General features: G+C 65.3%; 28 protein-coding genes and 1 pseudogene. 17 read left to right on the top strand and 12 right to left on the bottom strand.

Going from position 1 to position 42,298, the window contains the following annotated elements:
• The first annotated feature begins 116 nt into the window (after positions 1-116).
• From dinG to IHV84_RS16600, 13 genes and pseudogenes are all read left to right on the top strand, one after another.
• Positions 117-2,291: an ATP-dependent DNA helicase DinG gene (dinG, locus tag IHV84_RS16655; RefSeq protein ID WP_198847694.1), complete on the top strand. Its 2,175-nt coding sequence runs from the start codon at positions 117-119 to the stop codon at positions 2,289-2,291.
• Between the two features lie 50 nt (positions 2,292-2,341).
• Positions 2,342-2,710 carry a zinc ribbon domain-containing protein YjdM gene (locus IHV84_RS16650; RefSeq protein WP_198847693.1) on the top strand — a complete coding sequence of 123 codons (369 nt, stop codon included), beginning with the start codon at positions 2,342-2,344 and terminating at the stop codon, positions 2,708-2,710.
• Between the two features lie 164 nt (positions 2,711-2,874).
• Entirely contained in the window at positions 2,875-3,378 is a 504-nt protein-coding gene (locus IHV84_RS16645) for a pyridoxamine 5'-phosphate oxidase family protein (protein WP_142082616.1), read from the top strand.
• 110 nt (positions 3,379-3,488) lie between these two features.
• Entirely contained in the window at positions 3,489-4,175 is a 687-nt protein-coding gene (locus IHV84_RS16640; protein ID WP_198847692.1) for a PolC-type DNA polymerase III, read from the top strand.
• Positions 4,176-4,355: 180 nt separating this feature from the next.
• Positions 4,356-8,015 (top strand): WG repeat-containing protein, encoded by a 3,660-nt coding sequence (locus tag IHV84_RS16635; protein WP_198847691.1) that lies wholly within the window; start codon positions 4,356-4,358, stop codon positions 8,013-8,015.
• 315 nt (positions 8,016-8,330) lie between these two features.
• Positions 8,331-10,343 (top strand): TonB-dependent siderophore receptor, encoded by a 2,013-nt coding sequence (locus IHV84_RS16630; protein WP_233100080.1) that lies wholly within the window; start codon positions 8,331-8,333, stop codon positions 10,341-10,343.
• Positions 10,344-10,346: 3 nt separating this feature from the next.
• Positions 10,347-10,889: a YfiR family protein gene (locus tag IHV84_RS16625; RefSeq protein ID WP_198847690.1), complete on the top strand. Its 543-nt coding sequence runs from the start codon at positions 10,347-10,349 to the stop codon at positions 10,887-10,889.
• Positions 10,886-12,793 carry a bifunctional diguanylate cyclase/phosphodiesterase gene (locus IHV84_RS16620; RefSeq protein ID WP_198847689.1) on the top strand — a complete coding sequence of 636 codons (1,908 nt, stop codon included), beginning with the start codon at positions 10,886-10,888 and terminating at the stop codon, positions 12,791-12,793. Before IHV84_RS16625 ends, IHV84_RS16620 begins: the two co-directional genes overlap by 4 nt.
• A 362-nt stretch (positions 12,794-13,155) precedes the next feature.
• Positions 13,156-14,844, top strand: a complete 1,689-nt coding sequence (gene leuA / locus IHV84_RS16615) for a 2-isopropylmalate synthase (RefSeq protein ID WP_198847695.1) — start codon at positions 13,156-13,158, stop codon at positions 14,842-14,844.
• A gap of 138 nt (positions 14,845-14,982) precedes the next feature.
• Positions 14,983-15,486, top strand: a complete 504-nt coding sequence (locus IHV84_RS16610) for a C40 family peptidase (protein WP_198847688.1) — start codon at positions 14,983-14,985, stop codon at positions 15,484-15,486.
• Positions 15,487-15,534: 48 nt separating this feature from the next.
• A complete protein-coding gene (locus tag IHV84_RS16605; protein WP_198847687.1) occupies positions 15,535-16,644 on the top strand; it encodes a 3-deoxy-7-phosphoheptulonate synthase in 1,110 nt (369 codons plus the stop codon).
• 226 nt (positions 16,645-16,870) lie between these two features.
• A pseudogene (locus IHV84_RS20835) lies at positions 16,871-17,302 on the top strand (GAF domain-containing protein); the annotation flags it as partial.
• Between the two features lie 413 nt (positions 17,303-17,715).
• Complete coding sequence (locus IHV84_RS16600; RefSeq protein WP_370541312.1) at positions 17,716-21,420, top strand: EAL domain-containing protein; 3,705 nt, start codon at positions 17,716-17,718, stop codon at positions 21,418-21,420.
• A gap of 764 nt (positions 21,421-22,184) precedes the next feature.
• Here IHV84_RS16600 and IHV84_RS16595 read toward each other — a convergent pair.
• The gene (locus IHV84_RS16595) at positions 22,185-22,445 is read right to left on the bottom strand and encodes a hypothetical protein (RefSeq protein WP_198847686.1); all 261 of its coding nucleotides are present in this window, start codon (positions 22,443-22,445) and stop codon (positions 22,185-22,187) included.
• Between the two features lie 96 nt (positions 22,446-22,541).
• The gene (locus tag IHV84_RS16590) at positions 22,542-23,096 is read right to left on the bottom strand and encodes a Spy/CpxP family protein refolding chaperone (protein WP_198847685.1); all 555 of its coding nucleotides are present in this window, start codon (positions 23,094-23,096) and stop codon (positions 22,542-22,544) included.
• 351 nt (positions 23,097-23,447) lie between these two features.
• Here IHV84_RS16590 and IHV84_RS16585 point away from each other — a divergent pair, with 351 nt between their 5' ends.
• Positions 23,448-24,521 (top strand): recombination-associated protein RdgC, encoded by a 1,074-nt coding sequence (locus tag IHV84_RS16585; protein WP_198847684.1) that lies wholly within the window; start codon positions 23,448-23,450, stop codon positions 24,519-24,521.
• 91 nt (positions 24,522-24,612) lie between these two features.
• Here the strand turns inward: IHV84_RS16585 and IHV84_RS16580 are convergent, their stop codons facing one another.
• The 3 genes from IHV84_RS16580 to IHV84_RS16570 form a co-directional block, all read right to left on the bottom strand.
• Complete coding sequence (locus tag IHV84_RS16580; protein WP_198847683.1) at positions 24,613-25,731, bottom strand: glycerophosphodiester phosphodiesterase; 1,119 nt, start codon at positions 25,729-25,731, stop codon at positions 24,613-24,615.
• 163 nt (positions 25,732-25,894) lie between these two features.
• Positions 25,895-27,061 carry an acyl-CoA dehydrogenase family protein gene (locus tag IHV84_RS16575; RefSeq protein WP_198847682.1) on the bottom strand — a complete coding sequence of 389 codons (1,167 nt, stop codon included), beginning with the start codon at positions 27,059-27,061 and terminating at the stop codon, positions 25,895-25,897.
• Positions 27,062-27,122: 61 nt separating this feature from the next.
• A complete protein-coding gene (locus tag IHV84_RS16570; protein WP_198847681.1) occupies positions 27,123-28,310 on the bottom strand; it encodes an acetyl-CoA C-acyltransferase family protein in 1,188 nt (395 codons plus the stop codon).
• Between the two features lie 289 nt (positions 28,311-28,599).
• Between IHV84_RS16570 and IHV84_RS16565 the strand changes: the two genes are divergently transcribed.
• The gene (locus IHV84_RS16565; RefSeq protein ID WP_198847680.1) at positions 28,600-29,307 is read left to right on the top strand and encodes a TetR/AcrR family transcriptional regulator; all 708 of its coding nucleotides are present in this window, start codon (positions 28,600-28,602) and stop codon (positions 29,305-29,307) included.
• Here the strand turns inward: IHV84_RS16565 and IHV84_RS16560 are convergent.
• The 7 genes from IHV84_RS16560 to IHV84_RS16530 form a co-directional block, all read right to left on the bottom strand.
• Complete coding sequence (locus tag IHV84_RS16560; protein WP_198847679.1) at positions 29,304-32,789, bottom strand: DEAD/DEAH box helicase family protein; 3,486 nt, start codon at positions 32,787-32,789, stop codon at positions 29,304-29,306. The genes IHV84_RS16565 and IHV84_RS16560 overlap by 4 nt on opposite strands.
• Positions 32,790-32,940: 151 nt before the next feature.
• Entirely contained in the window at positions 32,941-33,405 is a 465-nt protein-coding gene (locus IHV84_RS16555; protein ID WP_198847678.1) for a Fic family protein, read from the bottom strand.
• A gap of 1 nt (position 33,406) precedes the next feature.
• Positions 33,407-34,417, bottom strand: coding sequence for a DNA-binding protein (locus IHV84_RS16550; protein WP_198847677.1), 1,011 nt, complete (start codon positions 34,415-34,417; stop codon positions 33,407-33,409).
• The gene (locus IHV84_RS16545) at positions 34,418-35,602 is read right to left on the bottom strand and encodes a restriction endonuclease subunit S (RefSeq protein ID WP_198847676.1); all 1,185 of its coding nucleotides are present in this window, start codon (positions 35,600-35,602) and stop codon (positions 34,418-34,420) included. It abuts the gene before it with no gap.
• Complete coding sequence (locus IHV84_RS16540; protein ID WP_198847675.1) at positions 35,599-37,161, bottom strand: class I SAM-dependent DNA methyltransferase; 1,563 nt, start codon at positions 37,159-37,161, stop codon at positions 35,599-35,601. The genes IHV84_RS16545 and IHV84_RS16540 overlap by 4 nt, the downstream gene beginning before the upstream one ends.
• A 129-nt stretch (positions 37,162-37,290) precedes the next feature.
• Positions 37,291-37,779 carry a Cu(I)-responsive transcriptional regulator gene (gene cueR / locus IHV84_RS16535; RefSeq protein WP_198847674.1) on the bottom strand — a complete coding sequence of 163 codons (489 nt, stop codon included), beginning with the start codon at positions 37,777-37,779 and terminating at the stop codon, positions 37,291-37,293.
• Positions 37,776-37,976 (bottom strand): heavy-metal-associated domain-containing protein, encoded by a 201-nt coding sequence (locus IHV84_RS16530; protein WP_198847673.1) that lies wholly within the window; start codon positions 37,974-37,976, stop codon positions 37,776-37,778. The genes cueR and IHV84_RS16530 overlap by 4 nt, the downstream gene beginning before the upstream one ends.
• 134 nt (positions 37,977-38,110) lie before the next feature.
• Here IHV84_RS16530 and IHV84_RS16525 point away from each other — a divergent pair, with 134 nt between their 5' ends.
• Both IHV84_RS16525 and IHV84_RS16520 read left to right on the top strand, forming a co-directional pair.
• Entirely contained in the window at positions 38,111-40,432 is a 2,322-nt protein-coding gene (locus IHV84_RS16525; RefSeq protein WP_370541311.1) for a heavy metal translocating P-type ATPase, read from the top strand.
• Between the two features lie 120 nt (positions 40,433-40,552).
• Positions 40,553-42,208, top strand: coding sequence for a methyl-accepting chemotaxis protein (locus IHV84_RS16520; RefSeq protein ID WP_198847671.1), 1,656 nt, complete (start codon positions 40,553-40,555; stop codon positions 42,206-42,208).
• Positions 42,209-42,298: the final 90 nt, after the last annotated feature.

The following is a 42,298-nucleotide window of genomic DNA, read 5'->3' as shown; positions in this document are numbered from 1 at the left end:
ATCTGGGTTTCCATCCAGCTATTCTCACGTCACTGGAGCTAAATAGATACCCCTTGCATGCATACAGTAAAAATTCCCCGGCCGTGCCACACTCTCACCCCTCAAAGCAGGTGGTTATGTCTTCTACAGAATGGGCCCAGGCGGCCCTGCAGTCGTTTGATGCGGTGGTCAGCGCCACCGAAGGTTTCCGCAGCCGCGCCGGGCAGAGGCTGATGGCCGAGCAGGTGGCGCGCACCTTCAGCAGCGCCACGCTGGGCAAGGTGGACGAAGAAAGTGGCGAGCCCGCGCCCACGCGCTCCATCGCCGTCATCCAGGCGGGCACGGGCGTGGGCAAGTCGCTGGCGTATTGCGCACCCGCCATTGCGCTGGCGCTGGCGCGGGGCACGCGGGTGTTGATCTCTACCGCCACGGTGGCGCTGCAGGAGCAACTGGTCAACAAGGACCTGCCTGCATTGGCCGCGCTGATGCCGCAGCCCTTCAAGTTTGCGCTGGCCAAAGGGCGCGGGCGCTATGTGTGCAAGCTCAAGCTCGACCGCCTCGCAGGCCATGGCGAGGCAGAAGAAGAGGGCGAAGACGACCTGTTTGCCGAGGAAGAAGCCGCCGCCCGCGCCAAGCGCCCCCGGCATGAGACCGAGGCGCGCATCCAGTTCTATTCCACGATGGCGCAGACGCTGGCCAAAGGCGCGTGGGATGGCGACCGCGACAGCCTCGATACGCCCCCCGAACCGGAAGTGTGGAGCCCCGTGGCGGCCGAGGGTGCGTCGTGCACGGGCAAGCACTGCCCGGCCTTCAGCCAGTGCACTTACTACGACAAGCGCAAGGAGCTGGTGGGTGCGCAAGTGATCGTGGCCAACCACGATTTGCTGCTGTCGTCCCTGGGCGCGCGCGTGCTGCCCGAGCTGGACAACTGCCTGCTGGTGCTGGACGAAGCCCACCATCTGCCATCGACCGCTCTGGATCAATTCGCGTGCAGCATGGACCTGTCGCGCATCACCTGGATCGAGCGCCTTGCCAGCCGGGGCCTGCGCATTGGGGCACTGCTGGAGGTGGAAGAGATTGCCGACATCCCCAAGCATTCGGCCCAGCTGCGGCAAACGTTGCAAGACCTGGCGCGCATCGTGATGGACGTGTATGGCGCCCAGCTCAAGAGCCAGAAGGACACCTGGGGCCCGGCGCGCGTGCGGGTGCCGCGCGGCGAACTGCCTGAACCACTCATTGCACCGTTGGGGCTTCTCGCGGCCAGCGCCGAGGGCTTTCTGGAAGCCCTGCGCGCCATCAGCAAGGCCCTGCGCGCCGAGATGCGAGACAAGCCGGACGAGGCCAAGCGCCTGTCCACGCTGTACGCGCAGATCGGCATGCTGGCCCCGCGCCTGGAAGAGCTGCACGCCACCGCGCAACTGCTGCTGCAGGACGCGCCCGAGGGCGCTGATCACACGTTTGTTCCCGCTGCCAAATGGTTCACGCTGGAGATGGATGGCGACTTCATCGTGGTCAAAGCCCACGCCAGCCCCATCCTGCCTGGCACCACGCTGCGCAACCACCTGTGGAGCGCGGTGCGCGGCGCGGTGCTCACCTCAGCCACGCTCACCAGCTGCGGGCACTTTGATTTCTTTCTGCGCGAGGCGGGTCTGCATGGCGACGAGGCAACCACAACACTGGAAGTGCCCAGCCCCTTCAACTACGCCGCGCAGGGCACGCTGATTGCGGCAGAGACCCGCGCCGACCCCAAGAACGCCGCGCAGTTCACTGCCGAAATGGTCGATGCGCTGCTGCACGACATTGCCCGCGTGGAATACGGCGCGCTGGTGCTGTTCACCTCGCGCGAGCAGATGCGCCAGGCGGTGGACGCGCTGCCCACCGCCATGCGCAGCGTGGTACTGGTGCAGAACGCGCTGCCGCGCACGCAGCTGCTGCGCCGCCACCGCGAGCGGGTGGAGAACGGCGAGCCCTCGGTCATCTTCGGCATGCAGTCGTTTGGCGAAGGGCTGGACTTGCCGGGGCGCCTGTGCGAATCGGTCTTCATCACCAAGCTGCCTTTTGCCCCGCCCGACGACCCCGTGGGCGAGGCCCGCGCCGAATGGCTGCGCGCCGTGGGGCGCGACCCGTTCAGCGAACTGGTGGTGCCCGCCACGGCGATTCGGCTGGCGCAATGGGTGGGCCGCGCCATCCGCACCGAAGAAGACATGGCGCATGTGTACTGCTACGACAAGCGCCTCACGCGCACCAGCTACGGGCAGCGCCTGCTCAAAGGGCTGCCGCCGTTTGCGCTGGAGCAACGCGCGCCGCTGTGAGCGCTGTAAAGTCGCCACCCCGTTTCACCACGACAACCAGAAAGAACCCCATGCCCCACACCGTGCCTGCCTGCCCCCAATGCGGCCTGGAAAACACCTATCCCGATGGCAGCAACTACGTGTGCCCCGACTGCGCGTTTGAATGGCCCCAGGTGGCCGACACGGCAGACACCGACGCCGATGCAGGCGAAGGCATCGTGCGTGATGCCGTACGTGATGCAAATGGCAACCCGCTGGCCGATGGCGACGCGGTGATTTTGGTGAAAGACCTCAAGGTCAAGGGCTCGTCGTCCACCCTCAAGAAGGGCACCAAGATCAAGAGCATCCGCTTGGTCGATGGGGCCGACGGCCACAACGTGGACTGCAAAACGGACCTGGGCAGCATGCTGCTGAAGTCAGAGTTTTTGAAGAAGGCCTGACAGCGCAGGCCACTGCCACGGGGTGTGCGCAGGTGTCAGACAACGCCCCACAGGCAGGCGCGCGGGCTGCCGACGCCGCTGCGCCGCGCTGCCTCCTACAGTGCATTGAAGTGCCTGGCCATCGCCACGCACCATCCCTTTGACACCGCTGGAGGCACCTGCCCATGACACACGATTCCCCCGCCCACGAAACGCTCTGGAAGCTCATCAAAGACATTCGTTTCGCCATGCTCACCCACCGCACGTCATCGGGCATGCTGCACGCCCACCCGCTGACCACGCAGAACCGCAAGGTGGATGAGAAGGGCGAACTGTATTTCTTCATTCCCCAATCGGGCGAGCTGTACGAGCGCCTGCTCACCGACGGGGAGGTCAATGTCTCGTATGCCGACCCCAGCGCAGACAGCTATGTTTCGCTGTCAGGCCAGGCACGTTTTTCAGACGACATGGCGCTGAAAGAAGCGCTGTGGTCGCCCGCTGCGCAGGCCTGGTTCCCAGGCGGCGTGTCGGACCCGGACCTGGCCCTGCTGGTGGTGCGCGTGCGCCACGCTGAGTACTGGGATGTGGACGAAGCCAAGATCACCCAGCTGTTCAAGATGGCCAAGGCCGTGGTTAGCGGCGAACCACCGCGCAGCCTGGGTGAGCACAAGGAACTGGCGATGCCCTGAGGCGACGAGCCCACCGGGGCGGACAGCGCCCCTGCACACCCCGCCCGCCGGGCCGAAGGCCGGCCGTTGTACCCTTGGGGCCAGCCCCTTGCGTTTGCCTGCCTTCCCCCATGCCCCCCATTGCTGTCATCGACTTTGAAACCACCGGCATGTCGCCCAGCCAGGGTGCGCGGGCGACCGAGGTGGCCATCGTGCTGCTGGAGGGCGGCCAGGTGGTGGACCGTTTTCAAAGCCTGATGAAAACCGGGGCGTGGATTCCGCCCTTCATCACCGAGCTGACGGGCATCAGCAACGCCATGCTTCAGGATGCGCCCAGTGCTGACGCCGTGATGCGCGATGCGGCGCGCTTTGTGGGCAAGGCGCCCATGGTGGCGCACAACGCGTCGTTTGACAGCAAGTTCTGGCAGGCCGAGCTGCAACTCGCCGATGTGCCCGCGCCGCAGCCTTTTGCCTGCACGGTGCTGCTGTCGCGCCGCCTGTACCCCGATGCCCCCACGCACAAGCTGGGGCCGCTGGTGCAGCACCTGGGCCTGCCGCGTGCCGAGCGCGCCCACCGGGCGCTGGCCGATGCCGAGATGGCCGCCGCGCTGCTGGCCCGCATGCAGCACGACCTGACCACCCAGTGGCAGCTGCCCACCGCCGACTTTGCGCAGCTGCAAGCCGTGCAGCGCTGCACGCGCAAAACCCTGGCGCAATGGCTGGCCCGGCAGGCCCACAACGCCCAGGCCGCCAGCGCGGTGAAAGCAACCCCCCGTGCAATGGCGGCCACGCCACAAATACCTCTGCTATTTAATTGATAGCTGCTGGCGCTTACCCCATAAGCGCTGGAGGCCTTTTTCATTGAAATCACTGAGCCTGAGGCGTGAGGTGCACTGGGGGTGAGGTGCCCAGGTGTCGGGTTCTTGCCTACGGGTGCAAATGGTTACCACGGCGGCGGCGGGCGCTGGCTACGATGCCGCCCGGAGGACCCCAACCCGATGACCCAGACCGCCCCGGCAACGCCCTGCCTGGCCAAGGTCCCGCTGGACGCGGACCGCCAGGCGTACGCGCTGCTCATCGTGCATGCCGACCGCGCCATCGCGCCCCAGCCCGCGCTGCGCCAGGTGGTGGAGTTTGAGAGCACGCCGCACGGCGGCTTCATCAGCGCGGCGCAGGCGCACGACGGGGGCTGGGGCTACATCAACGAACAGGGCCAGTGGCTGGTGCCGCCCACGCTGGACAACGCGCGCGGCTTTACTGAAGACGGCGTGGCCCGCTTTTGCCGGGCTGGCCGCTGGGGCTACCTCAACCTGCTGGGCCAGGAAGTGATTGCGCCGCAGTTTGACGACGCACGCCCTCTGCGCAATGGCCTGGCTGCCGTCAAGACAGGGCCGCATGCCTGGCGCATCATCGACCTGCAAGGCCAGTTCACCTGCGCCGCCACGTTTGCCGACCTGGGCAACTTTGGCGCGGTGGGGCTGGCCCCCGCCCAGCCCTGGGACCCCGACCGCGACCTGCCGCTGTGGGGCTATGTGGACCACCGGGGCCAGTGGGTGGTGGCGCCGCGCTTTGCGCAGGCGCACAGCTTCGACGAACAGGCCGTGGCAGCGGTGTCGGCCAACGGCAAGACCTGGGGCCTCATCAACGCGCAGGGGCAATGGGTGCTGCAGCCCTGCCACGCACGCATGGATGCCTTCAACAGCGAAGCGCTGGCCTACTACGCCGACGCCGCCACGGGTGAAGGCCCCTGCGGCTACCTGAACACGCGGGGCAAGGTGGCGGTGCGGGGCGGGCAGGGCCTGTCGCACCAGATGGCGTGCGGGCTGGTGGCAGACCGTACCCACGAAACACGTTTTTTTGACCTGCACGGCGCCCCGCTGCCAGGCCCGGCGCTGAGCTACGCCACCGACTTTCAGCCCGAGCTGGAATGCGCTGTGGCAAGGCTTGCCAGTGCGACATCACCCGATGCCAACCCCTGGGGCTTGCTGCACACCGACGGCCGGTTGGTGCCTGCACCGCAAGGCCTGCGGGAGCCGCTGACGCAGAGCGATGGCTCCATTCCCCCCACCCAGCCCGACACCGCGCTGGTGCCCTTTCTGGCCAGCGATGGGCAGGTGGTGTGGATCGACAGGGAAGGGCAGGTGGTTTGGCGCGCCCGTTATGACGGCGGACAAGTCATTTTTTGCAACGCGCAAGATCAGATTCTGTGGCGCAGCCCAGTCGCCGCCAGCCACCGCGCGCCACGCGCGTTTTTCCAGCCCCACGCGGCAGACTGGCTGGAACACCTGGAAGGCCTGGACCACATCGTCCCCGCCGCCACGGCACTGGCACACGAAGCCGAAAGCCGCCTGCACGCATGGGCCCAGGCGCAAGAGCCATACGCAGCACAGCCCCTGGCCCAGCAACGCGTGGTGCACACCCACCTGGGCCCAGCACAGCGCAAGGCCTACCCGTTCATGGAGGCAAGCTTGCACGACGCACTGGCCCACGCCCGGCAGGCATTGGTGCAGCACCTGCAAGCGCAGTGGGGCGTGGCCGACCCCGACCCCGAACACGCAGCGCCCGCGCAGAGCCTGGGCACGCCCCTGGCCGCATGGCGGCGGCCTTTGCAAACCCCCTTGGCCCCCAGCCCCACCAGCGGCGAGTGGGTGCACCTGCCGGAAGCGAATGCGCTGTGGATCAGCCTCTACCCGCAGACCGGTGCCGACGAAAGCGGCGCCTGGTGGTCGCTGTGGTTGATGGCCGCCCCCAGCGTGGACGCTCTGCTGGCCGCACAGCACGCGCGCGATGCGGTGCTGGCGCACACCGCCGCCCCCTTGCTGGACACCGCCAAGGAGGCAGAAAGCACCGAGGCGCCCACCACCCGCGCAGCGTGGCTGGCCACTGTGCTGAACCAGCCGCAAGCCCTGGGCCAGATGCCCGCCGCGTGGCTGGACGACGCCATGGTCGATGCTGCCCTGCAAGCCCACCCCGCCGCACTGGCCCAGGTGCCTGCTGCCTTGCAAACCCCTGCGCGGCTGGAGGCCCTGCTGCGCCGGGGTGTGGAGGTGGCGGTGCAGATCCCGCCCCACTGCATGACCCGCGACGCCCTGCTGCTGGCCCGCGAACTGTACGCGGGCGACCCCACCTGGGACGCGCGGGATGAGCGCTGCACCCAGCCCCTGGCGCAGCCCACGGCGCCCGTGTGGGGCTGCCTGCTCACGCCAGAACAGGCGCTGCACGCGGTACGGGCCGGTGTGCCTTTGTGCGATGTGCCCCGCTGGCTGCGCACCGATGCCCTGGAGCAGGCGGCGCTGGACGCTGACATCGCCAACCTGGCGCACCTGGCCCCCAGCCAGATCACGCCCGCGCTGGCCCAGCGCGCCGTGCTGCACGCCAACGGCCGCCTCATCCGGCATGTGCCTGCAGAACTGGTCACGCCAGCGTTGTGCCTGGCATCGGCACAGGCGAACGGGTTGACGCTGCAAGACATTCCCCCGCCACTGCGCAGCCTGGAAGTGTGCGTGGCCGCGCTGGAAGACCAGCCCGACATGTTCCCCCAGGTGCCTACCGAACTGGCCGTGGCAGTGACCACCGCGCTGATCGACAACGACCTGGACCGCGCCCGCGAGCAGGGCGCACCTCGCGAGGGCAGCGCCTGGCATGTGGCGCGGGCCTGGGCCCAACTGGCCGTGAACCAACCCCAGGCGGCCATTGCCGACGCCCTGCGGGGCCTGCCGCATGTGCCAGCGCCCCAGCACGCCCACTACGTGCTGGCCCGCGCCTACCAGGCGCTGGGCCACACCGCGCTGGCGGCGCTGGCGGCCTGCAGCGTGCTGTCGCTGCAGTCGCCCTACCGGCCCGCATGGGGCCCCACAGAAGACACGGGCTGGCTCACCGCCCTGGCGCGCTGGCACATGGGCCATGCCGACGAAGCCACCCTCATCCACCAGCTGGCGCTGCACCCGCAAACCCTGGCCGATATGCCGCGTGCGCGCATCACCCCCGCCATGGTGGACGCAGCCCTGGCAGCGGACCCTGCCACGGTGCGCTGGGTGCCCAAGCGGCTGATGACGCCCGCCCACTACGCCGTGGCACTGCGCGTGGGCGTGAAGCGGCCTGAGGACGTTCCACCCGCCATGGTCATGGCCCTGGACCAGGCTACCCAGGCACAGCCCGCTGCCAGCGCACCGGCCATCCCCGCACCACGCTCAGTGCAAGCAGAGCGCCGCGCAGAGCCCCCCGCAGAAGCCCCGCGCCACCCATACCCAGGCACCCCGCACGGGCGCGCAGCCACGCCATGGGCCTGGTGGCTGCTGGGCACCGTGCTGCGCAGCGCCGTGGGCCACCCCGCCAGCGCGCGGGGTCTGGTGCACTGGCTGGAACAGCGTCCGCTGGCCGCGTCTGCGCTGCATGCCCTGCTGAGCCTGCTGGCCGTGGCGCTGCACACCACCGTGTCGGTGGCCGTGTGGCTGGCCGAAGGGTCCGAAGCCGGGCTGGGCACCTTTGTGCTGGTGGGCTTTGCCGACGCCTACTGGGCCTGGCAATTCGCCTGGGAGGCCACCCGCCCCAGCCTGACCCTGGCCGCCAGCGCGGTGGTGCTGTACCTGGTGGTGTGGTGCCCGCTGTACCGCAAGGCCGCGCGCGCGCTCGGCCACCCCCGGCAAACCAGCAGCTGACTGCGCCCCGCTTTGCGGCGGCCGGTGGCACAAATCAGTATCATTTTGATAGCTGCTGGCGCTTGACCCACAAGCGTTAGAAGCGCTTTTCGCCTAAAAACGCGTTCCTCTCAGCCATCCCTAAGTTGTGGCTACTGGGGCCTGCATTCGCGGCAAGCCTCCCACATTCAGTTACAACACGGGTATGCAGCAAGGCACGCACGGGTCACTTGCTACAATTTTGAAAATTTTGATAAAAATGTTTTTCTACTAGCCAGCCGCCCTGTTTGACTCTGTTTGACAGACCCCCGGCCAGCCACTGACTGTGCAACGCCCATGAAACGAGGCTCACCCCCTCGCCAGCGCACGCTGCGGCCCCTGGTCATTTCCTGGCTGCTCGCTGGCATCACCAGCGCCTATGCGCAGGCAGACATGGTCGATCTGCCACTGGAACAGTTGATGCAGATGCAGGTGACCACCGCCAGCCGCTACGCACAAACCGCGCTAGAAGCCCCGGCGACCGTCAGCGTGGTCACCGCCGAGGACATCCGCCTTTTTGGCTACCGCTCACTGGCCGAGGTGCTGGCCAGCATGCGCGGGCTGTATGTGTCTTACGACCGCGCCTACCACTACCTGGGCACCCGGGGCTTTGCCACGCCGGGCGACTACAACACGCGCGTGCTGTTGCTGGTCAACGGGGTGCGGCTCAACGACAACCTCTACGACCAGGCCAATATTGGCACCGACTTCCCGATAGATCTGGACCTGATCGAGCGGGTGGAGTTTGTCTCCGGGCCGGGCTCGGCGGTGTACGGGGCCAACGCCTTCTTTGGCGTGGTCAACGTCATCACGCGCGACGGGCGCCAGTTGCCCGGGCCCCAGGTGGCTGTGGAAGCGGGCAGCCAGGGCAGTGCCAAGGCGCGCCTGTCGGTGGGCACCGTGGATGCCTACGGCGGCGACTGGCTGGTGGCAGCCACCCGGGCCACGCGCCGGGGCGCAGACCTTTACTTCCCAAGCTACGACGCCCCCAACAGCAACCACGGCGTGGCCCAGGGGCTGGACTTTGACCGCAGCACCCAGCTGTTTGCCCGCATGCGCCGCGATGGCCTGGCGCTGACCCTGGCACATGCCGAGCGCCACAAGGGCGTGCCCACGGCCGCGTTCTCGCAGGTGTTCAACGACCCGCGCTCCCAGTTCACCGACCAGAGCACCCGCCTGGCAGCCGAGTACACCGCGCAGGTCTCGCCCACGCTGGCCTTCACCGGCCGTGCCCACGCAGCGCGCTACCAGTACGTGGGCGACTATGTGTACGACTACCCACCGCTCACCATCAACCGCGACGTGGGCACCGGGCAGTGGTGGGGCGGCGAATTGCAGTGGGTGAGCACCGCCCTGGCACGCCACAAGCTGGTGTGGGGCCTGGACTACCGGCGCGACACGCGCATCACCCAGACCAACGCCGACCTGGACCCACCGGCCGAGTACCTGAACGCCCGGCGCACAGGCGACGTGGCAGGCGTGTATGTGCAGGACGAATTCGCCTTGCAACCCAACCTGACGCTGCACACCGGCCTGCGCTGGGGCAAGCAGACGGGCAGCTCCGGCACGCTGAACCCGCGGCTGGGGCTGGTGTACTGGTGGAACCCGGCCACCGCCATCAAGCTGCTGCACGGCACCGCCTACCGGCCACCCAACGCATACGAGCGCGACTACCGCGTGGACATGCCCGGCGGCATTGTGGACAGCCCGCATGTCCGCTCGGAGCGTGTGCGCACCACCGAGCTGGCGCTGGAGCACGCCCCCTCCGGCGGCACACGCTACCTGCTGACGGCCTTCCGCTCTGAAGTGAAAGACCTCATTTCGATGAGCGCTGCAGCAAGCATCGACCGCTTCCTGCTGGACAACACGCGCTCGGTCAAAGTGCACGGCGTGGAAGCCGAGCTGGAGCAGCGCTGGCAAGCCGGGCAGCGCCTGCGCCTGGTGTATGGCTGGCAAAAGGCGCGCGACTCTTCCGTGGATGGCACGCTGAGCAACTCGCCCCGCCATTTGCTCAAAGCGCAGTGGTCTGACACGGTGAGCGCAGCCCCCACCAGCGCCTGGGGCCGGGGCCGTTATGCCATCGAAGCCATTGGCGTGGGGCCACGCAGCACCTCCAGAGGAACCAACCTGCCGGGGCACCTCCTCACCAATGTGAACTATTCCATGCGCATCTCGCAGGTGGATGTGTCGCTGGGCATCTACAACCTGTTCAACCAGCGGCATTACAGCGCCACATCGCTGGAAATACGGGACGACGCCCTGCGGCAGGACGGGCGCACCTTCCGCGTGAAGCTCACTTACGCGTTCTGAGCCATGCACACCTTCCTGCGCTCCTGCGGCAAGCCACTGTGGTGGCTGGGCCTGCTGTGCGGCGCCTGGACTGCGGTGCACAGCGCAGAGCCTGTGGCAGAGCAGGACCTGAAGGCGGCCTACATCTTCAACTTCATCCAGTTCATCGAATGGCCCGAAAAGCAGGGAAGCGGCAACGAGTTCACCGTCTGTGTATCGCCTTTCAGCCCGTTGAAGCGCTCGCTCACGGCGCTGGAAAACAAGCAGACCACCCGGGGCCAGACCATCAAGATCCGGCACCTGGAAGCCGCCACCCTGCCGGAGTGCGAAGCCCTGATCGTGCACAACCCTGATGCCGAACGTGTCTTGCGCGCTCTGCGGGCCGCACCGCAGGGCCACGGCGTGCTGACGATTGCCGACGACATGACGTTTGTGGACCCCGACATCGTGATCGTGCTGGCGCAATCCGAAGGGCGCGTGGTGTTCCACATCCACCCCGAAGCGGCCACCAAGGCCGGCCTCACCATCAGTTCCCGGCTGCTGCGCCTGGCCAAAGGCTCCCGATGAAAAGCAAGGCATCCCCCACATCCACCGTGGCCCTGCAGTTGCAGCCGCTGCTGCTGTCGTCCAAGCTGGTCGTCACGGGCATCTGGACGGCTGGGCTGGCACTGCTCACGGTGGTGCTGGCGCTCACGGCGGTGGATTACTGGAGTGCACGCGCCTCCATGCTGCAAGACAGCGCCGTGGAGGCCGCCATCGTGGCCGACAACGTCTCGGCCGCCGTGGTGTTCCGCGACACCGAAACCGCCACCGAGATGCTGACTGCACTGCGCTCATCGTCCATGGTACTCAGTGCCGGTGTGTATGACCGCGACGGCGTGCTGTTTGCACACTACGCCCGCTCGCGCGACCCCCACTTCCCCACCACCTTGCGCGCCACGGGCATGGACAGCATTGCCGAGCGCGCCGGGTGGACCATGCTGGAGATCACGCACCCCATCCACGGCGCGGATGCCGAAGTGGGCACCCTGTACGTGCGCAAGTCGATGGAGGCTGTGTACAAGCGCCTGGGCTTTCGCTTTCTGAGCGCTTCGCTCATCGCCGCCTGTGTGATGGCATTGGCCACGGCCATTGTGCTGCGCAGCCGCGCAGTGGTGCGCGAGGCCGAAAACCGCCTGCAGGTGCTGGCCCACACCGATGCCATCACCGGCGTGAACAACCGCCATGCCTTCAACGAGCGGCTGGCCGCAGAGCTTGAACTGGCACGCAGCACGGACCAGCGGGTGGCTCTGGTGTACATCGACCTGGACAACTTCAAGACGATCAACGACACCTTCGGCCACGCAGCGGGCGACGGGCTGCTGCGCCAGGTGGCCAGCCGCCTGCAGTCGGTGATGCGCCGCAGCGACAGCCTCTCGCGCATGGGTGGCGATGAATTCGCCGTGATCCTGCGCCAGAACATGGATGACGAGGCCCTGAGTCAGTACGGCGAGCGGATCATCAGCGTCTTTGAGCTCCCCTATACCGAAGCCGGTCAGCAGGTGAACGTGACGTGCAGCGCCGGCATTGCGTCCTTTCCCGACGACGCTCCGGACATGGATGCCCTGGTCAGCAACGCAGACACGGCGATGTACCGCGCCAAGGAGCTGGGCAAGAACCGCTGCGTGCGCTTTGACGCGTCGATGAACCAGGCCATGGTGCGCCGCCAGGCGATCGAGCAAGCGCTGCGCGCCGAGCTGGAAGGCGGCCACGGCCTGGCGCTGCATTACCAGCCGCTGTTTAGCGCGCGCGACAAAGCCCTGGTGGGCGCCGAAGCCCTGCTGCGGTGGACGCATGCCGAGCTGGGCAACGTGCCCCCGCTGGAGGCGATTTCAGTGGCGGAAGACTGCGGCCTCATCGTGCCGCTGGGCTACTGGGTGCTGCGCACGGCGTGCCGTGACGCATCGCGCTGGCAGGGCAGACACGCCCACCCACTGCGCGTGGCCGTGAACATTTCGGCCCGCCAGCTGGGCGACCCGCAGTTTCTGGAGCAGGTGATGGACATCCTGCGCGAAGAGAAGCTGCCTGCCGACTTGCTGGAGATCGAGCTGACCGAAACCGTGCTGATGGAAAACATGGAAGCCGGCGCGTACACGCTGCACCGCCTGAGCCAGCTCGGCATCCACCTGGCGATTGACGATTTTGGTACCGGGTATTCGTCGCTGGCCTACCTGCGCCAGCTCCCCATGCGGCGCCTGAAGATCGACCGCAGTTTCGTGCGCGACCTGCCCGCGCAAGAGCACAGCCGCAAAATCGTCACCGCCATCGTGGCACTGGCGCACGGCCTGGGGCTGGAAGTCACCGCCGAAGGCGTGGAAACGCTGGAACAGGCCGAGTACCTGGTGGAGCAGGGCTGCGATGTGCTGCAAGGCTATGCCTTTGCGCGGCCCATGCCCGTGCAGCAGTTTGTGGAGCTGCAGGCTTCGCACTGACGGCATTGCATGTGTCACTGCGCATGACCTTGCACCGCCCGCAAGGCACCATGCCCAGGAGCCGGTGCTAGCATCTCCCACCTATGCAACGCACCCTGCGCCTGTCCCCACTATCGCTAAGCCTACTAGTGCTTGGCCGGGGTCTGCACGCGTTCGCACACCCGGCTGCCACCTCGCGCAGCCGTTGAACCACCCGACATCCCCCTGACCCCGGCCCCCACACCAGCTCTTGTGCCATGCGCAAGGGGCTGCAGGGGACGTCATCCGATTTGTTTCTGATGACCCGTGCCGGGGCTGCTGCCAATGACGCACCCAGAGCGTGCTACCGCAGCCCGGCACCACCGAAGTGGAGCCTTGCCATGATGATCGCCAAACCCGCCACCAAATACCAAGCCATGGCCCCCGTGGCATTGCCCGACCGCCAGTGGCCCAGCCGCAGCATCACCCGCGCGCCGCGCTGGCTTTCCACCGATCTGCGCGACGGCAACCAGGCGCTGTTTGAGCCCATGAACGGCGAACGCAAGATGAAGCTCTTTTTGGAGCTGGTACGCATCGGCTTCAAGGAAATCGAGGTCGGCTTTCCGGCCGCCTCGCAGACCGACTTTGACTTCGTGCGCCGCCTCATTGACGAAGACCTCATCCCCGAGGACGTGACCCTCATGGTCATGACCCAGTCGCGCGAAGACCTGATTGCGCGCACCGTTGAAGCGGTCAAAGGTGCACCGCGCGCCATCGTGCACCTGTACAACGCCACCGCGCCCGCCTGGCGGCGCATGGTGTTCGGCATGAACGTCACGCAGGTGATGCAGCTCATCACCCACCATGTGGGTTACCTCAAGCAGCTCACCGATGCGCGGCCCGAAACGCAATGGACGCTGCAGTATTCCCCCGAAACCTTCAGCGCCACCGAGCTGCATGTTTCGCTCAAGGCCTGCCAGGCCGCCATTGCCGCGTGGAACGCCGGGCCCGGCCGCCCCATCATCATCAACCTGCCCACCACGGTGGAAAACGCCACGCCCAACGTGTTTGCCGACCAGATCGAGTGGATGGACCGCCACCTGAGCCCGCGCGAGCACATCGTGCTGTCGGTACACACCCACAACGACCGGGGCACCGGCGTGGCCGCCGCCGAGCTGGCCGTGATGGCGGGCGCCCAGCGCGTCGAAGGCTGCCTGTTTGGCAACGGCGAGCGCTGCGGCAACATGGACATCGTGACCATGGCGCTGAACCTGTACACCCAGGGCGTGCACCCGCAGCTTGATTTTTCCAACATCACCGCCGTGGCACGCGTGGCCGAGGAATGCACGGGTATCCCCATCCACCCGCGCCACCCGTACGCGGGCGACCTGGTGTTCACCGCGTTCTCAGGCTCGCACCAGGATGCGATCAAGAAAGGCTTTGCGGCGCAAGACCCGGATGCGCTGTGGGAAGTGCCCTACCTGCCCATCGACCCGGCCGATCTGGGCCGCACCTACGACAGCGTGATCCGCGTGAACAGCCAGTCGGGCAAGGGCGGCATTGCGTTCTTGCTGGAGCGCGAACACGGCGTGGTGATGCCGCGCCGCATGCAGGTGGAGTTCAGCGCCGTGGTGCAGCGCCACACCGACGCGAGCGAAACCGAGATGGGCGCCGCGCAACTGTGGGAACTGTTCCAGGCCACCTACCTGCGCGCCCCGGCCGCACCCGCCGTGGTGTGCCACAGCCACCGGCTGGACGAAGACGGCCAGGGCATTGAGCTGGACGTGACGGTGCAGGGCGTGCGCCAGACCTTGCGCGGCCAGGGCAACGGCCCCATTGCCGCCACGGTGGACGCCCTGGGCCTGCCGCTGCGCGTGGACCACTACGAAGAACGCGCCACCGGCAGCGGTGCCAACGCGCAGGCGCTGGCCATTGTGGAAGCCGCCATGGAGGGCGTGAACGGTGCCACCTTTGGCGCGGGCATGAGCCACAACATCGTGACCGCATCGGTCAACGCCATCGTGAGCGTGGCCAACCGCCTGGCACAACGGCTGCCGCACCAGGCTGGCGCTGCTGCTGCTGCGCACGCCTGAACCATCGGCCTTTTTTTGCTATATAAAACATAGCTGCCAGCGCTTATCCAGCAAGCGCTGCAGCCTTTTTTTATTCAATAACCCTGCAGCCCCCCGCAGGATTGGCAAGGGCCCACGGCATCCGTTACCCTTCGGCCCATGCGAGCCCTTTCCTGTTCACTGCTGCTGGCGGCCACTGTGGCCCTGGTCGGTTGCAGCACTCCACCCACCCCATCGCCCAGCGCCACGGGGGGCTGGCCCACACAGCGCTCGGCAGCGCCCACGCTGTCTGACGAGCAGGCCCACGGCATTGCCATCCACGCCCTGGGGCTGGTGGGCACGCCCTACCGCTACGGGGGCAACACACCGGACTCGGGCTTTGACTGCAGCGGGCTCATTGGCTATGTGTACCGCAACCAGGTGGGCTCCGCGCCGCCACGCACCGTGGCGCAACTGAGCAGCTGGGGCCAGGTGATTGACCGCAGCGAACGGCGCACCGGCGACCTGGTGGTGTTTGGCCGGGGCCGCAACCCTTCGCACGCCGGCATCTACGTGGGCGAAGGCCGCTTCGTGCATGCGCCTTCCACCGGCGGCGAGGTGCGCATGGACCACCTGGAATCCAAGTACTGGGCGAAGCAAAACGCCTCGTTTCGCAGGCCCTGAATTCGGCCGCCCTGAGCTGCTTCGCCGCGCCGCGCGACAATCGGGGGCATGACCCACGCACACCGCTCCGCCACCCCCGTTTCCACCCACGACACCACGCGCATTGATGACACGCGCATCAAGGCCGTGCGCCCGCTCATCACGCCCGCGCTGCTGCAAGAGTGGCTGCCGCCCACCGAAGCCGCGCTGGCGCTGGTGGAATCGAGCCGCGCCGCCATCTCGCGCGTGCTGCACGGGCAGGACGACCGGCTGGTGGTGGTGGTGGGCCCGTGCTCCATCCACGACCACGCCCAGGCCATGGAATATGCCCATGCCCTGAAGGTGCAGGCCGATGCGCTGCAGGACGACCTGCTGGTGGTGATGCGCGTGTACTTTGAAAAGCCCCGCACCACCGTGGGCTGGAAGGGCTACATCAACGACCCGCACCTGGACGGCAGCTTCGCCATCAACGAAGGGCTGGAGCTGGCGCGCAAGCTGCTGCTGGATGTGCTGGCCACCGGCCTGCCCGTGGGCACCGAGTTTCTGGACCTGCTGTCGCCGCAATTCATCAGCGACCTGGTGAGCTGGGGTGCCATTGGCGCGCGCACCACCGAGAGCCAGAGCCACCGCCAGCTGGCCAGCGGCCTGAGCTGCCCCGTGGGCTTCAAGAACGGCACCGACGGTGGCGTGAAAGTGGCGAGCGACGCCATCCAGGCCGCGCAGGCCTCGCACGCCTTCATGGGCATGACCAAGATGGGCCAGGCCGCGATTTTTGAAACCCGCGGCAACCAGGACTGCCACGTGATCCTGCGCGGCGGCAAGCAACCCAACTACAGCGCCGCCGATGTGGATGCCACCTGCGCTGTGCTCAAGGCCGCTGGCCTGCGCGAGCAGGTGATGATCGACGTGAGCCATGCCAACAGCAGCAAGCAGCACCAGCGCCAGATCACCGTGGCGCAAGACGTGGCTGGCCAGATTGCGGCGGGCGACCACCGCATCACCGGATTGATGATTGAAAGCCACCTGCAGGAAGGCCGCCAGGACATCGTGCCCGGCCAGGCGCTGCAAAAAGGCGTGTCGGTGACGGACGCCTGCATCAGCATGGCCCAGACCGTGCCGGTGCTGCAGGAACTGGCCGCCGCCGTGCGCGCCCGCCGGGCCCAACGCGCAGCGGCATAAGCGCAGGGCTGGGGCTGCCCACCCACCTCACAGGCTGAAGGGAACAAGAGGGCCAGGAACGGGCACAGCGTCTGCCAGCCCCAATGTGCGCGCGCACTTGTTGCAAGGTGTAGCATTGGCGCCGAGCGCCCCCGAGCTTGTCCATCCTTTCCTGGCGGGGCCCAGGCCATTCCATGCTGGTGAATTTTTCTGATCGACCACTGCCGATACACCGCACGCCATCCCCATGGAGGTCTGTGTGACCATGGCCGCGTTGCAGTCCTCACGCCTGCCCTCCGCCGATGCCGCCAGGCTGCGGGCGCTGGCAGAGTACGCAATCCTGGACACTGACCACGAAGATTCTTTCGACCAGCTGGCCGTGCTGGCGGCACGGCTGTGCAGCGTGCCCATGGCGGTGGTGAATTTTCTGGATGCCGAGCGGCAGTGGTTCAAGGCCGCCGTGGGCGTGCCCATGCGCGAAACGCCGCGCGCCGTGGCGTTTTGCGACCACGCCTTGCGCAACCCGCACCAGCCCACCGTGGTGGAAGACGCGACCCGGCACCCCATTTTTTCCACCTACCCTTCGGTGGTGGGTGAGCCCCACATCCGCTTTTACGCCTGCATCCCCCTCGTCACGGACGAAGGCCATGCCCTGGGCACCCTGGCGGTGATGGACACACGCTGCCGGGGGCTGGCGGCGGAGGAATTGCAAGCGCTGCAGATGCTGGCCCGCCAGACCATGGACCAGCTGGAACTGCGCAAGCAAAAACTGCAGCTGTCCCTGGCGCTGCAAGAGCGCGAACAGATGCGTGCCGCGCTGCAAGCGCAAAACAACGTGCTGCAGGCCGCGGGCCGCGTGGCGCGCCTGGGTGGCTGGGTGATGGAACTGCCCAGCCGGGCGTTCACGCTGTCTTCCGGCATTGCCAGCACATTTGGCATGCGCCGCGCAGAAGAGTCCACCAGCGAAGACCGCCCTGCCACGTACGCGCTGGACGAGGTGTTGAAAGCCTTCCAGCCCCCTTTCACGAACGGATGCAGCAGGCCTTTGCTAACTGCATACAAACCGGGCGCGACCTGGACGAGGTGGCCGAGGTGCCGCTGCCGCAAGGACAGCGGCTGTGGGTGCGCACCAGCGGCCATGCCGTGCGCGATGAAGCGGGCCGGATCGTGCGGGTCGAAGGCGCGTTCCAGGACATCTCTGCGCAGCACCAGGCCGAAATGCAGGCCCAGCGCAACGCACAGCACCACGCCGAGCTGCTGCAGGTGCAGCAGCAAATCTCGTCGCTGGACATGGCGCTGCCCGACGCCCTGCGGCTGGTGGCCCACACCGTGCAACAGCAGACGGCCGCGCGCGGGGCCATGATCGAGTTGCTGGAGGCCGAGCAACTGGTGGCCAAGGCGTCGGTGGGCGACATGGTGCGCCCTGAAGGCAACCTGCTGTCGGTACACGACAGCATCTTGTGGCCTGCGCTGCACCAAGGCCGCACGGTGTGGTGCAACGACACCCAGGCGGCGGGCTGGGACATGGGCTCCATGCCGCACCGCTGGGGCGTTCGCTCGGTGATGGCCACACCGCTGCGCGCGGGCAACCACATCGTGGGCAGCCTCAAGGTCACCTCCGATCAGCCCGATGCCTTTTCGCGCAACGATGTGAACCGGCTGGAAATACTCACCGAATCACTCGGCACCACGGTACAACTGCGGCATGTGACCAGCCAGCTTGAAGCGTCTGCGCGGCAGTACCGCCTGATGTTCAACGAGCACCCGCACCCGATGTGGGTGTACGAAAGCGCCAGCCTGCGCCTGCTGGCGGTGAACCGGGCCATGCTTTTGCAATACGGCTATACCGAAGCCGAGGCGTTGCAGTTGACGCTATTGGACCTGTTTCCTGCTTCGGAGCGTGAGAACGTGCGGTCCATCGTGCAGGCCACGGCCTCAGAAAGTCGGCATGTGCCGTCGCTATGCCTGCAGTTGCGCATGGACGGCAGCCTGTTTGACGCAGAAGTGACTGCGGGCAGCATCAGCTTCAACGGCGTGGCCGCCCGCCAGGTGCTGGCGGTGGATGTGACCGAGCGGCTGCGGGCCGAACGCGAGATTGCTCGCATGGCGCGTGCCCAGAAGCTGCTGAGTGCCTGCAACGAAACCCTGGTGCGTGCGACGTCTGAATCTGCCTTGCTGCAGGCCATCTGCCAGATCGCGGTGGACATTGGCGGCTACCGCATGGGCTGGGCGGGCTTCGCCCACGACGACGAACACAAGACGATTGCCCGCGTGGCCCATGCTGGCTACCAACACGAATACCTGGACAAAGTACGCCCGACCTGGGACGAAAACAGCCCCACCGGCCAAGGGCCGGCCGGCCAGGCGGTGCGCAGCGGCCAGCCCGTGATCGTGCACGACCTGCGCAAGAGCAACGACCTGGGCGACTGGACCCAGCGCATGCTCGACAACGGTTTTCACGGCGTGATTTGCCTGCCCCTGCGCGAGCAGGGCAAGACCTTTGGCCTGCTGTACCTGTACGCCCCCGAAATCCTGCACATCAGCCCGCAGGAAACGGCGCTGCTGCAAGACCTGGCCAACGACCTGGCGTTCGGCATCACCAGCTTGCGTGCCCACAAGGCGCAGCAGCGCATTCTGGACTCGGTCATCAAGGTGGCGGCGGCGGTGTCGGCCAGCACCGGCACGGCATTTTTTGTGCAGCTGGCCACCAACATGGCCGAGGCGCTGGGCGCGCAGGTCGGCGGCGTGATGCGCATGAGCCAGCCCCTTGGCCAGCCACCCCGCGCCATCAGCCTGGCCACTGTCATTGACGGGGTGGAGCAGCCCGCCTTCGACCTGCCCATGGAAGGCTCCCCCAGCATGCAGCTGCTGACGCAGCGGCAATACGTGGTGGCCGACCATGTGCTGCAGCATTACCCGCACTCGTACCTGGGCGGCAAGATCGGAGCCCGCGCCTGTGCGGGCCAGCAGCTGTGCAGTACCGACGGACAGGTGATTGGCGCCATTTTCGTGCTGTTCCGCCAGGCGTTGACCGACCCGGACTTTGTCACCTCCACCCTGCAGATTTTTGCGGCCCGGGCCTCGGCAGAGATCGAGCGCCAGGCGGCCGATGCCCGCATCCGCCACCAGGCGTCGCTGCTGGACAAGGCGCAGGACGCCATTCTTGTGCGCGACCTGGAGCACCGCATCATCTACTGGAACAAAAGCGCCGAGCGCATGTACGGCTGGACGCAGCTGCAGGTACTGGGCCAGTCGGTGCAGACCTTGCTGTACGAAGACCCCACGCCCTTCCTGCGGGGCACCGAAGCCACCCTTGAACACGGCGAATGGACGGGCGAGCTGGTGCAGCGCCACCGTGACGGGCGCACCATCGATGTGGAAGGGCGCTGGACCCTGGTGCGCGGCGAAGACGGGCAGCCCCAGTCCATCCTGGCCATCAACACTGACATCACCCAGCGCAAGGCCACCGAGCGCGAAATCCAGCGCCTGGCCTTTTACGACCCGCTGACCCACCTGCCCAACCGCATGCTGCTGATGGATCGCATGCACCACGCCCTGGCTGCCGCCCAGCGCCACCAGCAGGGCGGGGCGCTGCTGTTCATCGACCTGGACAACTTCAAACAACTCAACGACACCCTGGGCCACGACCAGGGCGATTTGCTGCTGCAGCAAGTGGCCAAGCGGCTGGGCCACTGCGTGCGCAGCGTGGACACCGTGGCACGCCTGGGCGGCGACGAGTTTGTGGTCATGCTCGAAGAACTCAGCGCCTCGGGCGACGACCTGGTGCTGCAGGCGCGCAGCGTGGGTGAAAAAATCCTGTCCACGCTGTCCATGCCGTACCCGTTGCAGGGCTACCAATACCGCAGCACCCCCAGCATTGGCATTGCGCCGTTCACCGGCACCGAGTCCACTACCGTGAGCGAGTTGCTCAAGCAGGCCGACCTGGCCATGTACCAGGCCAAAGCTGCAGGGCGCAACACCCTGCGGTTCTTTGACCCGCAGATGCAGGCCGTGGTGACGGCGCGCGCAGCGCTGGAGGCCGACCTGCGCGCGGCCCTGGCGCAAGACGAGTTTTTCCTGCACTTCCAGCCCCAGCTGCGCCAAAGCGGGGCGATTGCGGGCGTGGAAGCACTGCTGCGCTGGAACCACGCCCAGCGCGGCATGGTGCCGCCTTCCGACTTCATTGCCTTGGCTGAAGAAACCGGGCTGATCGTGCCGCTGGGCCGCTGGGTGCTGCACCACGCCTGCAAGCTGCTGGCCAGCTGGCAGAACGACCCCTTGCGCCGCGACCTGACCATGGCCGTGAACGTCAGCTCCAGCCAGTTCCGCAGCCCCACCTTTGTGGACGATGTGGCGCGCGTGCTGGCCATCACAGGAGCGCCTTCCGGCCAGCTCAAGCTGGAACTGACCGAAAGCGTGCTGGTGGAAGACATGGAAAGCACCATCGCCACCATGGAAGCCCTGCGCGCCTATGGCGTGGGTTTTTCACTGGACGACTTTGGCACCGGCTATTCCTCACTGAGCTACCTCAAGCGCATGCCGCTCGATCAGCTCAAGATCGACCAGAGCTTTGTGCGCGACGTGCTCTCCGACCCCAACGACGCCGCCATCGTGCACACCATCATCGGGCTCTCGCGCAGCCTGGGGCTGGACGTGATCGCCGAAGGGGTCGAAACCGAAGAGCAGCGCATTTCGCTGGGCGAGGCCGGTTGCGACCTGTACCAGGGCTACCTGTTCAGCAAACCGCTGCCTGTGGCAGACCTCGAAGCCTTCCTCACGCAAGCCCTGAAGGGCTGAGCGTGTTGTCGGCACCCTGTGCCGGTTTTCCCCGCCGCGCCCACAGCTTTTGTCTTCTTGGGCCGTGCGCGCCACTTGCCCAGCTCCTCCAGCCCCGCCAAGGGGCCTTGCGCGGACTGCGCCATTGCAGCGCCACCCCCCCAGCCGTTGATGTCATGCAACGCGTTGTGGGCTGCCTGACGGCCTTTGAAGGCCCCGGCACCGCACCAGAACCCCCACACCTGGCTGCCAACGCCGGGGTTTCCTGTCTTTTCCATCGCCAGCGCCTACCCGGTGTACCGCATGGGCCTGCGCTGCGGGTTCCCGGTTGTTCTTCTGTCTTCTTCTTTAATGTCTTTATAAAAACATAGTCGTAGTAGTAGAGCAGGGCCCTGGGTGTGGACAACCCTTTTTTTCCTTTGCACCACAAGCACTTGCGTGGATGCAAACCCTGTGCGCCGAACCCTGTTGGCGCTGTCACGCCAGCGGGGACAAAACGGGCACATCGACTTTTTCTGTGGATAAGCCAGCACTTGTGCCAGAAATATCCCCAGTTTTATGCAGCACCGCATCGGCAACGCCTGTTTTCAGCCAAAACGCAGGCTAGCGCTTTACCAGCAAGCGCTATCAGCTCATTTTTTAATAGCAAAAGGGGGCATTGCCGCAAAAAAAAGGGTGCACCCGCCCGCGTTTGTCCAGGTTCGTGCGGGCAAGCCCACCCCATGCGCCGGCCAGTTCACCCTTTTTTCTACACCCAGCACACCGCCCTGCCACGTTTCAGGTATTCACAACCCTGCCCGGTTTGCCTTCCGGCGGTTGATAGGTTGTTCTTTAAAAGCTTTATATTGAAATAGCAGTAGTAGTAGAGCAACACCTTTTTTGTGGACAACTGCATTTTTCCCAATGTCTGCGCGCACTTGCGTTGCAAAAAACCATGTGCGCTGGTCTGTATGAAATTGCTGGCTGACAGACAACAACTTTGACGCGGCGGATTTTTGTGTGGATAACTGGGTAGTTGCTCTGCCGGAAAGCACAGCTTTATCCACAGGCTGCTGCCAGCACCATGAAAAAAGCCCGCAATCCGGGCGGATTGCGGGCTGCTGGGGGCGGGAATGGCCCCCAGGGGTGGGTGATGCGCCAGATCAGCGTGCGGGGCCGCCTGGGCCGCGGCCGCCGTGGCCATCGGGGCCGTGGTGGTGGCCGTGCATGCCGCCGTGGTCGCGCCCACCCCGGTGCTTGCCGGGGCCTTGGCGGTGGAATTCGGCGTCAAACGTCTTTTGCTGCTCGGGGCTCAAGGCGGCGTAGAAGGTTTTCACGGCTTCATCGCGCTTGTCGGCCTGGGCGGTGTGCCGGGCGCGCATTTCGCGCATGCGGTCAATGCGCTCGGGGGTGGTGAGCTTGTCCAGTTCCTTGAAGTCGGGGCGGGCGGGGCGCTCGCCGGGTTGCATCGCGGCGGTGAACTGGGTCCAGGCGCTTTCCTGGGCGGCGGTCAGCTTGAGTTTTTCTTTCAGGGCGGCCTGGCGCTGGGCCATGCGTTCCTGGTAGCGCTGCGCCATGTCACCGGTCTTGCGGGCGGGGGCGCTGGCGGCCTGTGCGGCAGCGGGTGCAGGAGCCTGGGTTTGGGCCAGGGCGGGCAAAGTGAGTGCGGCCAGCACGGCGGTGGCTACCCAGCGGCGGCTTGAAAATGCAGCGGTCATGGAATCAGTCCTTTCACAGGGGGTGAAGTTCTCCGCCACAACGACCGTTGCAGCGGTTGAAGCCAGTGTGCGCCGCCCATGTATCGCCTGCGTGAGCAGGATTGAAGCCTGTGTAAAGTTGTGACAAGCCGGGGTGTACGGCGCGCGGGTGGAGCCGCGGAAGTTTTGTGCCAGAAAGTGCCTCCAGGCGAATCCAAGAAAGCGCAAGCAGCTATTGAATTGATAGCGATTGCTGCAGGCTGTGGATATCATTAGGGTTCGGCGCGGCGACCCTGTTTGGCGCGTAGGCCGGCGGGGCCCGCGCCAGCGCCGACAATTACCCCCAGTCAGACAACGAAGCGAAGGATTTCCGTGTTCAAGAACATGATCGTGTACCGCATTGCCCCCGGCTGGCAGGCGGATTTGGTGCAGGTGGAAGAAGCCCTGGCCAAGGCCCCTTTCATGGAGTGCGGGGCCACCCAGGAAAAATCGCTGGGCTGGGTGCCGCCGCGCGGTGAGCAGCATGGCGCGCTGGCCGAATCGGTGGGCGGGCAGTGGATTTTGCGTTTCATGGTCGAGTCCAAGGTGCTGCCCGGCTCGGTGCTCAACCGCCGCGTGAAGGAAAAGGCCGCCCGCATCGAGCAGGAAACCGGCCGCAAGCCCGGCAAGAAGGAAAGCAAGGAACTGAAGGAAGAAGCCAAGCTGGACTTGCTGCCCATGGCTTTCACCAAGCAGGGCAGCATGTGGGTGTGGATTGACACCGAATCGCGCCTGCTGGTGCTGGACACCTCCTCCCAGGGCCGTGCCGATGAGGTGGTGAGCCTGCTGGTCGATTCGCTGCCCGGCCTCGCGGTATCGCTCATCAGCACGCAGACCAGCCCCCAGGCCTCCATGGCGCACTGGCTGGCCACGCAAGAGCCGCCCGTGGGCTTCAGCATTGACCGCGAGTGCGAGCTCAAAAGCGCGGACGAAGCCAAGGCCGTGGTGCGTTATGCGCGCCACCCGCTCGATATCGAAGAAATCCAGGCCCACATTGCCGCTGGCAAGCTGCCCACCAAGCTGGCGCTGACCTGGGACGACCGCGTCTCGTTCATGCTGACCGAAGGCATGCAGCTCAAGAAGGTGGCTTTTCTGGACACGGTGTTTGAAGGCACCAAGGCCGATGACGGCGGTTTTGACACCGATGTGGCGATTGCCACGGGCGAGCTGGTCAAGCTCATCCCCGACCTGATCGAAGCCCTGGGCGGCGAAGCCGAAAGCGGCGTGGCCAGCGCGGCCGAAGCCATTGCGGCGGGTGGCCCTGCAGCGGCTCCCAAAGTAGCGCCTGCAACCGCCGCACCCGCTACGGCAGCTGCCACGCTGCCCCCCCGCAAGTCGGGTGCGGGCGTGGTCACTGGCCCGGCCACTGCACCGGTGGATACCGACCCGGAATCGGCGCCGTTCTGAGAGCAGGTTCTGAGGCCTGGCGCGCGGCCGGTGCGCCAACAAAAATGCCGAGGGTGACCTCGGCATTTTTCATGGGGGGAAGCGCAGCGGTTTACTTCAGGCTGTCCACCGCCAGGCGGCCCACGGCCGAGTCATCGGTGAAGAAGCCATCCACACCGGCCTTCAGGAAGGTCTGAATCTCGCTCACGCTGTCGCCGCGCACGGTGTTGTCCGTGGTGGGGGCCTTTTTGTAGGCGGCGGGCAGGAAGGCGTTTTCAGGCCGCAGTGTCCAGATGTGCACAGCCAGGTTCAGCGCGTGGGCGTCTTTCACCAGCGTGGTGGGGGTGCCCAGGGCACCGTCTTTCACGGGGATGACCAGGTCCTTGTGTGCGCCCACCACATCGGCATAGGTGGCAATTTCCTTGAGCCCGGCGGCCGTGGCCATGTTGGCGTAGGTCTGGGGGTTGCCTGAGGCCGTGAAGTCATAGGGACGGCCGCCGTTGGACAGCAACTGCACCAGACGCACCGTGCTTTGCTTGCGCAGCGCCTTCAGGTTGGCCACTTCGAACGATTGCACGTACACGGGCGCATCCTTGCTGTTCCAGCCGTTCTTGGTCAGCACGGCCAGCAGTGCGGGCTCCAGCGGCATGCCAATCGACTGGAAGAAGCTGGGGTGCTTGGTTTCAGGCGCGATACCGATGAGTCGGCCCTTGGCGGTGGACTGCGCCTTGGCCAGGTCGATCACTTCCTGCAGCGTGGGCACTTCGAACTGGCCGTTGTAGGCCACATTGGCCGGGCGAATGGCCGGAATGCGTTCGCGTGCGCGCAGGGTCTTGAGTTCGGCCAGGGTGAAGTCCTCCACAAACCAGCCGGTGATGGCCGTGCCATCGATGGTCTTGGTGGTCTTGCGGGCGGCAAACTCGGGGCGGTCCATCACATCGGTGGTGGCCTCGCGCACGCTGCCGTCGGCGTTGAGGATGGCAATCGCGTTCTCGTGGCGGGCTACCAGCACGCCGTCCTTGGTGATGACCAGGTCGGGCTCAATGACGTTGGCGCCGTCGTCAATCGCTTTTTGGTATGCCGCCAGCGTGTGTTCGGGCCGCAATGCCGAAGCCCCGCGGTGGGCAATCACGGTGGGGGTGGGGGGCCAGGCGGGTGTGTCGCTGCCGCCGCAGGCTGTGGTCATCACCACCGTGGCCGCCATGGCCAGCAGTACTTTTCGAACTTGCATACGCTTCTCCTCGTTTTGTAGAAAACAAAAGATATTCGCGGCCCTGTGTGAAAGTAACGTGACGCATTTTGTGCGGGCTGTGCGGCCACTGGCAACTGGCCGTTTGCCGTGCGACGGGGGTGCTTTATTGCTTCTTTTTTTCAGCGCCCCTCTCAGTTCCCCTTCAGCGCCCCAGCAACGAGCGCGCCACCAGCTCTTTCATGATTTCTGATGTGCCGCCATAGATGCGCAGCACGCGTGCATCGGTCCAGAAGCGCGAGATGGGGTATTCAGCCATGTAGCCGTAGCCACCAAACAGCTGCAGGCAGGCATCGGCCACGCGGCCCATGACTTCAGTGGTGTGCAGCTTGAGCGCACTCGCGGCCTCGGGGGTGAGTTCGCCGCGCTCGTAGGCGGCCACGCTGGCGTTCAAAAACGCCTTGGCGGCGGCGATGTCGCTGGCGCACTGCGCCAGCGTGAAGCGCGTGTTCTGGAACTGCCCAATCGCTTGGCCAAATGCCTGGCGTTCTTGTACGTACTTCACCGTGGCATCGAGCGCACCCTTGGCACCGTACACCGCCTGTACGCCAATGATGAGGCGCTCGCGCGGCAGCTCGCGCATCATCTGCACAAAGCCCTGGCCCTCCACGCCGCCCAGCAGCGCGTCGGCGGGCACGCGCAGGTCGTTGAAGAACAGCTCGGAGGTATCGCCCGCGTGCTGGCCGATTTTTTCCAGGTTCTGGCCGCGCGTGAAGCCGGGGCTTTTCGTGTCCACCAGAAACAGGCTCACGCCCTTGGCACCGGCTGCCGGATCGGTCTTGGCGGCAAGCACCAGCAGGTCGCAGTGCTGGCCGTTGCTGATGAAGATCTTGCTGCCGTTGATGACGTACTCATTGCCATCGCGTTTGGCCGTGGTGCGGATGGCTTTCAGGTCGCTACCCGCGCCGGGCTCGGTCATGCCAATCGCTGTCACGGCCTCACCGCTGACCATGCGCGGCAGCCAGTATTCGCGCTGCGCTTCGGTGCCACAGTGCAGCAGGTAGGGCGGGATGATGTCGTTGTGCACCTGCAGCCCGCCGACAAAGCCGCCGTAGCCCCGGCGCGAGAGCACCTCCACCACGGCAAACGAAAAATGCACGCTGGCGCCCGGGCCGCCGTACTGCTCGGGCACGTCGGCGCACAGGTAGCCGTTCTCGCCCATCTTGCGAAAGAGCTCGCGGTGGACGAGGCCCGCCTTTTCCCAGTCGCGGTAATGGGGCTCGATCTCGCTATCGCAAAAGCGCTCCAGCGATTCGGTGAAGACTTGCAGTTCGGCCTTCTGTTCAGCCGTGAGGAGTGTGTTGGGAAGCATGGTTGCTATGAATGTAGGAGCTGCCAGCGCTTTCTGGATAAGCGCTGGAGGCCAAAAAGACTCAAACTCTTTCGAAGATGGCCGCGATGCCCTGGCCGCCGCCAATGCACATGGTGACCAGTGCATAGCGCCCGCCCGTGCGGTGCAGCTCGGCAATCGCCTTGGTGGTGATGATGGCGCCCGTAGCGCCCACGGGGTGGCCGAGCGAGATGCCCGAGCCATTGGGGTTGACCTTGGCCGGGTCCAGCCCCAGCTCTTGCACCACGGCGCAGGCCTGGGCGGCGAAGGCCTCGTTGGCTTCGATCACATCCATGTCCTGCACCTTCAGGCCGGTGCGTTGCAGCACCTTTTGCGTGGCAGGCACGGGGCCAATGCCCATGTAGGCCGGATCCACGCCTGCGTGGGCGTAGCCGACGAGGCGCGCCAGGGGTTTCAGGCCCAGGGCCGCCACGCGGTCACCTGCAGCCAGCACCACGGCGGCCGCGCCGTCATTGATGCCCGAGGCGTTGCCAGCAGTCACGGTGCCGCCTTCCTTCTTGAACGCGGGCTTCATGCCCGCCAATACGTCCAGCGTGGTGGCGGCGCGCACATGCTCGTCTTCCTGGAACAGCACGGTGCCCTTGCGCGTGGCGATTTCGACCGGAACGATCTGCTCCTTGAAGTAGCCCGCAGCGATGGCGGCGGCGGCGCGCTGTTGGCTGGCTAGGGCGAGCTGGTCCTGCATCTCGCGGCTGATCTTGTAGCGCTCGGCCACGTTCTCTGCGGTGATGCCCATGTGCATCTTCTGCCAGGGGTCGTGCAGGATGCCGAGCATGTAGTCGATGCTCTTGCTGTCGCCCATGCGGGCGCCCCAGCGCGCGCCCTGGTCGAAGTAGGGGCCGCGGCTCATGCTTTCCGAGCCGCCGCCCACAGCCACATCGCAGTCGCCATAGCCAATGGCCTGCGCCGCGCTGATGATGGCCTGCAGGCCCGAGCCGCACAGGCGGTTGACGTTGAAGGCGGGCGTCTCGATGGGGCAGCCGGCGTCGATGGCCGCTACGCGCGCGAGGTACGCGTCCTTGGTGTCGGTGGGAATCACGTTGCCCATGACCACATGGCCCACAGCGTCGGGCGCGATGCCGGCGCGCTGGATGGCGGCTTTCACGGCGGTGGTGGCGAGCTGGGTGTTGGGCACATCTTTCAGGCTGCCGCCGAAGGTGCCGATGGCGGTGCGGGCTGTGCTGACGACGAAGACGTCACGGTGGGTCATGAAAAAACTCCTGGAAATGAAAAAGGGTGTGTGCCGTGGCTGGGCAAATCAGGGTCGGTGGGCAAAAACCTTGATGCCGTGGGAACCGCTGCCCTGGTCTGCCGTGCCCATCCAGCCGTTTCTGAACACGGCAGGAGCTTCAGCACCTGCGGGGTTTGCCTCTGCGGGTTTTCTTGCAGTCGGGTGGAGGCTACTTTTACGTAGACTAGTTACTTGAAAGTAGATTTTTGAAGCGTGCGCCCCCGGCGGCATCAGGATTTACCCGGTACACCCACCAGAAGACACCCCCATGGCCCCACCTTCCACCCCCCGCGCGGCACCCAAGCCCGGCGCGCGCCGCCCGCGTGCGCTGGCACAGCCATCGCCTTGGCCGCAGGCCCCCGTGCGCGAACAGCAGCGCGAGGCCAAGCGCAACGCGGTGTTGTCCACAGCGGCGCAGATGTTCAACGAGCGCGGCTTCCATGCCGCGTCGCTCGACGACATTGCCGCGCGGCTGCAGGTCTCCAAACCCACGCTGTACTACTACGTGAAGAACAAGGACGAGATCCTGCTGGAGTGCGTCAAGAAAGGCCTGCACCTGATTCTGGAAGGCATCGAGGCCTCGCGCCAGGCAGGTGGCAACGCGGTGGACCAGCTGCGCGCGTGCATGCAGGTGTATGCCGACATCGTCACCCAGCCGTTTGGCATGTGCATCATCCGCATCGGCGACGAAGAGGTGCCCGAGCCCAGCCGCACCGAGCTGCGCCGCATGAAGTCCGAGATCGACCAGGCGTTTCGCCGCCTGGTGGCGCAGGGCGTGCAGGAAGGCACGCTCGCCCCGTGCGACCCGAAGATGACGGCCTTTGTGATTGCCGGAGCGCTGAGCTGGATCGGCCGCTGGTACCAGAGCGGCGGCGAATACAGCGCCGCCCAGGTGGCCGAGCAGTGCATTGGCACGCTGATGCACGGCGTGCTCGGCCCAGGCCCAGGCCCAGGCCGTACCGCAGGAGATGATTAAGCGGCCGCTTGCAAGGGTTGGAAATTTTCCAGCGCTTCGAAGAGCAACGCCACTTTGGCCGAATCGAAAACTCCATCCGGGCCATGGGTGTGGATATCGGTGAACGGCGATTCGTACAAGCGCGCTGGCGGCATTGCGCCATGTTCGGTCAGGTGCTGCACGATCTCTTCAATGAACTGCAGTTGGCTGGCAGTGGCCGTGCCTGCCTCGACCAGGGCACTGAAGGCCGCTGCCGCAGCTCCGCGGTCCAGCCCCACCAGTGATCGCACAAACACCGGCAGGCTGGTGTGCAGCGTGCGCGCACGCTCGATGTCGCCATCGGTGCCGCCCGCCTCGTGCAGCAGGGCTTCCAGCTCTTGCAGGTCCGCCGCCGTGAGGGGTTGATTGCGGCGCAGCTTGTGCAGCGCCAGCCGGTCTTCGTGGGCGCGCAAAAACACCTTGGCCTTGGCGCGAAAACGGTCAAAGTCCACCGCGCTGGCCACCAGTGGCAAGTCCACCTCGGTGGTCTCGCCAATCGCGTCTTCAATGTCGGTGTAGACCACGGTGCGCCCGCCCTTTTCGATGAGCTTGATGAGGCTGCGCAGCTTGCGGCGCGCTTGCTCCAGCATGGGCAAGGTCACGTCCTGCCACCACTCATCGCCTGCCACCGCCTCGATCAGCAGCAGGTGTTCGCGCACGCTGGGCACGTTGGCCAGATCCAGCAAGCCATTGGCCACCTGCTGCACCTTGGTTTGCAGCCGCGCCAGGGCTGGTTCGCTGCGCAGCAGGGCCAGCTGGGTGTTCAGCAGCAGGGCGTCAAAGCGCTTGGCGTCTTCGTCGTCGTCGCGCACTGCCGTGGGCAGGCCTGACAGGTGGGTCGATACCTCGGCCAGTTGTTCGGGTGTGGGGCGTTTCCACGCATCGGGCTGCGCCCAGGCCTCTACCCAGCGGCGCTGCGGGCGCACCACAAAGTTGTCCAGCGACATGCCTACCACCCTGCTGTGCAGCAGGCCAGCGATATCGCGGCGGATGGCGGCCTCGGTCAGCACGGGTGATTGCTGGGCCTCATCAGCCACGCCGTGGCCGGGCAAACTGGACAAGCGCTTGTCGAGCACCTCGATCAGCTCCAGCCGCGCATTGAACAGCCGTTGCGACAACGGCTGCGCCACCGCGCCCTCACTGCCCTCCAGCTCCTGGCTGAAAAACTCCAGGTTCTGGCAAAAGTCGAAGATGAAGAAGTCCTTCTTGTCCTGCCCCGGCCCATACAGCTCTTTGCACAGCCGGGTGCCGCGTCCCACCATCTGCCAGAACTTGGCCTTGGAGCGCACGATCTTGAAGAACACCAGGTTCACCACCTCGGGCACGTCGATGCCCGTGTCCAGCATGTCCACCGAAATCGCAATGTGCGGTGCGCGGTCTTTTTGCGCAAAGGCGTCGATGAGCGACTGGGCGTACTCGGTCTTGAAGGTGATGGTGCGCGCAAACTCGCCCCGGTATTCGGGGTAGTTCGCATCAAAGCGCTCCTGGATGAACTCGGCGTGCCGCTGGTTCTTGGCAAAGATGATGGTCTTGCCCAGCCGGTCGCCGCCCGCCACCTTGTGGCCGCGCTCCATCAGCAGGGCCAGCATCTTGTCCACGGTGTCGGTGTTGAAGAGCCACTGGTTCACGGCCTCGGCGCTGACTTCCTCGGGCGGCTCGCCGCCGTCCTCGTCCCATTCCAGCGCATCCCACTGGTCTTTTTCGTCGTCGCTCAGCTCGTCATACCGAATGCCCTGGCGCTGGAATTTCAGCGGCACTGAAATCGCCTTGGGCGGGGCCAGGTAGCCCTCGGCAATGGCGTCATCCAGGCCATAGGCGTCCGTGGGCACGCCGCTTTCCAGGCCAAACAGGCTGTAGGTGTTGCGGTCGATCTCGTCCTTGGGTGTGGCCGTCAGGCCCACCAGCAGCGCGTCAAAGTAGCTGAAGATGGCGCGGTATTTTTGGTAGATGGAGCGGTGGGCTTCGTCCACCACGATCAAATCAAAGTGCCCTATGCCAAAGCGGCGCTGGCCGCCGGTACCTGCATTGGCGCTTTCGTTGATGAGCCCCATCATCGTGGGGTAGGTCGATACATACACACGCCCTTCGGTGGCGCGGTCGGTCACCAGGTTCACCGGTGCCGCATCGGGCAAGTGGGCCTTGAAGGCGTTGACGGCCTGGTTCACCAGTGCCACGCGGTCGGCCAGAAACAGCACGCGCTTGGCCCAGCCTGCGCGCATCAGCAAATCCACCAGCGCAATCACCGTGCGGGTTTTGCCTGCGCCCGTGGCCATCACCACCAGGGCCTTGCGGTGCTGGTCGCGCTCAAAGGTCTCCAGCACGCGGCGAATGGCGCGCTGCTGGTAGTGGCGCTCCACAATGCCCGCCGCAATCGGCAGGTTGGCCAGCGGCTTGCGCGTGGTGCGGCGCTGGTGCATCAGCTCCAGCTCGTCCCGCGTGTGAAAGCCTTGCACAGGGTGGGGCGGGCTGGTGGTGTCGTCCCACATCCAGTGTTCATAACCGTTGGTGCCGTAGATCACGGGGCGGTGGCCGGTGCTTTTTTCCAGGCAGTCGGCATACAGGCGGGCCTGCTGCTGGCCCTCTTGGGCACTGCGGCGGGTGCGCTTGGCTTCCACCAGGGCCAAGGGCCGCTCGCCGCTCCACAGCACATAGTCCACGCGGCCCTGGCCTTGGCCGTTGGGCATGCCCTGTACTTCAAATTCACGGTCGCGCTTCTGGTCCAGCGCCCAGCCCGCTTCTTTGAGCAGCAGGTCAATGAACAGGTCGCGCGTGGCGGCCTCGTTGTAGTCGTGCGCGGTGGCGGGCTGCGCTGCGTTGGCGGCCTTGGCGGCGGCAATTTCGGCGCGGTAGCGGGCCAGTTCCGCATCCAGTTCTGCATTGCGGGCTGCTGCTTCGCGCAGGGCGGCATCGCGCTCGGCCAGGGCCTGGGCTTGTTTGGCGAGTGCCTCTTGCGCGGCGGCCTGGGCGGCACGGCTGGCCGCTTGTTCTTGGGCAGAGTCGATAGCGGCAGGGCGTGGCAGCAGATCGGCGCGAAACTGCAGCCCCGCCGCAGGCCGATCACCCACCCGGCGCGCGTAGTGCTGCGCCAGCCAGAAGGCCACATGGAACAGCTCGCGCAGCGCGGCCAGGGCATCTTGCGGTGGCACCGGGCGGGCGTGGTGCACGGCCTGGTTGCCCAGGCGGCGAATCACATCCATCTTGGCGTGCACCGCGCTGCCCACCAGTTGCTGAAAGCTGGGCTCAAACAGGTAGGCCGACAAATCCGCCTTGTACGGCATGCGCAGGCAGCCATCCCGGCCCCCTTCGGCCTGGTAGAGCCAGGCCACGGCCAGCTCCAGCGTACGGCGGGCGTAAAAGCAGGCGGTGCGCGGGTCGGCATGGGCAGCGGCCTCGGCGCGGCGGGCTTCGGCCAGCAGGTCGGGCCAGTCGGGTTGCAGGAATGCGAAGTTCGACGTTGCGCTCAAGGGACTCCCTCCGGTGCTGAATCGGTTCTAAAGATTTTCTAAAGCTGAGAAACCGACTGAAATCTTTAGAACAGGTTTTATAAGTCTTTGTTTTAAAAAGATATTTTTACGATAGGCGCAAATCCTAAAACCTTTTTAGCGAAGCAGGGCTTTAGAAATCAGGCTGATGCCGTGAGATCGCATCGATCAACGCCAGCTTGAGGCTTTCGGAATAGTCCTCTTCATAGAGCAGCGAAGCGATGACCTCCCGCAACAGATCCTTGCCCACCACGTTGCTCGCCACATACACGGCGATGTTTTCCATTTCCAGCACAAACCGCTTGACCACATAGTCGTAGCCATTGAGTTCCAAAAAGTACGCGCCCAGGCCGATAGACGAGCGCTTGTTGCCGTCGTTGAAAGGATGGTTCTTGTTGACCGCATAGACCAGGTGGGTCAGCTTGTCGGCCATCTCCGGGTAGTACCAGTCATTCTGGATGTGACCCAGCACGCTCTCCAGGTGCTCCACGTTCTTGACACCACCCAGGCCGCCCGAGTGTTCAATGATCCACGCCTGCGTGCGCAAGGCGTGGGCCACATCGAAGTACAGGTAGCGCAAGCCCTCGTGCTCGTCCATCTCAGCGGTCCTTCAGGCGCTTGAATACGGCCAAGGTAGCGGGGTCGCTCAGGCGGTCTTCCAGCGACTTGCTGGTCTTGCCCAAAAAGCGGTCAAAGTCGGCTTCTGGAACGGACTGGATATACGCTTCCAGCTTGTGGTGTAGCGCATCCCGAAAGCCCAGGTCGCGGCTGGCCATCTTGGTGCGGGCGTCCAGGATGAGGGGCTTGAAGAGAGGGTGGCTTTCAAAGCGCCCGAACAGCGCCTCTACCTCCTGCATGCTCAGCTTGCGCTCCAAACGCTTGAACTCCAGCTCCAGCTCATGGGCGATACCTGCTTCAAAGCTGGCAATCAGGGTCAGCACCTCGGAATACATCGTCTCCCGAATGTTCTCCTTGGCCGCAAGCTTCAGCACCTTGCGGTATTCCGTGGCGTTCTCGCGGAAGATGCATTGGTAAATCAGGTTGGTGAAGCGCACGTATTTCCACTGGTGCTCCACCACAAAGTGGTCTAGCGCATCGGTGAACTGCTTGCGGTAGCTCTCGTCCTGTAACGAGGCCATGAGGTAGTGCTCGTCACGCTGGTTGATGTACTTGGTGTGCCCACCCGTGCGCTCGGCCAGCACGTCCATCACGATGTCGAGCAAGCGCGAGCGAACGGCCTTGGCGCGCTCGCTCTCCGTCAGCAGCATGGCCAGGTTGAGCACGGCCCGGAAGCTGAACACGCCCAGCAAAGGCGCTTTGTTACCCTCATTGATGAGGGAGACATCCACTAAGTCTTTGAATTCTTTGAGGTTTTTTCCTTTGAGCAACTGATAACCATTGGCCTTGAGTTCTTCGCCATGGTTGCTGATGTAGCGCTCCACCGTGGCATCGCTCACCTCAAACAGGGCCATCACCTGCTGTTTGGTGAACACCGTTTGGCCCTGAAACACCACCCCGCCCAGTTGCAGATGCTGCTCTGCCGCTTGCAGGGCATAGCGGTTGTTCAGGATGTTTTGGCGCTGCAGTTGCGCGGTGGTGAAGTCACTCATTTACAAGGCTCCGGTAAACGCCCGCTGCTGCAGCGAGGCAAACAGCGCATCCAGCGCGGCCAGGGCGCGGCGGTGGGTGGCTTTGAGGGCTTCGATGGAAGCGATGCGGGTGGCGAAGATTTGTTGGAGGGGGAGGGGGGGCCAAAAAACAGACAGCCCTTTCAAATCAGCCAAGTTCACCGTTTTCTGAGCAATGCCTTTGGCCACTTTGTCTACTTGTTGTCTGACGCCGGGTGATTGAATCATCGCTGCGAGAAAGCGTGAGTCCAGTTTGCTTCTGTCGGGTTTGATATGGGCTATGTGTCGCTGAAAAGCGAAGAGCTCTTTCGTCGAAACGACTGCTGCGTTTCCGTAAGAGCCAACTGTTGTGTAGAGCACGTCACCAATCTCAATAGGGCAGCGTTTTGTCAGTTCTGCATGGGTGTCTGCAGAGATGAATTTGTGAGTGTCGAAATTGATTTGGCCTTCGACGATGTTGCTTATGAAAAGGAATGGAATCCCAGATTTTTGCCACGCCGGAGACTGATGGGTTCCGTCGGTGATGCGAGTGCAAAGTCGCTGCAGTTCACATATTGGTAGTCCCTTCGGATTCGCCACCGGGTCCCCAAACATATCGAGAAAGAGGGACTGGGTAAGGCTGCCCTGCAGGGCCAGGGCGGTGCGGCGTTGGGTTCGGAGGGTTTCGGCTTGGTCGAGGATGGCGGCGATGCGGCGTTGTTCTTCCAGCGGGGGCAGGGGGATCGCCAGATCAGCGAGAAAGCTGGCAGGAACCCGTCTTTGCCCGCCGCTGCCTGTCATGCGGCGCTGACCATTTGCACGCACTTCTTCGAGCCGCAGGTAATGGTGTAGGTAGCGTGACTCTGCTATCCCAGGGCGCGCCCGAACGACGTGGAACTCTGTAGACCCGAAGCCATGTGAACGCTGCAACCGGGCTTGGGCGATTTTTCCGTTTTCAAAGCAAGGGGTGATTTTTGCCACCAACACATCGCCGTCGAGAAACGGCGTGAAGCCTTTGGCTACTTCTGCGTAGGGCCGGTCTTGCGTGGTTTCCACGCTGGCAGATTCAGCGCTCAGCGACGCCATTGGCACAAATGAAACCAATTCTTCAGCTGGCAGCTTTTTGCCCAGCGTGGGGTTTAGCTCGGCAATGTCGGTCAGCTTGGCGGTTGGGAATTTCGCACTCACTTCAACATCCCCTCCAACACCCCCATCCCCCGCGCAATCTCATCCTCCAGCGCCCGCAGCTCCGCCAAGATCTCCCCCGGCGCGCGGTGCGCCACCACCTCATGCACCACTTCCTTGTAGCGGTTGATGCTCAGGTCATAGCCGTTGGCTTCAATGTCGGCCTTGGGAACGCAAAAGCTTTGCGCGGTGCGGGGGCGCTCGCGTTCGCTGCTGTGGCGCTGCGCCCAGCGGGTTAGCACGTCGGGCAGGTTGTTTTTGTCATGCTCTGATTCTGATAGCTGGTTGCGCCCGTCCACAAAGCGCTGCAGGCCTAAAAGGCTTGCATCCAGCAGGGGCTGGCGTTTGTCGTCCAGGCTCCAGCCGTCGGCCTGCATGTCGTAGAACCACACGTTATCCGTGCCGCCGCTCATGGTTTTGGTGAAGAGCAGGATGGCGGTGCTGACGCCCGCGTAGGGTTTGAACACGCCGCCGGGCAGGCTGATGACGGCGTCGAGCTTTTGCTCTTCCACCAGCTTGCGGCGCAACTCCTTGTGGGCCTTGCTGCTGCCAAACAGCACGCCGTCGGGCACGATGACGGCGGCGCGCCCGCCGGTTTTGAGCAGGCGCAGGAACAGGGCCAAAAACAGCAGCTCGGTCTTTTTGGTTTTGACGGTTTGCTGCAAGTCTTTGGCGGTGTTTTCGTAGTCGAGGCTGCCCGCAAAGGGCGGGTTGGCCAGGATGAGGCTGTAAGCCTCGGCATCCCCCGCCGCGCCTTCGGCGAGGGAGTCGCGGTACTCGATGGCGGGGTGCTCCACGCCGTGCAGCACCATGTTCATGCTGCCAATGCGCAGCATGGTGTTGTCAAAGTCGTAGCCGTGGAACATGCCGCTGTGGAAGTGCGCGTTTTGCGCGGGCACGCGCAGCATGTCGGGGTAGGTGCGGCGCAGGTATTCGCCTGCGGCGACTAAGAATCCGCAGGTGCCTGAAGCCGGATCGCAAATGGTGTCTTGCGGTGTGGGGGCCGTCAGGGCCACCATCAAGTCGATGATGTGGCGCGGCGTGCGGAACTGGCCGTTTTGCCCGGCAGAGGCGATTTTGCCGAGCATGTATTCGTACAGGTCGCCCTTGGTGTCGCGGTCGTCGAGCGGAATGGTGTCGAGCAAGTCCACCACTTTGGCCAGCAGGCCGGGCGTGGGGATGGTGAAGCGGGCACCTTGCATGTGGCGGGCAAAGGCAGATTCAGCTGCCGGGCCGCCCGAGGTTTGCAGGCCACGCAGGAAGGGGAAGACCTGGTTGCTGAGCACGTCGAACATTTCGGCAGGCGCCATGTTCTTGAAGCGGGACCAGCGCATGTTGTCGTGTGGGCGCTCTTGGGCGTCCACGCCTGCGGGGATGAGGCGCACGGGCTGGGTTTTGAGGCGCAGGGCTTTGTTGTCTTCGCGGGTCTGGTCGCTGTCGAGCGCGCGCAGAAAGAGCAGGTAGGTGATCTGCTCGATGACTTCAATGGGGTTGGCGATGCCGCCGGACCAGAAGGCGTTCCAGACTTGATCGACTTTGTTGCGCAGGTCACCGGTGAGCATGGGGGCAGTCTGTAAGGGGCTGTGGGAAAGCCTGCGAGTCTGCCATGCAGCGAAGGGCTGCAGCGCGTGGGGCGGGGGTTTTAGGTGTTTTTGGCCTCTGGCGCTTATTAGATAAGCGCAGGCAGCTATTTATTTGATAGCAATCTGTTCAGCGTGGCGGCTTGTCACTCCATGCACCCAGCCCGCCCCAGCCAGATCGTCCAGGATGGGGCAGTCCGGTCGGTCGTCCCCCTGGCAGCAGCCCACCAGGGTTTGCAGGGTGCGCTGCATGGCCTGCATGGCGGCGATGCGCTGGGTGAGCTGGTCGATGTGGCTTTGCGCGATGCGCTTGACCTGCGCGCTGGTGCGGCTGCGGTCGTGCCACAGGGCCAGCAGGGTGGTGATTTCTTCGATGGAGAAGCCCAGGTCGCGCGCGCGGCGGATGAAGTGCAGGGTGTGCACATCGGCCTCGGTGTACTGGCGGTAGCCACCTTCAGAGCGGGCCACGCCTTGCAGCAGGCCCAGCGATTCGTAATGCCGCACCATGCGGGCCGACACGCCCGCCAGGCGCGCGGCTTCGCTGATGGGCACGGGCCAAGCCTGTGGGGCGGGGCTGCGGCGTGGGCTGAGCGGGTTCATGCGGCGACGGTGTAGCCTTCTTCGGCAATGGCGGCGGCCAGTTGCTCGCGCGGGGCGGCGCTTTGCACCTGCACCTGGCCGCTGGCGCGGTCGATCTGCACTGTGGCGGCGGGGTCCACCTGCTGGATGGCTTGCGTAACGGCGCGCTCGCAGTGGCCGCATGTCATGCCCTGGACCTGGAAAGTTTGCGTTTGCATGGAAAAACTCCTGTGGATGGTTGGCGGGTGGGATTCACCCTGCATCCGATCATGAACCTTCACATCATGTCATGGTCAAGCCCTTTTAAAAATGCCTTGACCTTGCCATGGCGTCAAGGATTACTGTCGGGCCTATGACTATGAATACCACCCAACCTACCTCCGAAGGGGCCCAGTCGCTGGACCTGGGCATTGGCGGCATGACCTGCGCGAGCTGCGTGGGCCGTGTGGAACGCGCGTTGCGCAAGGTGCCGGGCGTGCAGGATGCGACGGTGAACCTGGCCACCGAATCGGCGCGCATTGCCTACACCGTGCCCGATGGCACCGACGCCGCTGCCCTGCAGGCACTGGTGCGGCGGGCGGTGCGCAATGCGGGCTACGAGCCGCGTGCGGCCGATGCCACCGATGCGCCGGAGGACGCCTCGCCCTGGGCGGGCTTCTTGCCCGTGGCGGTGGGGCTGGCGCTGTCGGCGCCGCTGGTGCTGCCCATGGTGGGCGACCTGTTTGGCCAGCACTGGATGTTGCCGGCCTGGGTGCAGTTTCTGCTGGCCACGCCGGTGCAGTTCATTCTGGGTGCCCGCTTCTACAAGGCAGGCTGGGCGGCGGCCAAGGCGCTGAGCGGCAACATGGACTTGCTGGTGGCGGTGGGCACCAGCGCGGGCTGGGGCTTGTCGATGTGGCTGTGGCTGACGGCGCCGACCGATCACCCAGGCAATGTGCCGCACCTGTACTTTGAGGCATCGGCCGTGGTGGTCACGCTGGTGCTGCTGGGCAAGTGGCTGGAGGCGCGGGCCAAGCGGCAGACCACCGCTGCCATCCGCGCGCTGCACGCCCTGCGGCCGGATGTGGTGCACCTGCTGTCGAAAACCGGCGAGGTGGACGTGCCCGTGGCCGAGGTGATGGTGGGCGACCGGCTGGTGGTGCGCCCTGGTGAGCGCATTCCGGCCGATGGCGTGGTGACCGAGGGGCAGACGCAGGTGGATGAATCGATGCTGACCGGCGAGCCGCTGCCGGTGGCGCGCGAGCTGGGCGGGCGGCTGACGGGGGGCTCCATCAACGGCGATGGCCGCATCGTGATGCAGGTGCAGGCGGTGGGCTCTGAAACCGTGCTGGCCCAGATCATCCGCCTGGTGGAAGACGCGCAGGCCGCCAAGGCGCCGCTGCAGCGGCTGGTGGACAAGGTGTCTGCCGTGTTCGTGCCCGTGGTGCTGGGGCTGGCATTGATCACGCTGCTGGGCTGGCTGTGGGCAGGTGCGGGCACGGAGGCGGCGCTGATCCACGCCGTGGCAGTGCTGGTGATTGCCTGCCCCTGCGCCCTGGGGCTGGCCACACCGGCGGCCATCATGGCGGGCACGGGCGTGGCGGCGCAGCACGGCATTCTGATCAAGGACGTGCAGGCGCTGGAGGTGGCGCACCGGGTGGACACCGTGGCGTTTGACAAGACGGGCACGCTGACCGTGGGCCAGCCCCGGCTGGTGGCGCTGGAGCTGGCTGCGGGGGCTGATGAGGCGGCTGTGCTGGCAGCTGTGGCCGGTGTGCAAAGCGGCAGCGAACACCCCCTGGCGCGCGCCGTGGTGGCAGCGGCAGCGCAACGCGGCATGGCACCCGAAGCGGCCGATGGCGTGCGTGCCGTGCCAGGGCGGGGCACCGAAGGGGTGGTGCAGGGCCAGACCTGGCACATTGGCAGCCTGCGCTGGATGCAGGAGCTGGGCGTGCCCGTGCTGCCTGCAGCCGCTGGCGAGGGCGCTGCCAACGCGGGCCCGCTGGCGCAGCGTGCGCTGGCGTTGCAGCAAGAGGGCTTTACCGTGTCGGCCGTGGCCGGGCCCACGCCGCAGGGCCTGCAGGTGCTGGCGTTGCTGGCCTTTGGCGACGAGCCCAAGCCCGGCGCACGTGAGGCGTTGGCTGCGCTGAAGGCCCGGGGCATTCGCACGGTGATGATTTCGGGGGACAACCGGGGCGCGGCCGAGGCCATGGCGCGCCGCCTGGGATTGGACCCTGCTGCGGGCGAGGTGATGGCCGAGGTGCTGCCCGGCGACAAGGCTGCGCAGATCCAGTTGTTGCAGCGCGGCAACGCTGCAAATGTAAAAAGTGGGGCGGGCTCTGCCCCCCAGCCCCGCATTGTGGCGATGGTAGGCGACGGCGTGAACGATGCCCCGGCCCTGGCTGCTGCCGACGTGGGCATGGCCATGGGCAATGGCACCGATGTGGCCATGCATGCGGCGGGCATCACGCTGATGCGCGGCGACCCGATGCTGGTGGCTGCGGCGCTGGACATCTCCCACCGCACGGTGAGCAAGATCCGCCAGAACCTGTTCTGGGCGTTTGCATACAACGTGGCGGGCATCCCGCTGGCCGCGCTGGGCTACCTCAGCCCCGTGGTGGCGGGGGCGGCCATGGCCCTCAGTTCGGTGAGCGTGATGGCAAACGCCCTGCTACTCAAACGCTGGCGCATGTGATAAACCGCAATGGTCGGCGGCCTGGATGTCTGGCAAACTGCAACAAATAGTTTCAAAACTGTAAACTAGTTCGCGCAAACACGGGCCTGGCCCAAGCATTCCATTGAGGACGACCTAATCATGAATCTCTTTTCGCTCATGCGGCAGTTCACCATCCGGTTTCGCATGTTGGGGGCCATCGCTGTGGTGCTGGTCTTGCTGGGCCTTTTGGGGGGCGCGGGCATGTTCGGCATGTTCCGCATCTATTCCATGAGCGAGGACTTCATGAACAGCTCCTTTCAGGAGGTGGGTTACTTGGCCCAGCTGCACAGCGAGATGGGCGCTATCCGCCAGTATGAGAAGGACATGATCATTGGCTACGAGAAGCCCGAAGCCTTGAAGGCCGCGCACACCCAGTGGCTGGAGAGCCAGGAGAAGGCCAAGAAGGTGGCCAACCAGTTCCTGCAAGGTGAAGAGGATGTGGACAACGCCGTGGTGCGCGACATCATCAAGCGCCTGGACAGCTACAAGGAAGCCTTTGCCCACGTGGCACGCCAGCTGGAAGCCGGCGGCTACGACACGGTCACCATTGCCAACCGCATGAGCGGCAAGGCCGTGGCCGAGTTTGCCGAGGCCGACAAGCTGATGAAGCAACTGGACGAAGTGCTGCGCGCCGAGGTGCAGAAATCGGTGGCCGAACAGCAGGGCGTGTCTAACCAGACCAAGTGGCTGTTTGCGCTGGCGGTGCTGATCACCGTGGTGGTGGTGGTGCCGCTCACGCTGCTGAACATGCATTCCATCTGCAAGCCCCTGGACCAGGCACAGCGCTTGGCCAAGGCCATTGCAGGTGGGGATTTGTCGCAGTCCATCCGCACCGAAGGGCGCGATGAGGTGGCAGACCTGCTGCGCGCCCTGGACGAAATGCAGCGAGGCCTGGGTACCCTGGTGGCGCAGGTGCGCGACGCCAGCGGCAACATCGCCACGGCCAGCCAGGAGATTGCCACGGGCAACCAGGATTTGTCGCACCGCACCGAGCAAACCGCCAGCAACGCGCAGGCGGCCGTCAGTTCGCTGTCGGAAATCACCGCCACGGTGCAGCAAACGGCATCGTCTTCGCAAATGGCCAACCAGCTGGCGGCATCGGCCTCCACCACGGCAACGCGTGGTGGCTCGGTAGTGGCGCAGGCGGTGTCCAGCATGCATGAGATCTCGGCCTCCAGCCGCAAGATCGGCGACATCATTGGCCTGATCGATTCGATTGCCTTCCAGACCAACATTCTGGCGCTGAACGCGGCCGTGGAAGCCGCCCGCGCGGGCGAGCAGGGCCGGGGCTTTGCGGTGGTGGCATCGGAAGTGCGCAGCCTGGCCCAGCGCTCGGCTGCCGCGGCCAGCGACATCAAGGTGCTGATCCAGAGCAGCGTGACTGCGGTGGACGGTGGCGTGCGCCATGTGGAAGACGCGGGCACGGCGATGAAGGACATCGTGAGCAGCGTGCAGCGAGTGGGCGACATCATTGGCGAAATCACGGCGGCGGCTTCCGAGCAGTCTGCCGGCATTGGTCAGGTGAACCAGTCGGTGGCCGAGATCGACCGCATGACGCAGCAGAACGCAGCGCTGGTGGAAGAGTCGGCCGCAGCGGCCGAGTCGCTGCGCGAGCAGGCAGCCCACCTGTCGCAAGTGGTGCAGCAGTTCCGCTTGGCCGACTCCATGGGCTTTGCGGGCCACGGCAGCTTCTCGGCGCCCGCACCGCAAGGCCTGTCTGCTCCTTCATCAGCACCGCGCGCCTTGCTGGGGTGAACCCCGCCACGGTCAGCTCACAAAGCCCCCGTTTGGGCAATGCCAGTAAGTTAAGCAAAGGCCCTTCGGGGTCTTTGTTGTTTGTACAGT

This window comes from Acidovorax sp. IB03 (assembly GCF_016406015.1).
Taxonomy (GTDB): domain Bacteria; phylum Pseudomonadota; class Gammaproteobacteria; order Burkholderiales; family Burkholderiaceae_C; genus Acidovorax; species Acidovorax temperans.
This window is presented reverse-complemented; position numbering and strand designations above follow the sequence as displayed.

What these genes read in the sequence shown, in the direction of transcription:
- IHV84_RS16605 (WP_198847687.1), top strand. Translation starts at nt 15,535, where the DNA reads ATGACCCACGCACACCGCTCCGCCACCCCCGTTTCCACCCACGACACC.
- dinG (WP_198847694.1), top strand. Translation starts at nt 117, where the DNA reads ATGTCTTCTACAGAATGGGCCCAGGCGGCCCTGCAGTCGTTTGATGCG.
- IHV84_RS16550 (WP_198847677.1), bottom strand. Translation starts at nt 34,417, where the DNA reads ATGAGTGACTTCACCACCGCGCAACTGCAGCGCCAAAACATCCTGAAC.
- IHV84_RS16580 (WP_198847683.1), bottom strand. Translation starts at nt 25,731, where the DNA reads ATGCAAGTTCGAAAAGTACTGCTGGCCATGGCGGCCACGGTGGTGATG.
- IHV84_RS16640 (WP_198847692.1), top strand. Translation starts at nt 3,489, where the DNA reads ATGCCCCCCATTGCTGTCATCGACTTTGAAACCACCGGCATGTCGCCC.
- IHV84_RS16525 (WP_370541311.1), top strand. Translation starts at nt 38,111, where the DNA reads ATGACTATGAATACCACCCAACCTACCTCCGAAGGGGCCCAGTCGCTG.
- IHV84_RS16635 (WP_198847691.1), top strand. Translation starts at nt 4,356, where the DNA reads ATGACCCAGACCGCCCCGGCAACGCCCTGCCTGGCCAAGGTCCCGCTG.
- IHV84_RS16650 (WP_198847693.1), top strand. Translation starts at nt 2,342, where the DNA reads ATGCCCCACACCGTGCCTGCCTGCCCCCAATGCGGCCTGGAAAACACC.
- IHV84_RS16590 (WP_198847685.1), bottom strand. Translation starts at nt 23,096, where the DNA reads ATGACCGCTGCATTTTCAAGCCGCCGCTGGGTAGCCACCGCCGTGCTG.
- IHV84_RS16575 (WP_198847682.1), bottom strand. Translation starts at nt 27,061, where the DNA reads ATGCTTCCCAACACACTCCTCACGGCTGAACAGAAGGCCGAACTGCAA.
- cueR (WP_198847674.1), bottom strand. Translation starts at nt 37,779, where the DNA reads ATGAACCCGCTCAGCCCACGCCGCAGCCCCGCCCCACAGGCTTGGCCC.
- IHV84_RS16645 (WP_142082616.1), top strand. Translation starts at nt 2,875, where the DNA reads ATGACACACGATTCCCCCGCCCACGAAACGCTCTGGAAGCTCATCAAA.
- IHV84_RS16570 (WP_198847681.1), bottom strand. Translation starts at nt 28,310, where the DNA reads ATGACCCACCGTGACGTCTTCGTCGTCAGCACAGCCCGCACCGCCATC.
- IHV84_RS16610 (WP_198847688.1), top strand. Translation starts at nt 14,983, where the DNA reads ATGCGAGCCCTTTCCTGTTCACTGCTGCTGGCGGCCACTGTGGCCCTG.
- IHV84_RS16630 (WP_233100080.1), top strand. Translation starts at nt 8,331, where the DNA reads ATGAAACGAGGCTCACCCCCTCGCCAGCGCACGCTGCGGCCCCTGGTC.
- leuA (WP_198847695.1), top strand. Translation starts at nt 13,156, where the DNA reads ATGATCGCCAAACCCGCCACCAAATACCAAGCCATGGCCCCCGTGGCA.
- IHV84_RS16620 (WP_198847689.1), top strand. Translation starts at nt 10,886, where the DNA reads ATGAAAAGCAAGGCATCCCCCACATCCACCGTGGCCCTGCAGTTGCAG.
- IHV84_RS16530 (WP_198847673.1), bottom strand. Translation starts at nt 37,976, where the DNA reads ATGCAAACGCAAACTTTCCAGGTCCAGGGCATGACATGCGGCCACTGC.
- IHV84_RS16540 (WP_198847675.1), bottom strand. Translation starts at nt 37,161, where the DNA reads ATGCTCACCGGTGACCTGCGCAACAAAGTCGATCAAGTCTGGAACGCC.
- IHV84_RS16520 (WP_198847671.1), top strand. Translation starts at nt 40,553, where the DNA reads ATGAATCTCTTTTCGCTCATGCGGCAGTTCACCATCCGGTTTCGCATG.
- IHV84_RS16565 (WP_198847680.1), top strand. Translation starts at nt 28,600, where the DNA reads ATGGCCCCACCTTCCACCCCCCGCGCGGCACCCAAGCCCGGCGCGCGC.
- IHV84_RS16555 (WP_198847678.1), bottom strand. Translation starts at nt 33,405, where the DNA reads ATGGACGAGCACGAGGGCTTGCGCTACCTGTACTTCGATGTGGCCCAC.
- IHV84_RS16625 (WP_198847690.1), top strand. Translation starts at nt 10,347, where the DNA reads ATGCACACCTTCCTGCGCTCCTGCGGCAAGCCACTGTGGTGGCTGGGC.